Genomic DNA, 57,475 nt, shown 5'->3' with positions numbered 1-57,475 from the left:
CGCTACTGCGAGACGATGCGCACCAACCTCGCGCAACTGCAGAACAATCCGCGAGTACGTGTCGAAGAGAAGGGTGAAAGCCGGCGAATCACCGAAGAGGAACGGCAGGCAAAGATCGCAGAAACACGCGGCAAGATCGCCGAAAACTGCAACTGATTCCGGGTTCCAGGCATTGCGCTAGCGGCGCGCCAAGCCGCTCAGCGCGAAGGCGCCTCGATCAAAGCATCGAAAGCACGCAGCGCCTCGAGCAGACTGAATACCCGCGCCTCCCGATAGACCAGCTCTGCCATCGCACAGATGCCCGACGCCTGCGGCAGAGGATGATCCGCCTCGACAATCGCCTTCATCCGCGGCAGGAATATCCACTGCAGCCATTGCTCGAAGCGCAGCGTATCCACGCAAAACGGCTCGACGCTGGCCAGATCCTCCGGCGCCGGCGGCTCGACGCTCCACATGCCAAGCGTGCGCAGCTCGCGCTCGATCAAAAGCAGCTGCTGCGCGACTGCCGGAAGGCGCGGATCCATCACAGATTGACCTTGGCTCGTTCACGAGCCTGCGCGGCACCGGCACTGTCGCCCCGCCGCTCACGTGCCTGCGCAATCAACTCCCAGAGGCTGGCCTGCAGCGCCGGGCGCCCGCTGGCATAGCTCAATGCGCGGCGCGACAGCTGCTCCGCCTGAGTGGCATCCCCCTGCGCCAATCGGACCTGGGCCAGACGATAAAGGACCTGCGGCTCGCGCGGCGCAATACGCTGCGCACGTTCGAGACTGGAAGCCGCACCATTCAGGTCACCACCGCCCTGCTGCTGTTGAGCCGTAGTCAACAGCGCGAGCACAGGGCCATCCAGCTGCTCGTCGGCGGCCAGGCCGCTGCTGCTGCCGGAGGACGGGATACCGGTGGGCATGCTCGGTTGCTGCTGCGTGCTGGCCGGCGCCGAGATTGACGGTGCCGGCTGCCACGCAGGCTGATCTCCGCCTGTCGTTCCACTCGACCCAGCAAAGGGTGCATCTGGCGCGGCGAACGTCTCAAACGGTGCAGAGCTGCCTTGCGGCACCATCACCACCACCCCAGAATCCTCTTGCTGCTGCCTTGGCGTCGCGACCGCGGCTGGCGCGCGGTATCCCTGGCGAGCCGCCACCTCCTCGGAAACGGGAGCGCCTGAGTCCACCACGGGGATCGAACCACGATCCACTGTCGCGCACCCCTGTACCAGCGCCACCGCTGCAACAACGGCCATCCACTGCTTGTTCACCAATTCAGACCTCTCAACGTAGAACCACGAAGCACGCGACCTCTGCGGCAGTTACTCCAACCAGCCACGCACCCAATCCATGACCGACTCCGCCGGCGCCTGAATGCCGCAGCCAGGTCCGGGGGCCGGTTCGCTGCCGCGAATATAGGGCATCTGCACCGCATCAGGGCAACGCTCATCCGTACCCAAGCCGCTTCGCGCGTCCACCCAGGCATATGTCACGTTGTCCGGCACTGGCATCTGCAGAGGCAGCGGATCGGCCCGCCGCATGAAATCGCTCCACACCTGCAGCGCGCCGGTCGCCCCAGTCAGCGAAGTTTTGCCATTGTCATCACGGCCCAACCAGACCACTGCCAGCAGATCCTGGCTGAAGCCTGCGAACCAGCTGTCACGAGAGTCGTTGGTGGTACCGGTCTTGCCAGCCAGATTCAGAGACTGCGGCAGACGGTTGTAGGCAGAACGACCCGTTCCTTCGCGCATGGCACGCTGCATGGCGTACTGAGTCAGGTAGATGGCACCCGGATCGAAGCGCTGCTGAATCTGGAACGGATACCGCTTGAGTGGCTCACCGTCCGCGGTCAGCACGCTGCGAATGCCACGCAACGGAGTGTTGAAGCCACCGTTGGCCAGGGTCTGATACATATCGGCAACTTCGATCGGCCGCAAACCGCCCGCTCCGAGCAGCATCGACGGATACGCTGGCCACTGTGGCGATGCACCCAGCCGCTCAAGCGTCTTCAGCACATTCGGCACACCCAGGTCGAGCCCGAGCCGCGCCGTGGACAGGTTGTAGGAATTGGCGAGTGCCTGATACAGGTAAACCGTGCCATAAGCCTGACGCCCATAGTTCTGCGGCTTCCAGATCTGCCCGTCGGCGCCCTTGACCGAGAAGGGCTCGTCTTCGAGCAGACTGGTCAGCGTGTACTGGCTGGGCTTTTCCAGCGCAGCCAGGTAAATGGCCGGCTTGATCAGCGAGCCGATCGGCCGTGACGCATCGAGCGCGCGATTGAACCCCGCGAAACCCGGCTGGCGACTACCGAGCAGGGCCTGAATTTCACCGGTCTCAGGATTGGTCACGATCATTGCGCCTTCGACGCCTTCGGTGCTCTTGCCGAGACGCTTGAGGGTTTCGCTCATGGCCTGCTCGGCCTTGAGCTGGATCACCGGATCGAAACTGGTGAAGACACGCAGACCTTCTTCGGTGAGGTCCTCGTCCCGATAGTCCTCACGCAGCTGACGCTTGACCAGGTCGAGGAAGGCCGGATAGGAGCTGTCGGCCATGCTGCCACGCTGGGTCACGCCCAGCGGTGCCTGCTTGGCTTTTGCTATGTCCTCGGCGCTGACCGCCTGCTGCTCGGCGAGCAGGTCGAGAACCAGGTTGCGCCGCTCCAACGCCCGCTCGGGATTGCGTCGAGGGTTGTAGTAGGTAGGCCCTTTCACCATGCCGACCAGCAATGCCACCTGCGGCAACTTCAACTCGGCCAGCGGCTGGCCGAAGAAGTACTGGCTCGCCAGACCGAAGCCGTGAATGGCACGGCGACCGTCCTGACCGAGAAACACTTCGTTCAGGTAGGCTTCGAGAATGTCTTCCTTGTCGTAGTGCAGCTCCAGCAGCACCGCCATCATCGCCTCGGTGGCCTTACGGCTAAGGCTGCGCTCGTTGGTCAGGTAGAAGTTCTTCACCAGCTGCTGGGTCAGCGTACTGCCCCCTTGGCGAACCTGGCCTGCAGTAAGGTTGACCCAGACGGCGCGGGCAATGGACTTGGGCGATACACCGAAGTGATTGAAGAACTCCCGATCCTCCACGGCGACCAGCGTTTCCACCAGATACGGCGGCACCTGATCGAGCTTGATCAGGATGCGATCCTCGTTGTGCGCGGGGTACAGCCCACCGATCAACACCGGCTCCAGCCGCGCCACCGGTAGCGAGCCGCCATTGGCAGCGCTGAGGCCGGCGACGAAATCGCCAGAGAAGCGTACTCGCAGCCGCTGCGACTGTTCGGCACCTTCGTAGAACTGGAAGCCGCGGGTGTGCAGTTCGATGTCATTACCAGCGACCGACGCGCCACCCGGACCGCTGACAGCCTTTTCGCGGCGATAGCCCAACGCATCCAGCTCGGCGAGAAAATCGGTCTTATCGAGCTTCTGCCCGACGAACAACTCCAGCGGTCGTGCATAGACCTTGGCCGGAATCGTCCAGCGTTTGCCGGAGAATTTCTCCTGCACCACGGCATCGAGATAAATGGCGAAACCGGCCAGGATCACCAGGCCGACAATGGACAGTTTGACCGCCCAGCCCAACCAGGGGCGAGCGCCAGCGGAGCGGCGTCTGGAGCGTGTACGGGGGGAGCGAGATTTAGTCATGGCGGCGCATTATACGCACTTTGCAGGCGCGGACCGACGGCCTCTCAGCGGTTTGCAGCGCAACGCACAGCGGCCATAATGCCTGCGACTTTTCGACTGTGTGGACTGCTTCGCAGTGGACTCGCACGCCCCGTTCAAGAACTTCAACAAGGAATGACCGTGAGCCAAGCACTGATCGCCGCCCTGCAGAATCCAGCCCTGTACCCGCATCCCAGCGAGGGCTTTCGGGTAATCGAGACCCACATTTCCTGGGTCATCCTCACCGGCACCTATGCCTACAAGATCAAGAAGCCAGTGGACTTCGGCTTTCTCAACTTCACCGACCTCGCCTCACGCAAGCATTTCTGCGAAGAAGAGCTACGGCTCAACCAGCGCATGGCGCCGGATCTGTATCTCGCAGTCGTTCCCATCAGCGGATCGCCGGATGCACCCGAGATCGATGGTACAGGCGAGCCCTTCGAATATGCGCTGAAGATGCGCGAGTTCCCACAAACCCAGCTACTGGCCGAACTGCAGGCGCGCGGCGAGTTGACGGACGCGCACATTGACGCCCTGGCCGAGCAGATCGCCCGCTTCCACCAGGGCACCCCGCAGGTGCCTGCCGGTCATGCACTGAGCAGTGCCGATGCGATCGTTGCGCCGATGCGGCAGAACTTCGAACAGATTCGCCCGTTGCTCAGCGAAGCCGAGGATCTCCGCCAGCTGGATGCGCTCGAGGAATGGACCGAAACTAGTATCGAGCGCCTGCGTCCGCTGCTCGACCAGCGCTGCCAGGAAGGTTTCGTCCGCGAATGTCACGGCGATCTTCACCTGGGCAATGCCACATTGATCGATGGCAAGGTGGTGCTGTTCGACTGCATCGAGTTCAACGAGCCGTTTCGCCTGATCGATACCGCATCCGACGCAGCCTTCCTGGCGATGGACCTCGAGGATCGTGGCCTGAAGTGCCAGGCGCGCAGGTTCATCAATGGCTGGCTGGAGCACACCGGCGACTACGCCGCGCTGGCGCTGCTGAATCTGTACAAGGCCTATCGCGCACTGGTCCGCGCCAAGGTCAGCCTGTTCCGTCTGTATCAGGAGCAGGACGCGGTGCAACGCAAGGTGATCGTACGGCAGTACCGCAGCTACGCGAATCTGGCCGAAAGCTACAGCGCCATTCCCTCGCGCTTCCTCGCCATCACCCACGGCGTGTCCGCCGTAGGCAAGAGCCATGTTGCGCTACGCCTGGTCGAGGCCCTTGGCGCGATACGCCTGCGCTCGGATATCGAACGCAAGCGCCTGCATGGCGAGCAGCCCGAAGCCCAGCAGGGCCACCTCGATGCCGGTATCTACAGCCAGCAGGCCAGCGATGAGACCTACAAGCGGCTGCACCAGCTGGCAACGACAGCGCTGCAGGCTGGCTTTTCCGTGGTGATCGACGCGGCATACCTGAAGCAGCAGCAGCGCCAGGATGCCTGGCAGGCGGCCGAGACCACTGGCGTGCCCTTCCTGATACTCGATTGCCAGGCGCCCGATGCGGTGATCGCGCAGTGGCTGGCGCAACGCCAGGCCGAGGGGCTTGACCCATCCGACGCGACCATGGAGGTAGTGCATGCCCAGCAGGCCAGCCGCGAGGCGCTGAACGAGAGCGAGCGACTGCATAGCCGTCGGGTCGACACCCAGGACGCCGGCAGCCTCGACGAGCTGGTCGCCAGTATCCGTCAGCACCTGCCCGGCCTCTGACCGCCAGGCACCGCCGCCAGCAGAGTGCGGCGGTGCTTCTATACTCCCGGTATTCCAATCGTGGAACACCGCTATGTCTGCCAGCGAATCACCCGCGCCAAAGCCGGCCAGTGACAGCATCCAGCTGTTCTCCAGCCGCTCCACCGACTACGCACGCTTCCGCCCGACCTACCCCGAGGCGCTGTTCAACTGGCTCGCCAGCCAATGCGCGGCCACCGACACCGCGCTCGACCTTGCGGCCGGCAACGGGCAAGCGAGCATCCCGCTGACACGACACTTCCATCGGGTCCTGGCCTGCGACGCGAGCGCCGAACAGCTCGCGGCTGGCGATACCTGGTTAAACGTGCAGCGTTTCGTCGCCGATGCGGAGCATCTGCCATTGCGCAGCGGACAGCTCGATCTGCTGGTAGTCGCACAAGCCCTGCACTGGTTCGCCACGCCGGCATTCTTCAATCAGACGCAGCGCGCACTGAAGCCGAACGGCCTGTTCTGCGCCTGGTGCTACAGCCTGCTGGAGATATCGGCCGCAGTGGACGCGATCATCCACAGGCTCTACTACGGAACACTCGCCGGTTACTGGCCAGCTGGTCGCAGCAGCGTCGATGCCGGTTACCGCGATATCCGGCTTCCCTTTCCACGTATCGAACCGCCGCCCTTCGCCCTCGAAGCGCACTGGGATCTCCACGAGCTGATGGGCTATCTGCGCACCTGGTCTGCCGTGAAGCAATGGCATCAGCGGCATGGTCGCGACCCCATTACATCAATCGAGCCCCAATTGACGTCTGCATGGGGCCAGACAGGTCAGCGGAGGCTTATCCGCTGGCCGCTACACTTTTTGACAGGCTTCCCCAACCGCTAGCACCGCAAGGACGCCGCCATGCACGACGAACTGCTTTCGCTTCGCAATCTCGGCAAGACCTCGGTGCAATGGCTGCATGCATCGGGAATCCACACCGCTGCGGACCTCCGACGATTGGGCGCGGTGAGCTCCTATCGCGCCGTGAAGGCACGCGGCTTCGGGGCCTCGAAGGTTCTGCTGTATGCCATCGAGGGGGCGTTGAGAGATGTCCCGTGGCAGCAGCTGCCGATCCCGCTGAAGGAAGAGCTGAATCGGAATCTGGGCGCCGATCGCGACAACTAGAGCTAGCTCACAACCTCTGCTCGGCGAGATTTACTCAGGCCCTCGCCCGAGCCTATTGTGCGCCGACGTGACCCTGCCAATCGTCTGCCCGTTCGTTCAAGGATTACCGACATGTATTTACTCGGGGAGCAACCGGCCTACGCCGATCGCCTGATCAACCGCCTGCAAACCATCCCCACCCAATTGCTCGAAGGCTTGCAGCCCTCAGGCCCCAACCTTGAACTCAAGCACACCGACGATCTGTGCGCCGAGCTGCCAGCACAGCAACTTTTCATCATCGAGACCGGGCTACTGCATGCACTGATCGACGGCAAGGCGCTGTTCTATCTGCAGGAGGGTGACCTGGTTGGATTGCGCCAGTCGGGCGACCTGCCAGAGTGCCGCTATTGCAGCGACGAACCCGTCAGCCTGATTCCCTACTCGCGCAACGCGGTGTTCCAGCACATCCACTCCGATGAGCACCGCCAGGAACTGTTCACCCAGTATCTGATTGGTCATACCGCCCTGCTCGGCGACGCCCTTGCGCGCCTGAAGCAACCGGAGATCCGCCCGGCTACCGGCTTCAAGCATTTCGCCGTCGGTGAAGAGCTGATCCGCCAAGGCGACGAGGCAGACAACGTGTTCATCATCATCGAAGGCCACGCCGAGGCCATCGTCGACGGCCAGAAGGTTGGCGACGTACAGAAGGACGAGATCTTCGGCGCCATGGCGGTCTTCACCCGCGAGCGACGCAGCGCAACGGTGGTCGCCAGTGAGGCCTGCACGGTCATGGTCATTCCCAAGGAACAGTTCCTCGGACTGACACAGAGCAACCCCCGTATCGCTCACAGCCTCATTGAAAGCATGGCGCGGCGTATTGACCTGCTGAACAAGGAAGTCACTCATCTGCGGGTAAACGTTGCCGTTTGAGGCAGACCAGCCCAAAGAATATTTTTTACGAAAGCCTGTTGACGCAGAAATGAGAATTGTTATTATTATCGCAACTGATCGCGAGGTCAGCCGATAGCTGAAGGCTCAGGCAGTCGATCCTTCAGGTTATCTCCTCATCAGGCTAATCACGGTTTTGACCCGGCTCTGCCGGGTCTTTTTTTGCCTGTAGAAAATGTCAGCCAGGTTGCTTGCCCGGTCGGCGCAGCTGTTCGCAATGATCCTGCTCCGGTTGCGCCGGGGTGTACCAGACATAGTCGGCCTGCGCAGCGGATACCGTCTCGCCCACTTCAGCAAGCATCAACACCGCGACTGACTTCCCTGACAGATCCTCGATATGCAACGGCACGCCCAGATCTCGACGGACATGGAACGCGCCGGCCAGCAGCATGGCTGGCTCGGCTGCGGCGAGCGTTCGCTCGGCCATGCGTCGATCACGCTGCTGCTGCACCGCCAGCATCGCCGGCAGCTGGGAGGCCGGCAGCATCCCGCAGTGAGAGACCTCGATCTGCGCCAGCAATGCCTCGCTTACCGCCGCGGCCGCAGATTTGCGCCCCTGCAATGACGGTGCGGCACGATAGATCGACATGATTTCGTCGCGCCCGAGATTGGCATGCAGCAATGGGTAAGGCTGCGCGAGCGCATGTGAAACCAGGGCTCCGTACTGAGCCCAATCCCAGCCCCTCTGCCAGCCCAGCGCCTCAGGAAGATCGGCTGGCGCTTGCCCCTCACGCACCTCGCGGCGCACCGCATCGACTAGCGCCTGCTGTTGGGGGTCGAGCATCTCCAGCAACAAGCTGCCCTGCGGACGTTCTTCGGCCAACGCCCGCAGCAACCAGAGCTGCAGCGCATGGTGATCCGGGTTGTCGTGCCGCTCGCCGACCAGTAGCCGATCCTGCGCCTGCAGCTCCGCTACCAGCTGCGCGGGCGTGAGTACCGCGTCACTACGCAGATCGACGATCAGACCGAGCTCCGGATGCTCACGCCCTTCGGGACTTTGCCACTCAGGTAGCGACGGTAGCGAATGGCAGGCCGTCAGCAAACCCAGCACAAGCAACACAAGAATGCGCACGATGAACCTCCTCAACGGGCAATGATCAGCGGGTGACCGAGTTCCGGATGTCGCTGCACCAACACATCCAGACCGAATACCGCTCGCAGCGGCTCGGCTTGCAGCACTTCATCGGGTGGCCCTGCCACGATTGGCCGACCATCCTTTAGCAGCAGTAACCGATCACAATAGCGCGCAGCCAGATTCAGATCGTGCAGGATCACCAGAGCGGCGGCGCCTTGCGCGGCGAAGGCCCTGACCGCCTTTAAAATGCCGTGCTGGTGCGCAGGATCGAGCATCGACGTAGGCTCGTCGAGCATCAGCACCTGCCCTGTCTCGCCCGGCCACAGCTGCGCCAGCACCCGAGCGAGATGCACACGCTGACGCTCACCTCCAGACAGTTCGAGGTAGCTGCGCGTCGCAAGGTGCCGCGCGTCCGCCGCAGCCATCGCTGCTGCAACGAAGGCGGCATCGGCTCCGCGCCCGGTGCGATGAGGCAGGCGCCCCATGGCCACCACATCCGCCACGCGGAAGGCGAAGCTGAGCGTCGAACTCTGCGGCAACACGGCCAGGCAACGCGCGCGTTCCACATCCGCCCAGTCGCCGAGCGGCCGCCCTTGGAGCAAGACCTGCCCCCTGGAAGGCCTGAGCTCGCCGGATAACGTCGCCAGCAGCGTGCTCTTGCCCGCACCGTTCGGGCCGAGCACACCGAAAACCTGCCCTGGGCGCAGCTCGAGGGAAACATCCTGCAGCGCCGTTATCGCGCCACGGCGCACGGTCAGATCGCAGCCCACCAGCATCAGAGGCGCTCCCGCAACAGCAGATAAAGGAAGAAAGGTGCGCCGAGCAACGCAGTGACAATGCCGATCGGCAGCTCCGCCGGCGCTATCACCAGCCGCGCGACGACATCGGCAAGCAGCAGCAAGCTGCCGCCAGCAAGTGCCGAAGCTGGTAGCAGCAAGCGGTGATCGGGGCCGACCAACAGGCGCATCAGGTGCGGAACCACCAATCCGATAAAGCCGATCAGACCGGCAGCAGCCACCGCTGCGCCGACACCCAGCGCCGTGCAGACCACCAGTTCACGCTTGATCCGCTCCACATCGAAACCGAGATGACGCGCTTCCGATTCGCCGAGCAGCAACGCATTCAGGGCTTTCGCCCGCCGCGGCAGCCACAGTGCGACGGCGATGGTGATCAGCAGCAGCGGCCATAGCCGTGCATAACTGGCGCCGTTCAGACTGCCGAGATTCCAGAAGGTCAGCGAGCGCAACGTTCTGTCGTCGGCCAGATAGCTGAACAACCCAACCACTGCACCGGCCAGCGCGGTCAGCGCAATGCCGGCCAGCAGCATCGTGGCGACGTGGGTCTGCCCGTCGCGCCGGCCGAGTCGGTAAACCAGCAAGGTCACGCCCAGCCCGCCGACGAAGGCGAAGACCGACAGCAGGTAGGGCTCCCACCCCGCAGGCAACGCCGGAATGAATGTGCTACCGACTATGGCGATCGCCGCGCCCAACGCAGCACCGCTGGAAACCCCGACCAGCCCTGGGTCGGCCAGCGGGTTGCGGAACAGTCCCTGCATCGCCACCCCGCAAAGCGCCAGTACTGCCCCGGCGGCGCAGCCCAGCAAGGTCCGCGGCAGGCGGATCTGCGCAAGAATCAGCTCGGCCTGCTCGAGCCCGGACGCTTCGATCGGCACGCCTACCAAGCGCAGCGCCGCAGCCAGACTGTCGCCGAGCGCCAGGCTCAGCGGTCCCAGTGCCAGCGACAGCCAGATTGCGACCAGCAACAACAAGCCGAGTACGAAGAACAGAAAGCGCGCAGGAACCGGACTACCCATCGGATTGCTTTGCCAAGCGGTATGTGCGGCGAAGGATAAGAGCCCGCCGCCGCAGCCGCCAGCCCGGCAAAAATTATCCGACTGCACTTCCTCGCCGGCTGCGGGATAATTCCGGCTTATGGCGGAGGACCCGATGATCAGATTGTGCGCGACATCCGAGCTTCTCGAAGGGCAGAGCCGCGGCTTCACGGTCGGGGAGCTGAAAGTGATCGCCGTTCGCCGGGATGGCCGGACATACCTGTACGAGAACCGTTGCCCACACCGCGGCGTTCCGCTGGAGTGGCGTCCCGACCAGTTCCTCGACGACAGTGGCAGCCTGCTGCAATGCGCCACTCACGGCGCGCTGTTTCTCATCGAATCCGGTGAGTGCGTGGCCGGCCCCTGCGCCGGCCAGACGCTGCGCCAGCTGGATGCAGTCGAGGACAAGGACAGCATCTGGTTGCAAACTGATCGGCAGAGCGACAGTTGAGCACGGGCGCCGGGCGTCGGGCTTGGTTATCATGCCGCCACAGCTTTACCGTGAGATCGCCATGCTTCGCCTGCTGAGTCTGCTGCTCCTGCTATTCGTGCTTCCTGCCCACGCCGGCCTGTTCGACAACAAGCCCAGCGCCAGTCTTGGCGGTGCGCTGAACAACAGCAGCGATTTCCTGCCGGTACGCGAAGCCTTTCGACTGAGTCTCGTTGAAGCTACGCCTGAACAGATCACCCTGCGTTTCGTCGCAGCGGAGGGCTACTACCTCTACCGTCATCGTTTCGCCTTCAAGACCGACCAGTCAGGTGTCGTGATCGGTGAGCCGAAGCTGCCCGCCGGCGTGCCCAAGGTCGATGACTATTTCGGTGAGATCGAAGCCTATTACGGCATTGTCGATGTCGAGCTACCGCTGACGAACCCGGACAACCGCCCCTTCGTCCTGCAGGTCTCCTACCAGGGCTGTGCCGATAAAGGCCTGTGCTACCCGCCGGAAACCGAATCGCTCCCCATCGGCGACGTTGCCGGTGCCCCCAGCGGAGCGACCACCGAAGCGTCAGCCAGCCAGCAGGCCAGCGAACGCGACCTCTCCTGGCGCTCCATCGCGCTATTCTTCCTCGCCGGTCTGGGCCTGACCTTCACCCCCTGCGTGCTGCCGATGTTGCCGATTCTCACCGGCGTCGTGCTGCGCGACCAGCCCGGCGGAATGCGCAGCTTCCTGCTGTCGCTCGCCTACGTACTGCCAATGGCTGGCGGCTTCGCCCTGCTCGGCGCGCTAATGGGCGTATTCGGCGCCGAGCTGAATCTGCAGGCGCGCCTGCAATCACCCTGGATTCTTGTACCCTTCGCATTATTCTTCGTCGCCTTCGCCCTGGCCATGTTCGGGCTGTTCGAGCTGCGCCTACCCCAGGCACTCAGCAGTCGACTCGACCGTCTTGCCGGCAACGCACGCGGCGGTTCGTTTACCGGAGCGGCGCTGCTCGGTGCCGTGTCCAGTCTGCTGGTATCGCCTTGTGTTTCCGCTCCGCTGGCCGGCGCACTGCTGTACATCAGTGCCAGCGGCGATGCGCTAGGCGGTGGCCTGAAGCTGTTCGCCCTGGGCCTGGGTATGGGCGCACCGCTGGTGCTGTTCGCCACCGGCGGTGGCGCGCTACTGCCCAAGAGCGGCCCATGGATGATCAGCGTGCGCAACGTATTCGGCGTACTGCTGCTCGCCGTCGCCGTCTGGATGCTCGAGCGCGTACTGCCCGGTCCGCTTGCTCTGGCGGCGTGGGGCCTGCTCGCGGCCGGCAGCGCCGTATTTCTCGGGACCCTGGAATTTACCAGCAAGACACCCAGGCAGAAGCTCGCGCAGCTGATGGGACTGGTATTGCTGGTCTACGCGCTGGCCGCGTGGGTCGGGGCGCTACAGGGCGGCTCCGATCCACTTCGGCCGTTGCCAACCTCCGTGGCCGGATCAGCGCCGGGCAGCATGACCAGTGAAGGCTGGCACACCATTTCCACGCCGGCCGAGCTCGATACCCAACTGGCCGCCGCCCGCGCCGCCGGCCAACCGCTGATGCTCGACTGGTACGCCGACTGGTGCATCAGCTGCAAGGTGATCGAACGCGAGGTGTTCGCCAACCCACAGGTGGCACCGCGGCTGACCGACTATCGTCTGATCCGCTTCGACATCACCGAAAGCAACGCCGCCCAACGCAGCCTGCTGGACCGCTACAAACTGTTCGGCCCCCCGGCCATCCTGTTCTTCGATCGGCGTGGCAATGAAATGGCCGACGTGCGTGTAGTCGGCGAGATAGACGCTCCCGGTTTCAGCGAGCGACTGGATCGCGCGGCACCTCTGCTCTAGCTCACGCACGCATTTTCGCGGCATCGATCCATGACAAGCCGACGATCCTCAGCCCAATGAATCATTGCGGCAATCTTCAGACATAATGCGGGCATTTCCTTCGATCGCGACATGACTGGACAGTCATGCCCTGCTTGGGGCATAGTTTTTCCCTTCTCGCGACCAGCCACCTCGACTGATCAGCGCATACAGAAAAACAAGGAATACCGATGGCCACGTTTCTGGTCCTCCACGGGCCGAATCTGAACATGCTCGGCACCCGCGAGCCGGGCGTCTACGGCGCAGTGACGCTGGCGCAGATCAATCAGGATCTGGAGCAGCGTGCCCGAGATCGCGGACATCATCTGCTGCATCTGCAATCCAACGCCGAGTACGAACTGATCGAGCGCATCCATGCCGCGCGCAGCGAAGGCGTCGATTTCATCCTGATCAATCCCGCGGCATTCACGCATACCAGCGTCGCATTACGTGACGCGTTGCTGGCCGTGAGCATCCCATTCATCGAAGTGCACCTGTCCAACGTGCACAAGCGTGAACCTTTCCGCCATCACTCCTACTTTTCCGATATCGCGATGGGTGTGATCTGCGGCCTTGGCGCCAGCGGCTACCGACTGGCCTTGGAGGCCGCCCTGGAACAACTCGCTGCTTCCTGAGGGGCTCGTGCACATGCCGAGCCTTGAAGAAGCGAGCAGCAATGCCCTTTGAACTTACCTGGGAGTCAATGCTTCATGGATATTCGCAAAGTCAAAAAGCTGATCGAACTGCTGGAAGAGTCCGGTATCGACGAACTGGAGATCCACGAGGGCGAAGAGTCGGTACGCATCAGCCGCCACAGCAAGCAGGTAGCGATGCAGCAGCCGATCTACGCTCAGGCTCCGGCTGCACCGGCTCCTGCTCCGGTAGCTGCGGCCGCCCCGGCTGTCGACGCTGCCCCTGCCGCGCCCAAGCTGAACGGCAATGTGGTCCGCTCGCCGATGGTCGGCACCTTCTACCGTGCGTCCTCGCCGGAATCCAAGGCGTTCGTCGAAGTCGGTCAGAGCGTCAAGAAGGGCGACATCCTCTGCATCGTCGAAGCCATGAAGATGATGAACCACATCGAGGCCGAGATCAGCGGCACCATCGAATCCATCCTGGTGGAGAATGGTCAGCCGGTCGAATACGACCAGCCGCTGTTCACCATCGTTTGAACCGCGGAGAGCCAGCGATGTTGGAAAAAGTACTGATCGCCAACCGCGGCGAGATAGCCCTTCGAGTTCTGCGCGCCTGCAAGGAACTGGGCATCAAGACCGTGGCTGTGCACTCCACTGCCGACCGTGACCTGATGCACGTGTCGCTGGCCGACGAATCCGTCTGCATCGGCCCGGCCGCCTCTGCCAAGTCCTACCTGAGCATCCCGGCACTGATTGCCGCTGCCGAAGTCACCGGCGCCGACGGCATTCATCCAGGCTACGGCTTCCTCGCCGAGAACGCCGACTTCGCCGAACAGGTGGAGAAGTCCGGCTTTACCTTCATCGGCCCGACCGCCGACGTTATCCGCCTGATGGGTGACAAGGTGTCCGCCAAGGACGCGATGAAGCAGGCCGGCGTACCCACCGTTCCGGGTTCTGACGGCCCGCTGCCGGAAGACGAGAAGGAAGCGCTGCAGATCGCCCGCGAGGTAGGCTATCCAGTGATCATCAAGGCCGCCGGTGGCGGTGGTGGTCGCGGCATGCGCGTGGTGCACAAGGAAGAGGACCTGATCGCCTCGGCCAAGCTGACCCGTAACGAAGCAGGCGCAGCCTTCGGCAATCCGATGGTTTACCTCGAGAAGTTCCTGACCAATCCGCGCCACGTGGAAATCCAGGTGCTGGCCGACGGCCAGGGTAACGCGATTCACCTGGGCGACCGCGACTGCTCGCTGCAGCGCCGTCACCAGAAGGTGATAGAGGAAGCCCCAGCCCCGCTGATCGACGAAGAGGCCCGCCGCAAGGTCCAGGCCCGCTGCGTCAAGGCGTGCATCGACATCGGCTACCGCGGCGCAGGCACGTTCGAGTTTCTTTATGAAGACGGCAACTTCTACTTCATCGAGATGAACACGCGCGTTCAGGTCGAGCATCCGGTTACCGAGATGGTCACCGGCATCGACATCGTCAAGGAGATGCTGCTGATCGGTGGCGGCCAGAAGCTGTCGATCAAGCAGGAAGATGTTGTCATCCGCGGCCATGCCGTGGAATGCCGCATCAACGCCGAGGATCCGCGCACCTTCATGCCCAGCCCGGGCAAGGTGAAGCACTTCCACGCGCCAGGCGGCAACGGCGTGCGCGTCGATTCGCACCTCTACGACGGTTACTCGGTTCCGCCGCACTACGACTCGCTGATCGGCAAGCTGATCACCTTCGGCGCAAACCGCGACGAGGCCATGGGCCGCATGCGCAACGCGCTGGACGAGTTGATCGTCGACGGCATCAAGACCAACGCCCCGCTGCACCGCGATCTGGTGCGCGACCCCGGCTTCTGCAAGGGCGGCGTGAACATCCATTACCTGGAGAAGAAACTGGGTATGGACAAGCACTGAGCCCCGCTCGGCGCTGTACTACAGAGGCTGCCTTCGGGCGGCCTCTGTCGTTTCTGCCAGGCGCGAACCAAGCCCATGCTGGCCGCAACACGCCCCCTCCAGTAAGCTTGCCGGCTTTTACCGCGACCCCATTCGAGAGGCTTCCATGTCCTGGCTGCAGATTCGACTCGCCATCACCCCCGATCAGGCCGAAGCGCTGGAAGACCAGCTGCTGGATCTGGGCGCGGTCTCCGTGACCTTCATGGATGCCGAGGATCAGCCGATCTTCGAGCCGGATCTCAACACCACTCCGCTGTGGTCGCACACGCACCTGCTGGCATTGTTCGAAGCCGACACCGACTCGGACTCCCTGCTCGCCCACCTGCAGCTGCTGCGCGGCGGCGAGCTGCCCGAGCACCAGGTCGAAGTGATCGAAGACCAGGACTGGGAACGCAGCTGGATGGACAACTTCCAGCCGATGCGCTTCGGCCGCCGCCTGTGGATCGTCCCCAGCTGGCACGCGGCGCCGGAGCCCGACGCGGTCAACCTGCTGCTGGATCCTGGCCTGGCGTTCGGTACCGGCACCCACCCCACTACCGCACTCTGCCTCGAGTGGCTGGATGCCCAGCCTCTGCAGGGCCAGTCCCTGCTGGATTTCGGCTGCGGCTCGGGCATCCTGGCGATCGCCGGCCTGTTGCTGGGCGCTGAGCATGCCGTCGGCACCGACATCGATACCCAGGCGCTGGACGCTTCACGCGACAACGCCGAGCGCAACGGCATCGCCGCAGAGCGTTTCGCGCTCCACCTGCCTGAACAGCTGCCGGAAAAGGCTGCCGACGTGGTGGTCGCCAACATCCTTGCCGGCCCGCTGGTTTCGCTGGCGCCGCGCATCACCTCACTGGTCAAGCCCGGCGGCCGCCTGGCACTGTCCGGCATCCTCGCCGAACAGGCCGAAGAGGTGCGCGCCGCCTACAGCGACGCATTCGAGCTCGATCCAACCGCCGACAAAGATGGCTGGGTACGCATCAGCGGCGTCCGACGTGCCTGAGCAGCGCCTTGCGACCTCGCCCGCACACTTGCACAACAGGCGCCGCAGCCCCTGCCGCTGCGCGACTGGCATACGCTAGACTAGCCGGCACCTTCGCGCGGAAAGACGCATGACCAGCTTCATCACCCAGTGCCCCAACTGCAGCACCCGCTTTCGCGTCGCCCGCAGCCAGTTGCGCACGGCCCGCGGCGCAGTGCGTTGCGGCGCCTGCATGGAAGTCTTCAACGCCGCCCATCATCTGCTGCGCGACGAGCTGGACCCGACGCAACCACTGACAACTCCCGTCGACAAGTCGATCCAGACGCAGGCTACCGAGCATCCCAGGGCTACCATGCCGGCGCCAACCGCCAAGTCCGATGAAACGCTGTGGATTCACGATGACCTGGACCTGGACAGCCTCGACCTGGACGAAGAGCTGGCCAAACTGGAGCGGCAGGAGCGCGAATTGTCTCGCGACCTACTCAGCCTCGAAGCCAACGGCGACGCGGCAACCAGGCCTCGCGATCCGCTAGCGGAGATATCCTCCACGCAGGACGAAAGCTGGGCCGAGATCCTGCTGAGCGCCGAACAAGGCGTCACGCAGTCGCCGGCGAGCCCGAGCGATGAGGTGGTCAGCTTCACCCCGGTCACCTCGGAGTCTCCGCAACCGCTGAGCCCATTGGCAGCCAGTCCCACGCCGCTCGCGATCGCCGAGGCCCAGCAGGCGCACGACGAAAGGGTCGAACCTGAACTGGCAACACCTTCGGCTACCGAACAGCTCGCCCCTGTCGTCGATCCTGCAGCGCCACGCCGCGAGCCCGACCTGCGCGACGAGCCGCTGTTCGAGCTCGACGATGAGCCACTGCAACTGGACTGGCAGGAAGCGAAGAAACCCTGGGGACGCTGGCTCGGCTGGAGCGTCCTGAACCTGTTGGCACTGCTTGCGCTGGGTGCCCAGTACGTTGCCTACAACTACGACGAGCTGTCGAGGCAGCACCAGTATCGCAGCTGGTTCGAGCGTATCTGCCCGACCGTTGGCTGCGAACTGCCGGCCCTGGTCGACATTGGCCAGATCAAGAGCAGCAACCTGGTCGTGCGCAGCCATCCCGAGTTCACCGGCGCGCTGGTCGTCGACGCGATCCTCTACAACCGCGCGGCCTTTGCACAGCCGTTTCCGCTTTTGGAAATCCGCTTCGCCGACCTCAACGGCAAACTGATCGCCAGCCGCAGTTTCAAGCCCAGCGAATATCTTTCTGGAGAACTGGCAGGACAGGCCCAGATGCCACCGCAGGTTCCCATCCATATCGCCTTGGATATCCTCGACCCAGGCGCAAAGGCGGTTAACTACAGCCTGAGTTTCCATTCGCCCAAATAACGACGAGCTTGCAGTTCAGACTGCCGCCGCCGGCGCTCATCGCGCGGGCGGCGGGCGTGTCCAAACTCCCGGCGATAAGGCGACCACTGTTCAGAATTTGTTCAAAACAGCCTTTAACCCGTCATGCGTAGCGGGTATTATGCCCACCCTTTTTTGCAGTCCCGATCTACCTAACAAGCAGGCCCCAAGCAGGGAATCTTCATGTCAGCGGTACGCATCGGCCCTTACACCTTGACCAATCGATTGATCCTCGCGCCCATGGCCGGCGTGACCGATCAGCCGTTCCGCCAGTTGTGCCGCCGCTTCGGCGCGGCCCTGGTGGTCTCGGAAATGCTCACCAGCGATGTGCGTCTGTGGAACAGTCGCAAATCCCGCCTGCGCATTCCCCATGCGGACGAGCCCGAGCCCCGCTCAGTGCAGATCGCCGGTGGCGACCCGCAGATGCTGGCCGAGGCGGCGCAGCGCAATGTGGAGCTGGGGGCGCAGATCATCGACATCAACATGGGCTGCCCGGCGAAGAAGGTCTGCAATAAGGCCGCCGGCTCGGCGTTGATGCGTGACGAGAAGCTGGTCGCGGATATCCTCGAAGCCGTGGTCGGTGCCGTGACCGTTCCGGTGACGTTGAAGATTCGCACCGGCTGGGATCGGCAGAACAAGAACGGCCTGACCGTCGCGCGTATCGCCGAGCAATCGGGCATCGCAGCACTTGCCGTTCACGGCCGCACCCGCGCCGACCTGTACACCGGCGAAGCCGAGTACGACACCATCGCCGCCATCAAGCACGCGGTGTCGATTCCGGTGTTCGCCAATGGCGATATCGATTCGCCGCACAAGGCGGCCCAGGTACTACAGGCAACCGGAGCGGACGGCCTGTTGATCGGACGTGCGGCGCAGGGTCGCCCGTGGATCTTTCGCGAAGTGGAGCATTATCTGCGCACCGGCGAGCTGCTCGCGGCGCCGACGCTGGACGAAGTTGAGAGCACCCTGTTGGAGCATGTGCAGGCGCTGCATGAATTCTATGGCGAGGTGATGGGAGTACGTATCGCCCGCAAGCACGCGGGTTGGTATCTCGCAACACTGCCGGGCGCGCGGGACTTCCGCGCCCGTTTCAATCATCTGGAAGACAGGGATGCACAGGCCTTCAGCATTCAGCAGTTCTTTGCCGAACAACGCTCAGGGCCTGGCTCGGTGGATGGAACAGAGGTGGCCGCATGACGCTGTTGAATGAAACATTGGTAAGTGGAACAACATCCGTGAGTGACAACGTGAACCTCAAGCAGCACCTGAACACGCCGAGCGAAGCGGGGCAGACGCTGCGAGGCAGCGTCGAGAAAGCGCTGCACAATTATTTCGCCCGCCTCGAAGGTGCAGACGTCACGGACGTTTACAACCTCGTACTCTCCGAAGTGGAAGCGCCGTTGCTGGAAACCGTGATGCACTACGTCAAGGGTAACCAGACCAAGGCTTCCGAGCTGCTGGGCCTGAACCGCGGCACCCTGCGCAAGAAACTCAAACAGTACGACCTGCTCTGACGCGGCAGCTGGCAGGCGCGGCTGTCCGCACCTGCCTGCTTCGCGGACTCAAGCCTGTAGCCTCTAGGAAACGTCAATGACCGACCAAACCACCCGCCTTCCCGTGCGCCGCGCGCTGATCAGCGTGTCCGACAAGACCGGCGTCGTCGAGTTCGCCCGCGACCTCGAAGCCCTCGGCGTCGAGATCCTTTCCACCGGCGGCACCTTCAAGCTGCTGCGTGACAACGGCATTGCTGCTGTCGAAGTGGCCGACTACACCGGCTTCCCGGAGATGATGGACGGTCGGGTGAAAACTCTGCACCCGAAGATTCACGGCGGCATCCTCGGCCGCCGCGACCTGGACGGCGCGGTGATGGCCGAGCACGGCATTGCCCCGATCGATCTGGTGGCGGTCAACCTCTATCCGTTCGCAGCCACGGTGGCCAAGCCCGGATGCACCCTGCCGGACGCCATCGAGAACATCGACATCGGCGGCCCGACCATGGTCCGCAGCGCGGCGAAGAACCACAAGGACGTCGCCATCGTGGTCAATGCCGAGGACTACGCGGCAGTGGTCGACAACTTGAAGAACGGCGGGCTGACCTACGCCCAGCGCTTCGACCTGGCGCTCAAGGCGTTCGAGCACACCGCCGGCTACGACGGCATGATCGCCAACTACCTGGGCGGTATCGACCAGAGCACCGAGCAGCTCAGCACCGAAAATCGCAGCCTGTTCCCGCGCACCTACAACATGCAGTTCATCAAGGCGCAGGACATGCGCTACGGCGAGAACCCGCACCAGCAGGCCGCCTTCTATGTCGAAAAGCCGGACGAAGCTTGCGTCGCCACTGCCAAGCAACTGCAGGGCAAGGAGCTGTCGTTCAACAACGTGGCCGACACCGACGCCGCGCTGGAGTGCGTGAAGAGCTTCACCAAGCCTGCCTGCGTGATCGTCAAGCATGCCAACCCCTGCGGCGTCGCCGTGGTACCGGAAGATGAAGGCGGCATCCGCAAGGCCTACGACCTGGCCTACGCCACCGACAGCGAGTCGGCGTTCGGCGGCATCATCGCCTTCAACCGCGAGCTGGACGGCGAAACCGCCCAGGCCATCGTCGAGCGTCAGTTCGTCGAGGTGATCATCGCACCCAGGGTCTCTCAAGCCGCGCGCGACGTCGTCGCCAGCAAAGCCAACGTGCGCCTGCTCGAGTGCGGCGAATGGCCGGCCGAGCGCAGCCCGGGCTGGGACTACAAACGCGTCAACGGCGGCCTGCTGATCCAGAGCCGCGACATCGGCATGATCACCGAAGCAGACCTGAAGATCGTCACCCAGCGCGCGCCGACCGAGCAGGAAATCCATGACCTGATCTTCGCCTGGAAAGTGGCCAAGTTCGTCAAGTCCAACGCCATCGTCTACGCCAAGAACCGCCAGACCGTCGGCGTTGGTGCCGGCCAGATGAGCCGCGTCAACTCCGCGCGCATCGCCGCGATCAAGGCCGAACACGCCGGCCTGCCGGTTCCTGGCGCGGTGATGGCCTCGGACGCCTTCTTCCCGTTCCGCGACGGCATCGACAACGCGGCCAAGGCCGGCATCACCGCGGTGATCCAGCCGGGTGGCTCGATGCGCGACAACGAAGTGATCGCCGCGGCTGACGAAGCCGGCATTGCCATGGTGTTTACCGGTATGCGCCACTTCCGTCACTAAGGTGGCGTGGCCGCGCTGAAGCGCCCGTCTGCGGCGTTGGCGGCGGACTCGCCGATGCTCATTGCCATCGAGGCAACTGCGCTCGTCGAGCCCCCGCCGCCTTGCATCCAGACGCTTCATCGCGACCCGAAAGATTCGAATACGCCGGGCACAGCCCGACACCAGACTCGTAGGGTGGAAAACCGCGTAGCGTTTTCCACCGATGGGCCGCAAGCCCCTCCCCCAGGAGAGACACATGAATGTACTGATCATCGGCAGCGGCGGCCGCGAGCACGCCCTGGCCTGGAAGGTCGCGCAGGATCCACGCATCGCCAAGGTATTCGTCGCCCCGGGCAACGCCGGCACCGCCACTGAAGCCAAGTGCGAGAACGTCGCCATCGACGTACTGGCCATCGAGCAACTGGCGGATTTCGCCGCCGCCAACGTACAACTGACCATCGTCGGCCCCGAGGCGCCGCTGGTCAAAGGCGTGGTCGATCTGTTCCGCTCGCGCGGCCTGGACATCTTCGGCCCAACCGCTGCGGCCGCGCAGCTGGAAGGCTCCAAGGCGTTCACCAAGGACTTCCTGGCCCGCCACGCGATTCCCACTGCCGACTACCAGAACTTCACCGAAGTCGAGCCGGCATTGGCCTACCTGCGTGAAAAAGGCGCTCCGATCGTCATCAAGGCTGACGGCCTGGCCGCCGGCAAAGGCGTGATCGTCGCCATGACCCTGGCCGAAGCCGAGGAAGCGGTGCGCGACATGCTGTCCGGCAACGCCTTCGGCGACGCCGGCGCGCGCGTAGTCATTGAAGAATTCCTGGATGGCGAAGAGGCCAGCTTCATCGTCATGGTCGACGGCGAGAACGTGCTGCCGATGGCCACCAGCCAGGACCACAAGCGCGTCGGCGACGGCGACAGCGGCCCCAACACCGGCGGCATGGGCGCCTATTCGCCGGCTCCGGTGGTCACCGCCGATGTGCATAAGCGCGTGATGGACGCGGTGATCTACCCGACCGTGCGCGGCATGGCTGCCGAAGGCAATGTCTACACAGGCTTCCTCTACGCCGGCCTGATGATCGACAAGGCTGGCCAGCCGAAGGTCATCGAGTTCAACTGCCGCTTCGGCGACCCGGAAACCCAGCCGATCATGGTGCGCCTCGAATCCTCGCTGGTGCTGCTGGTCGAAGCCGCGCTAGCCAAGGCGCTGGACAAGGTCGAGGCGACCTGGGATCCGCGCCCGACCGTCGGCGTAGTGCTGGCCGCTGGCGGCTACCCGGGCGATTACGCCAAGGGCGATGTGATCGAAGGGCTGGACGATGCCGCTGCGCTGGATGGCAAGGTGTTTCATGCCGGTACCGCGCTGAACGACCAGGGCCAGGTCGTCACCGCCGGTGGCCGCGTGCTTTGCGCAACGGCCATCGGCCGCACCGTCTCCGAGGCGCAGCAGCAGGCATACCGTCTGGCGGAAAAAATCCACTGGAATGGCTGTTTCTATCGCAAAGATATCGGCTATCGCGCCATCTCCCGGGAGCTGGGCGACAGCTGAGCGTAGCCAGGCGCCAGGAATGCGTGCGGCGCCAAGTTTTATCGCTGCCGCACGCATTACAGGCCGACAAAGGCATGGCTATAATCGGCCGTCACACACATGAACGGACTTCTCAAGTGGGTCGGCTCCGGATTGCCATCGCTGTTTTCTTCGGCCTGCTGCTGATCAACCTGATCCCGCTTCCGGCCCTGGCGTCCATTACCCAGTCGCCGCCCTCCCCCGCACTATCCGCTCCACCCAATTCCGTGCCACAGAACTGGCGCATGCTGATCGACCAGTCGGGAGGGCTTACGCTCGATGAGGTGGTTTTCCAGCGCGCACTGTTCCAGCGTCTCGAAAAACTCTCCTACAGCGCTCCGGCCAGCGACCGAGCCGTCTGGCTGCAGGTCAGCCTGCCGTCACTGACACGACCGAAGTGGCTGTGGCTGTTTGCACCACGGGTGCAGTATCTGGACTTCTACCTGTTGCGTGACGGCCAGCTCGAGCAGCATACGGCGACCGGGGAACTACGTCCCTTCAGCGCCCGGCCATTGCCCAACCGGGCGTACCTGTTCAGCCTTCCCAATGACGGGCAGCCGCGCGAGGCTTATATCCGCCTGCAGTCCAGCCATCCAATGATGACCTGGTTCAAGACCATTGATGAAGCCGGCCTGGTCAGCCTGAGCAAGCCTGCCTACCTGTTTGGTGCGCTGTTCGGTGCACTGGCGTTGCTGATGATCTACAACCTGCTGCGCTTTGCCTACACGCTCAGCTACACGCATATCTGGCTGAGCCTGCTGCACGGCGCCCTGCTGGCCTGCGCCATGGCCAATCTCGGAGTGATGGCGGCGTGGCTACCCTGGCTGACCTACAGTCAGCCGCTGATCGCCGATCTGTCGGCGATGGCCGCCAGTGCAGCGCTGCTCGGCTACACGCTGGGCTTCTTCCATCATCGCGGGCGAATCTGGATCACCTGGCTGCTGGGCATCGAACTCAACCTGGTACTGGCGCTGGCAGCCAGCATCCTGCTCGGTCAGTGGCCGTGGTACAGCTGGCTGATCTATTCGCTGGTGCTGGCCGCATCGTGCAGCACTCTCTTCGTCGCGATCTATCACTGGCGCCAGGGCTATCAGCCGGCGCGCCTGGTGGTGGCCGGAACGACCCTGTTCAACGTCGGCATGATCTTCTTCATGCCCATGTTGCTGGGCTTCGACCAGCTCGACCCGGGCTGGCTGACTGGCGGCCTGTTCAGCCTCGCGACCCTCGCAGGGCTACTGCTCAGCTTTGCCCTGCTCGAACGTCAACGGCAGCGCCAGACCGACAGCCGCACCCAATTCACCGCAGCGGCCGTCAGCAGCGCGGAACTCAAGACCAAGGCCGATTTCCTGTCCAAGATCAGCCATGAACTGAGAACGCCAATGAACGGCGTGCTGGGCATGAGCGAGTTGCTGCTGGGCACTTCGCTGTCGGCCAAGCAACGCGATTACGTCCAGACGATTCATAGTTCCGGCAACGAGCTGCTCAATCTGATCAACGAGATTCTCGACATTTCCAAGCTGGAATCCGGCCAGATCGAGCTGGATGACGTGCAGTTCGATTTCAACGCACTGATCGAAGACTGTCTGAGCATCTTCCGCGCCAAGGCCGAAAAGCAGAAGGTCGAGCTGATCAGCTTTATCCAGCCGCAGCTGCCGCAGGTGGTGACCGGCGATCCGACCCGCCTGCGGCAGACCCTGCTCAACCTGCTGGAGAATGCCTTCAAGCAGACCGACGAGGGCGAGGTGCTGCTGATCGCCGCGGTCGACGGACCGCCCGAGAGCCCGCGCCTGCGCATCACCGTGCAGGACAGCGGGCGTCCGCTTGAGGCGTACGAGCGCGACGCACTGCTCAATGCCGCAGTCGACAGTCATGACTTTCTTGCGGCGACACGCCATGGCGGGCGCCTGGGGCTGATCATCGCGCGCCAGCTGGTGCAACTGATGGATGGTGATTTCGGTATCCAGACTGGCACCAGCCAGGGCAACACCTTGTGGATCAGCCTGCCGCTGGCCAGTGAAGGGCTGGCGCAGAGCAATGCCGACCTGGACGGGCCGCTGCAAGGCACTCGGCTGCTGATCGTCGATGACAACGACACCTGCCGCAAGGTATTGGTCCAGCAATGCAGCGGCTGGGGCCTGGAGGTCAGCGCCGTTGCGTCGGGCAAGGAGGCGTTGGCCCTGCTGCGGACCAAGGCGCACCTCAAGGAATACTTCGATGTGGTCCTGCTCGATCAGGACATGCCCGGCATGACCGGCATGCAGCTGGCGAGCAAGATCAAGGAAGATTACAGCCTCAACCATGACGTCCTGCTGATCATGCTCACCGGCATGAGCAGCGCACCGAGCAAGATCATTGCGCGCAATGCGGGCATCAAGCGCATCCTCGCCAAACCGGTCGCCGGTTACACGCTGAAGACCACTTTGGCCGACGAGCTCGCGCAGCGCCAGCCGGGCACCCAGCAGCGCCAGGCAACGGTGCCGCAGAACCTGCCCGCGCTCGAAGTCCCTAGTGACTTCCGCATCCTGGTCGCCGAGGACAACAGTATTTCCACCAAGGTCATCCGCGGCATGTTGAACAAACTCAACCTGCAACCGGACACCGCCTGCAACGGCGAAGAGGCGCTGGAGGCGATCAAGGCGCAGCCGTATGACCTGGTCCTGATGGATTGCGAGATGCCCGTGCTCGACGGCTTTCAGGCCACTCACCAGCTGCGTGAATGGGAAGTCAGGAATGCGCGCCGGCGTACTCCCGTCGTTGCCCTGACTGCGCATATCCTCAGCGAGCACCGCGACCGCGCGCGAGAAGCAGGCATGGACGGTCATATGGCCAAGCCGGTGGAACTCTCGAACCTGCGCGAACTTGTCGACCACTGGGTTCGCGTCAAGCAGGCAGAGAGCGTCGACTGACCGCGCCCTACCGTCCCCGCAGGCTTCCAATCCCTGACAACAGTCGACATCCCAGTTTCCAGGCAAGCACCGCACTGGCACCGCTTCTACATCCCCTGCACCACATGCACAGCATCGCCTCAGGCTACCGATGCCCAGACGAACGCCCAGGCATTGGCGCTCTCCTGCAGGATACCAATCCAAGCGGAACCTCCTCCTGCCGGTCCGAGCGAGAAGACCACTCGGGTGAAAAACTGAACAAAACCGGTCGCCAGCTGCCGATTGTTTGACGATTCGAGAACAGGTGGAGGTTTGGCATGGCGGTCGATCAGGGATGAGTGTGCTTCAGCGCAAGACGTGGCCAATCCTCTTCCCTCAAGGAGCCACGTGATGATGAAGCGGAGCGATGTCGCCTGGACCCTCATCGGAGTCCTGGCCGTGCTGCTGTCCGGCTACCTGCTGTACCACGAAGTGCGCAACATCTCACTCAGCGAGCTTACCGACAGCCTGCAGGCGATCGGCGCGCGGCGTTGGCTGCTGGCCGCGCTGTCGACCCTGGGCGCCTATGTCGCGCTGGCCTGGTACGACCGCATCGCGATGGCTCATCTGGGCAAGAAGATGTCCTGGTGGTTCATCGCACTCTGTTCCTTCACCACCTACGCGCTGGCGCACAACATCGGCGCATCGGTGTTTTCCGGCGCCCTGGTGCGCTATCGCGCCTACCGCAGCCGGGGCCTGACGCCCCAGGAAATCGGCATCCTGATCGTCTTCTGCTCGCTGACCTTCGCGCTGGGCACCCTGCTTGCCGGGGGTGCCGTGCTGATTCTGAAACCGCAGCTTCTTCATCGGGCTGTCGATAGCGACAGCTGGGTATCCATCGCCGTCGGTTCGACCCTGCTCATGCTGGTCGCGCTCTATGCGTTCGGCGCATGGCGTCAGTTGCCACCGTGGCGGCTGGGCAAATGGCACATCGAGTACCCGCGACTGCCGATCGTCGGCCGTCAGCTGCTGGCGGGCCCGCTTGAGCTGTTCTGCGCCGCGGCGATCATCTACTTCGCGCTGCCGCCGGAACACAGCCTGGGCTATCTGACCGTCCTTGGCGTATTCCTCGCCTCCTTCACCCTGGCATTGCTGTCCCACGCACCCGGCGGGCTCGGTGTGCTGGAGCTGACCTTCGTAGCCGCCCTTCCGGAAATTCCCACGGTGGACGTGCTGGCAGCACTCATCGTGTTCCGCGGTTTCTATCTGCTACTGCCCTTCGCTCTGGCCATGATCGTCGTACTGATATTCGAGTACGGCCAATGGCGCGCAAAACGCAGCGCAGAGCCCGAACATTGATGATGGGGAAACGATACCAATCGCCTTCCCGACGAAGATGGTATGGCGAATGACCGCAACACAGGCGATCATGCAGCCCTCTCCAGACCAACCCGATGTCATGACCGATACCGACCAGACCCACGCCGAACACAAACCGCGCCCGCTAATCGACCTGGCCGTCAGCATCCTGATTCCCTCGCTGATCCTGATGAAGCTCAGTGGTGAAGACCACCTCGGCGCAGACGGTGCACTGCTCCTTGCCCTGGCCTTTCCGCTGGGCTGGGGGCTGTGGGAGCTGGCCAAATACCGCAAGTTCAACTGGATAGCCCTGCTCGGCCTGATCAGTGTGCTGCTGACTGGCGGCATCGGGCTGCTTCAGCTCGATACCCAGTGGCTCGCCATCAAGGAAGCAGCGGTTCCCGGCATCATCGGCATCGCCGTGCTGGCCTCGACGCGCACCCGCTACCCGCTGATTCGCACCCTGCTGTACAACCCTAAAGTGCTCAACGTGGACAAGATCCACGAACAGCTCGAGCAAAACGGCCAGGTCGAACACTTCGAAACGCGGCTGCTGCGGGCGACCTACCTGCTCAGCGGCACCTTCTTCTTCTCGTCGTTCATGAATTACGTGCTGGCCAAATGGATCGTCAACAGCCCCGCCGGCAGCGAAGCCTTCAACGCCGAACTGGGCCGCATGACCCTGCTCAGCTACCCGATGATCGCCATTCCCAGCATGTTGATGATGATGGCGATCTTCTTCTACCTCTGGCGCACCATCCACGGGCTGACCGGCCTGCGACTCGAGGACATCATGGCAACCTCGGCGCAGGAACCGCGCAGCTAACAAATAGCCGCGCATGAAAAAAGCCGGCGGGCTTGCGCCGGCCGGCCTGTCGCCCCCGCTCGTCAGAACAGCAGCTTGAATATCCCGATCACCACGATCAGGCCGATGATGAAGATGATGCCTGCGGTCCCGCCGATGAATTTCAACATGCCGTGCTCTCCGGTTTTTTTCAGGTCTGTGATTTTTGTGACAGTCCTGTCCCGGAGCCGTTCGTCAAAACTGCAGCGGAGTCCTAGTCGCTGACCGCTGAGCATTCCACTAGCCAGCCGCAAGCAGCATCCATAGCGGCAGGCTGATGACTGCAGTCACGGTCGAGAGAAACACGGTCGAGCTGACCGCTCGCGTGTCCTCGGAATGCTTGACGAACGCCAGCACGTTAACGCCGCTCGGGCAGGCTGCAAGCAGCACCAGCACGTTGCGTGCATCCTGATTCAGCCCTGGCAGCAACCCGCTCAGCCACCAGACCAGTGCCGGAAACGCCGCCAGTTTGACCAGCGTCAGCAGCAGCGCCGTCCCGTTTGGCCGCAGGCGATAGCGCGACAGGCTGATGCCCAGCACCATCAGCGCACAGGGCAATGCCGCCTGCGCGAGCCATACAGCAACACGCCAGAGCGGCTCGGGCAGCTCGAGCCCGGATAGATTCAACAGGGCACCGAGCACCAGACCGATGATCAGCGGATTCGCCAGATTCCTCAGCAGCGCCGGAGCGCTGACCTTGTCGCCGTCACCCAGCGCCGCGTAGAAGCTCTGCAGCGAGAACAGAACGAGACTGTGAAACACCAGGATGGCGAACACATAGACCAGGCTTTCCGCGCCAAGCAGGGTGGTCACCAGCGGGATGCCGACCAGCACGTTGTTCGAGTAGGCGGCCGTAAGACCAAGCGGAGTGGCGCGCCCGGCACGGCGGTGAGCGACCAGATTGACCAGCAGGAACACCAGCAGCACCGGTACGAAATAGGCCAGCAGCAGCATTGGCGACATGCCATTACTCAGCTCGGCGCGGGCGATCCCGGTAAACAGCACTGCCGGCATGAACAGCTTGAAGGTGACACTGGCCAGCCCGGCCGCTCCTTCGTTGTTGAGCCATTGCCGCCAGCCGAACAGATAGCCGAGCGTGATCAGACCGAAGATCGGCAGGATTGCCAACACCACTACCATGCTGCGCCCCTTCTAGAGCCGAACGTCAGGCCACGCCTTAGCGCGGGGCGCAAGAATACACCGGAGGTCAGGGAAATCGCACGGCGCCGGGTAACTGCCGTGCACTTTCTGTCAGGCGCGGGAGGACCGCTCACGGCTGATCGCCGGGTGCTCCTGCTGGCGCAGGATCGCCAGCACATCGGCCAGGTCTTCCTGCCAGTGACGGGGCGCGAGGCCAAAGGTCGACTCGAAGCGGCTGCAGTCGAGCACCGACCAGGCCGGCCGCCGGGCGGGAGTCGGGTACTGCGCCGTGGCAATCGGCGACACCGTCGGCTGCCGCGAGATCAGCCCGGCGCCTTCGCCCTGACGGAAGATTTCCACGGCGAAGTCATACCACGAACAAGCCGGTACGCCGCTGTAGTGGTACACCCCCCAAGCGAGATCCGCGCCGGCTGCGTAGCGGCGTGCCAGTTCGAGCAACACCGAAGCGATGCTGCCAGCCTGGGTGGGGCAGCCTATCTGGTCGCTCACCACACCAAGCGCATCGCGCTGCCGGGCGAGCCGCAGCATGGTCTTGACGAAGTTGTGCCCGTGCACGCCATACACCCAGCTGGTGCGAAGGATCAGATGCGATTGCAGACGCCCACGGATCGCTTCCTCGCCCGCCAGTTTGCTCGCTCCGTAGACGCCGGTCGGACCGGTTTCGTCGCTCTCGGTATAGGGGCGATCGGCCTCACCGGAGAACACATAGTCGGTGGATATATGGAACAACGGAACGCCAGCGTGCTCGGCCGCCTCGGCGAGGTGGCGCGCGCCGTCGCGGTTCACCGCATAGGCCTGCTCACGATGAGATTCGGCATTGTCCACATGGGTGTAGGCGGCCGCATTGATGATCAGCCCGGGACGTTGACGCATCACTGCCGCAACCTGCTCGGGTTGCGCGATGTCCAACTGGGCCCGTGCAGGCGCCAGCACCTCCAGCCCGAAACTTGCTGCGCGTTCCACCAGTTCTCGACCCACTTGGCCGCCGGCACCGCAAACGAGGATTCGCATTCTTTGTAGCCTCATCGACGACGCCCGCGCCAGGCGCGAGCGTCCGAAATTAGTTTCATCCACGGTGCTACACGCGCATCAGAGATGTCGCGCTGGCGCCGCAGGAGCCATCGAAAACGGGCTGGAACGCGTCGTAACGCCGCGTGGAACAGCGGAGCAGAGCCTTCCCGTATGTGATGGATGTGGTTTCCAGCCTCGTTGAGGCCAGACGAAAGGCGCTTTGTTCCCGAGCCGGGCAGAAAAATTTTCCAACCGTCACGACCGTCCACCCATCAGAGCAATACCGGCAATCGGCCAGCAATACGCAACTCCTCGACGGAAAGATCGACGCCGTAAGCCAGTACTTCCACGCCTGCCGCCTGCGCTTCCCGCAGCGCAGCGGCATAGGCCGGATCGATCTCCTCGGCCGGCCGCACTGCTTCGATGCCGCTCAAATTGACGCAGTACAGCTGCACCGCACGCACACCGGCACGGGCCAGCGTCGCCAGCTCACGTAGGTGCCTGGCGCCGCGTGTCGTTACGGCGTCGGGAAAGGCCGCCACTGGCATTTCGGCAAAGCCGAGGGTGACACTCTTCACCTCGACGTAGGCGGCAGTCCCGGCGTAGTCGAGACGAAAATCCACTCGGCTGTTCTCCACGCCATAAGCCACCTCGCGCTTGAGCGTCGTGAAACCGGCCAATTCGGCGATCTGCCCATTCAGCAGCGCCTCCTCGACCAGCGGATTGGCCCGCGCCGTGTTCACGCATGCCAACCGCCCCTGCGGGGTTTCGACCAGCTCCCAGGTCCCCGGCAATTTGCGCCGTGGATCGCTGCTGCGCTGGAACCACACTCGCGCACCCTCGCCCATGCAATTGAGCATCGAGCCGGTGTTGGGGCAGTGGATGCACAGCGCTTCGCCCTCGTCGGTGATGATATCGGCAAGAAAACGCTTGTAGCGCCTGACCAGTCGCCCCTGCTCCAGCGGTTGCGCAAAACGCATCAGGATTGCCAGCTGCGCAAGCCGCGGGCAATGCGCTCGACAGCCTGTTCCAGGCGCGGCAGGTCCTGGGTGTAGGCGAAACGCACATGATGTCCGGCCTGGAAACGACCGAAATCCAGGCCTGGGGTGATCGCGACGAACTCCGTTTCCAGCATGTGCTGGCAGAACGCATAGGCATCGCCGCCAAAGGCGCTGATGTCGGCGTACAGATAGAACGCGCCCTGCGGCTCGACCGCGATACCGAAGCCAAGCTCCCGCAAGGCTGGCAAGAGGAAATCACGGCGGAGGGCGAACTCGCCGCGGCGTGCCTCAAGAATCTCCAGCGTCGCCGGCTGGAAACACGCCAGGGCCGCGTGCTGAGCCATGCTCGGCGCGCTGATGTAGAGATTCTGCGCGAGCTTTTCCAGCTCCGGAACCGCAGCCGGCGGGGCCACCAGCCAGCCCAGGCGCCAGCCGGTCATGCCGAAATATTTGGAGAAGCTGTTGAGCACGAAGGCGTCGTCGTCGACTTCCAGCACGCTTGCCGCGTCCACGCCATAGGTCAGCCCGTGGTAGATCTCATCGACCACCAAATGGCCGCCACGCGCTTTCAGCGCTGCCGAAAGCCCAGCCAGCTCCTGGCGATCCAGCAGCGTCCCGGTCGGATTGGCCGGCGACGCGACCAGCGCACCGACGCTGTCGCGATCCCAGTAGCGCTCGACCAGTTCCGCAGTCAGCTGATAACGAACCTCCGGGCCGACCGGCACCAGTTGCGCGGCACCTTCGACCAGGCGCAGAAAATGCCGGTTGCAGGGGTAACCCGGATCGGCGAGCAGCCAATGCTTGCCGGGGTCCACCAGCAGGCTGGCAGCCAGCAGCAACGCGCCGGAGCCGCCGGGTGTAATCAGGATGCGTTCGGGGTCAATGGATAATCCGTAGCGCTGCGCATAGAAACCGGCAATGGCTTGACGCAGCTGCGGCAGGCCGCGCGCCGGGGTATAGCGCGTGTGCCCGGCGGCCAGCGCGGCCTGCCCTGCCGCCACGATGGGCGCCGCGGTGGTGAAGTCCGGCTCGCCGATTTCTAAATGAATGACGTCGTGGCCTTGAACTTGCAGCTGGTTGGCCCGCTCCAAAAGCGCCATGACGTGGAAAGGTTCGATTGCGCGGCTGCGCGCACTGTATGACGAGGTCATCTGACCTTCCTGTTGAGAACGAAACGTGAATTCTACCCAAGGTCCCGATACCGCTGCAGTTACTGTTGGATTCGGGAGTAGCGCGCCCCGATCCGATCTGGTAAGTTCGCCCGCTTGCAGCCGCAGGGCCGGCACGGGCCGGCAAGGGACAAATCATCCTGCGCAATGGACATAGCGAGAGGCGTTCATCCATGCCCATTACCAAAGAAACACCGTCGAGCAAGCAACTGATTCGCGCCTTCGAGCCCTATAAGGAAAGCAAGGGCGAGGAATACATGAGCGACAAGATGCGCGCCCATTTCACCGGCATCCTGAACAAGTGGAAACAGGAGCTGATGGAAGAGGTCGATCGCACCGTGCACCACATGCAGGACGAGGCTGCCAACTTCCCTGATCCGGCCGACCGTGCCAGCCAGGAAGAAGAGTTCAGCCTGGAACTGCGCGCCCGCGACCGCGAGCGCAAGCTGATCAAGAAGATCGACGAGACGCTGCAGCTGATCGAAGACAACGAGTACGGCTGGTGCGATTCCTGCGGCGTCGAGATCGGCATCCGCCGACTGGAAGCCCGCCCTACCGCTACGCTCTGCATCGACTGCAAGACGCTGGCGGAGATCAAGGAAAAGCAGATCGGTTCCTGATCCCGAACGGGGCGCTTCGGCGCCCCGCTTCATTTCCAGGCTCTGCAGCGTTTCATCCGCCCCGCCATCCCAGATAGCGCCGGCCCCAACATGCCCTTTCCTGCCCCGTCCCAAGCCCATCGCTACGTCGGCCGTTTTGCCCCGACACCCAGCGGCTATCTGCATTTCGGCTCACTGGTGGCCGCCCTCGCTTCCTATCTTGACGCCCGCGCGGTCGGCGGCCGCTGGCTGCTGCGCATGGAAGACATCGACCCGCCACGGGAGATGCCCGGCGCCCAGCGAGCCATCGTCGAAACGCTGTCGAGCTACGGATTCGAATGGGACGGCGAAATGTTGCGCCAGAGCGAGCGTCAGGTCGCCTACGGCGCCGCCATCGAGCGCCTGCTGGATGCAGGCTTGGCGTATGCCTGCACCTGCTCGCGCAAGCAGCTCGAAGACTATCCGGGCCCCTACCCGGGTTTCTGCCGCAACGCCGGCCACGGTCTCGACGCCGCCGCCATACGCCTGCAGGTGCCTGATCGCGAGTACGGCTTCACCGACCGCGTGCAGGGCGAATTCCGCCAGCATCTGGGTCGCGAGGTCGGCGACTTCGTGATTCGCCGTCGCGACGGCTTGATCGCCTATCAGCTGGCGGTGGTGCTGGATGACGCGTGGCAGGGAGTAACCGACGTCGTACGCGGTGCCGATCTGCTCGACTCCACGCCGCGCCAGCTGTACCTGCAGGAAGTGCTCGGTCTACCCCAGCCGCGCTATCTGCACCTGCCGCTGATCATCCAGCCGGATGGACACAAGCTGGGCAAGAGTTACCGCTCGCCACCCTTGCAGCCTCACGAGGCCAGTTCGCTGCTGCTGCGTGCTTTGCGCGCACTGGGCCAGCAACCGCCCACAGAGCTGAACGACGCACTGCCAGCCGACATCCTCGCCTGGGCGGTGCCGCACTGGGACGCTCAGCGCATCCCTCGCACACGGACACTGGCCGAATCGCAGCTGCGCTAGGCGGATTGCCACGCTGCGCCAGCTTTTGCCTGCCGCAGGTGGCTTGCCGCCCGCCGCTGCTCTACCATCGCCCCACTTCCGACACGAGACCCGGCATGTATATCTACCGACTGGTGCTGCTCCTGGTGGTGGGGATCTATCTGTTCTCCCCCGCCATCATGGACTGGTGGATCGACCCCAACGGGGCCTGGTATCGGCCCTACGTGCTGTGGCTGATCCTCATCGTGGTGACCTTCATCCTCCAGAGCCAGCGTGATGCAGACGAGCTTTAGCCTGAGCCACCTGATCCTGATCAGCGTTGCCTACCTGATCATGCTGTTCGGCGTCGCCTGGGTCAGCGAGCGCGGATTGATTCCTCGCTGGGTAATCCGCCACCCGCTGACCTACACATTGTCGCTGGGCGTCTACGCCAGCGCCTGGGCCTTCTACGGCACGGTAGGTCTGGCCTACCAGTACGGTTACGGCTTTCTCGCTACCTATCTCGGGGTCTGCGGTGCTTTCCTGCTGGCGCCGGTGCTGCTCTATCCGATACTGCGGATCACCCGCACCTACCAACTCTCGTCACTGGCCGATCTGGTCGCCTTCCGCTTTCGCAGCACCTGGAGCGGGGCGCTGACCACGCTGGTCATGCTGATCGGCATGCTGCCGTTGCTCGCCCTGCAGATCCAGGCGGTGGCCGACGCCATCGGCATTCTCACTCTGGAGCCGCTGCAGGAGCGCGTGGCGCTGGGCTATTGCCTGATGATCATGCTGTTCACCATCCTCTTCGGCGCCCGCCACATCGCCACGCGGGAGAAGCACGAAGGCCTGGTGTTTGCCATCGCCTTCGAATCCATCGTCAAGCTGGTGACCTTCGGTGCCATCGGCCTCTACGCCCTGTATGTGGTATTCGGCGGCCCGCATCAGCTGGAGATCTGGCTGCTACAGAACCAGTCGGCGCTGCAGGCATTGCACACGCCCTTGCAGGAAGGGCCCTGGCGCACACTGCTGCTGGTGTTCTTTGCCTCGGCCATCGTGATGCCGCACATGTATCACATGACCTTCACCGAGAACCTTGATCCTCGCGGCCTGGTGAGCGCCAGCTGGGGCCTGCCGCTCTATCTGCTGCTGATGAGCCTGGCCGTGCCGCTGATCCTCTGGGCCGGACTCAAGCTGGGGGTCAGCACCAACCCCGAGTACTTCACCTTGGGCCTGGGCATCGCCGCACAGAGCGAAACCCTGGCGCTGCTGGCCTTCGTCGGCGGTCTCTCGGCATCCAGCGGGCTGATCATCGTCAGCACCCTGGCGCTATCGGGCATGGCGCTCAACCACTTGGTGCTGCCGCTGTATCAGCCATCCAGCGAAGGCAACATCTACCGCTGGCTGAAGTGGACGCGCCGCAGCCTGATCTTCGCCATCATCATGGCCGGTTACGGCTTCTACCTGCTGCTCGGTGCCGAGCAGGACCTGTCCAACCTCGGCATCGTCGCCTTCGTCGCCACCCTGCAGTTCCTGCCGGGCGTGCTGTCCGTGCTCTACTGGCCGACCGCCAATCGCCGCGGCTACATCGCGGGCCTGCTGGCCGGCATCGGCGTCTGGGTAGTGACCATGCTGCTACCGCTGGTGGGCAACCTGGACGGCTTCTACATTCCGCTGTTCAACGTCGTCTATGTACTGGACGACACCAGCTGGCACCTGGCGGCAATCGCGTCACTGGCGGTCAACGTCCTGGCGTTCTCGCTGTTCTCGATCTTCAGTGAAACCAGCCCCGAGGAGCAGAGCGCTGCCGAGGCCTGCGCCGTAGAGAACGTCCGCCGCCCGCAACGGCGCGAACTGATCGCCGCCTCACCACAGGAGTTCGCCACTCAGCTGGCCAAGCCACTGGGCGCCAAGACCGCGCAACGGGAGGTGGAACAGGCCCTGCGCGATCTGCAGCTACCGTTCGACGAGCATCGCCCCTACGCGCTGCGCCGCCTGCGCGATCGTATCGAAGCCAATCTGTCCGGCCTGATGGGCCCCAGCGTAGCCCAGGATATCGTCGAGAATTTCCTGGCCTACAAGAACGGTGCCGATGGCTACATCACCGAGGACATCCACTTCATCGAAAGCCGGCTGGAGGAGTATCACTCGCGCCTGACCGGCCTGGCCGCAGAATTGGACGCCCTGCGCCGCTATCACCGGCAAACACTGCAGGAGCTGCCCATGGGCGTCTGCTCGCTGGCCAAGGATCAGGAAATCCTCATGTGGAACCGTGCGCTCGAGGAACTCACCGAGATCCCCGCGCTGCAAGTCGTCGGCTCGCGCCTGACGACCATCGCCGAACCCTGGCGCAGCCTGCTGAGCGACTTCATCGAGCAGGCCGATGAACACCTGCACAAGCAGCGGCTGGCGCACAACGGCCATCGCCGCTGCCTCAACCTGCACAAGGCAGCCATTGCCGAGCCACTGGCACCGGGCAACAGCGGCCTCGTGCTGCTGGTCGAGGACCTGACCGAAACACAGCAGCTCGAAGACCGCCTGGTTCACTCCGAACGCCTGGCGAGCATTGGCCGCCTGGCCGCCGGCGTGGCGCACGAGATCGGCAACCCGATCACCGGCATCGCCTGCCTGGCGCAGAACCTGCGGGACGAACGCGAAGGCGATGGAGAGATCGTCGAGATCAGCGGCCAGATCATCGAGCAGACCAAACGCGTATCGCGCATCGTGCAATCGCTGATGAGCTTCGCCCACGCCGGCGAGCGTCAGCAGCAGCTGTATCCGGTGAGCCTGGCGCAGGTGACGCAGGACGCCATCGGCCTGCTCTCGCTCAACCGCAACCGCACCGAAGTGCAGTTCATCAACATCTGCGATCCGACGCACTTCGCCGAGGGCGATCCGCAGCGGCTCGCCCAGGTGCTGATCAACCTGCTATCCAACGCCCGCGACGCGTCGCCGCAAGGCGGCTTGATCCGCATCAGCAGCGAAGTTGCCGAACAGACGGTGTACCTGACGGTGGAAGACGAAGGCAGCGGCATTCCGAAGGACATCCAGGACCGGCTGTTCGAGCCATTCTTCACCACCAAGGACCCTGGCGAAGGCACCGGCCTGGGCCTCGCGCTGGTCTATTCGATCATTGAAGAGCATTATGGCCAGATCGATATCGACAGCCCGGCCGACCCGGAAACACAGCGCGGCACACGTTTTCGCATCACCCTGCCGCGGCATGTCGAAGCGTCCCATGCCGTAAGTTGAAGAGGCGACTGCCGTACCGGCCCTTTGCCGGTTATGCCTCCAGACCGTCGAGAGAGTACTGATGTCACACATTCTGATCGTCGAAGACGAAACCATCATCCGCTCCGCCCTGCGACGCCTCCTCGAGCGTAACCAGTACGAGGTCAGCGAAGCCGGCTCGGTGCAGGAAGCACAGGAGCGCTACAGCATCCCGGGTTTCGACCTCATCGTCAGCGACCTGAGACTTCCCGGCGCCCCCGGCACCGAGCTGATCAAGCTCGCCGAAGGTACCCCGGTGCTGATCATGACCAGCTACGCCAGCCTGCGCTCGGCCGTGGACTCGATGAAGATGGGCGCAGTCGACTACATCGCCAAACCGTTCGACCATGACGAGATGCTGCAGACCGTGGCACGCATCCTCACCGACCATCAGCACAACGCAGCGACACAAGCGCAGCCCTCCCGTGGCGCAAGCGCCGCCTCAGCGACAACCGACCGAGAAGACATCGGCATCATCGGCCACTGCGCGCCCATGCAGGACCTGTTCGGCAAGATCCGCAAGGTCGCCCCGACCGACTCCAACGTGCTGATCCAGGGCGAATCGGGCACCGGCAAGGAACTGGTCGCTCGCGCGCTGCATAACCTCTCGCGCCGCGCCAAGGCCCCGATGATTTCCGTCAACTGCGCGGCCATCCCGGAAACGCTGATCGAATCCGAACTGTTCGGACACGAGAAAGGCGCCTTCACCGGCGCCAGCGCTGGCCGCGCTGGGCTGGTCGAAGCCGCTGACGGTGGCACGCTGTTCCTCGACGAGATCGGCGAACTGCCGCTTGAGGCACAGGCACGTCTGCTCCGGGTCCTGCAGGAAGGCGAGATCCGCCGGGTTGGTTCGGTGCAGTCACAAAAGGTCGACGTACGCCTGATCGCTGCCACGCACCGCGACCTGAAAACCCTGGCCAAGACCGGCCAGTTCCGTGAAGACCTCTATTACCGCCTGCACGTCATCGCGCTCAAGCTGCCGCCGCTGCGTGAGCGAGGTGGTGACGTGCTGGAGATCGCCAAAGCCTTCCTGGCACGCCAGGGTGAGCGCATGAGCAGCGACGAGCTGCATTTTTCCCGCGATGCCGAGCAGGCGATCCGTCACTACTCGTGGCCGGGCAACGTTCGCGAGCTGGAAAACGCGATCGAGCGCGCAGCCATTCTCAGCGAAAGCCCGGAGATCGATGCCGAGCTGCTGGGCATCGATATCGAGCTGGACGAACTGGACGACGATTTCGACGAGCCCCTTGGCACCATTCGCGGCATTGCCACGGGCAACGAGCCGACCGAGGATCTGTCGCTGGAGGACTACTTCCAGCACTTCGTGCTCGAGCATCAGGATCACATGACCGAGACCGAGCTGGCTCGCAAGCTGGGCATCAGCCGCAAATGTCTGTGGGAACGCCGCCAGCGCCTGGGCATTCCGCGGCGCAAGTCGAGTAGCGCGGCCGGGTAATCTGTTACCGCCCGCCATGACTCGTAACAAAAACCGGGAGCAACGGTAACGCTGCCCCGGTTTTTTATTGCCCCCCTCAGTCTAGATAATTACCAAGCCGTTGATAAATAAGGATTTTCTAAAGCTGGCACGGCAACTGCTTACGTACAGGCACAACAACAATAACGAGCAGACCCCACAATAAGAACAAGACGTAACGGCTCCAGCAAAATAACGACAAGAAGGCGGAGGCGCAGCTAACTGATTCTTTTGGAGAGGACTTGCCACGGGGTTCGCCCCACGACCAGGCCGAGAACAACAAAAAACTGCATCAGCAGGGCCCGCACTGGTTGGATCGAAGATCAAGGCAAAGTCAGCGACCAAAGAAATCCGTTTGCTATTAGCTCCCAGTGTGGAGTGCTCCTAACGGCTACGGCCCGATGGAACAGGCGAACAACAAAAACAGCAACGCCTGAGCGACTAATAACAATAAAGCACGCAACAGTATTCAAAGGGGAGCTTCGGCTCCCCTTTGTGCTATCCGGGGCTTACCCATTCCCTTCACAGCAGTCTTACTGCTCGACAATCGCGTGGCCTCCGCCCTGCGCCAAGCACTGTCTGCGTGACGCGGCGCACGATGCTTTTTGACACCTCCCTGCGCATCGTTCAACATCCAGCACTCTCGGTGCTAGAATCCGCGCAGGTTTCGCGGCCATTCGCGACACCGGCCCGTCTTCCGCCACACAGTTGCCCCCCATGCTGAAAAAGCTGTTCCAGTCTTTTCGTCTTCCTCTGCGCCGCATCCCGCATCCCCGCCGCACACCTGAAATTCTGTCCAGCCGGCAGCATTCCCTGCATCGCAACGAGATCAGTCGTTACGCGGTGAGCGTGGTCGAACGACTGCAGCAGGCGGGTTACGAGGCATATGTGGTCGGCGGCTGCGTGCGCGACCTGCTGCTGCAGCTGAATCCCAAGGATTACGACGTTGCGACCAGCGCGACCCCCGAACAGGTCCGTGCCGAATTCCGCAACGCCCGCGTGATCGGACGCCGTTTCAAGCTGGTGCATGTGCATTTCGGTCGCGAGATCATCGAGGTCGCCACCTTCCGCGCCAACCATCCGGAAGAGGATGACGACGACGCCAGCCATCTCGCTTCGCGCAACGAGAGCGGCCGCATCCTGCGTGACAACATCTATGGCACCCTCGAAGACGACGCCCAGCGCCGCGACTTCACCATCAATGCGCTGTATTACGATCCGACTACCGAGCGCATCCTCGACCACACCCGTGGCGTACACGACATCCGCAATCGCCTGATCCGTCTGATCGGCGACCCCGAGCAGCGCTACCAGGAAGACCCGGTGCGCATGCTGCGTGCCGTGCGTTTCGCCGCCAAGCTCGACTTCGAGATCGAACGGCACAGCGCCGAACCCATCGTCGACCTCGCCGACCTGCTCGACGGCATTCCCTCGGCACGCCTGTTCGACGAAGTGCTCAAGCTATTCCTCGGCGGCAAGGCCGAGCGCACCTTCGAGCTGCTGCTCGAGTACGATCTCTTCGCCCCGCTGTTCCCGGCGAGCGCCGCAGCACTCGAGCGCAACCCCGAGTATGCCGGAACGCTGATCCGCAACGCCCTGGCCAACACCGACCTGCGCATTCAGCAGGGCAAACCGGTGACGCCGGCATTCCTCTTTGCCGCACTACTCTGGCCCGCCCTGCCCGCCCGCGTACTGGAACTGCAGGACCGTGGCATGCCGCCGATCCCGGCGATGCAGGAAGCGGCGCACGACATTATCTGGGAGCAGTGCCAGCGCACCGCGATTCCGAAACGCTTCACCATCCCCATGCGCGAGATCTGGGACATGCAGGAGCGCCTGCCGCGCCGCCAGGGGCGCCGCGCCGATCAGTTGCTGGAAAATCCGCGCTTCCGCGCTGGCTACGATTTCCTTCTGCTACGCGAAAGCGCCGGAGAGAAAACCAACGGCCTCGGCGACTGGTGGACCGAATATCAGGAAGCCAGCGACAGCGAACGTCGCAACATGATTCGCGGCCTCAGCAACAAGGAAGAAGCCGGCGGAGCGAAGAAGCGTCGTCGCGGGGGGCGCCGCCGCCGTGGTCCGGGCGACAACGCCGCCAACCCGGCCGAGTAAATGGAACGCGTCTACATCGGCCTGGGCAGCAACCTGGCCGATCCGCAAAAGCAACTGCGCGGCGCCCTGCAAGCGCTGGCTGACTTGCCACAGAGCAGTCTCGCAGCAGTATCGTCACTCTATGCAAGCGACCCACTCGGACCAGCCGACCAACCACGTTACGTCAACGCCGTAGCCGCTCTGGACACCAGTCTCGCGCCGCTCGATCTGCTCGACGCCCTGCAACGCATCGAGCAGGCCCAGGGTCGCGAGCGCAAGGCGGAGCGCTGGGGCCCGCGTACGTTGGATCTGGACATCCTGCTGTTCGGCGATCGCCTGATCGCCGAACCCCGTCTGCAGGTTCCGCATTATCACCTGCAAGCCCGCGCATTCGTGCTCTACCCGCTCGCTGAAGTCGCTCCGGCGGAGTTGCTGCTGGCCGATGGTCGCCGACTCGTCGACCTGCTCGCTGCCTGCCCCTTCAGCGGTCTCGAGCGGCTTGGCGATGACGGTGTCACCGCCGCGGTAACGAACGTAACGCGCGGGTAACACTCGCGATTGACTTACTCTGTCGCCGCCGGGACTATAAGCGCCCTCTGCCATCCGCGGCCCCATGCACCCAACCGGTGCGCCGCGCGGCAACCCTGACCTCCGAGGCTCGAAGAGGACGGCATTCATGCCAGACGTAACCCTGACCACGCTGCAAGGGCTCAAGCAGAAGGGCGAAAAGATCGTCATGCTCACCTGCTATGACGCCACCTTCGCCAAGACCGCCTGCGATGCGGGCGTCGAGATGCTTCTGATCGGCGATTCACTCGGCATGGTCCTGCAAGGTCACGACAGCACCCTGCCGGTCACCGTTGCCGACATGGCCTATCACACCGCCAGCGTCAAACGCGGTAATCGTGGCGCGATGATCGTCGCCGACCTGCCGTTCATGGCCAACGCCACCACCGAGCAGACCCTGAACAATTCGGCCGTGCTGATGCAGGCTGGCGCACACATGATCAAGCTGGAGGGCACCGCCTGGCTGGCCGAGTCGATCCGCCTGCTGGCCGAGCGTGGCATTCCAGTCTGCGCACACATGGGCCTGACGCCACAGGCGGTCAACATCTTCGGCGGTTACAAGGTACAAGGCCGCGAGGAAGCCCAGGCACTTCAGATGCTGGAGGACGCCAAGGCGCTGGAAGCCGCCGGTGCAGCCATGCTGCTGCTCGAGTGCGTACCCAGCGAACTGGCTGCGCGCATCACCCGGGCGGTGCAGATTCCGGTGATCGGCATCGGCGCCGGCAGCGACACCGACGGCCAGGTGCTGGTGTTGCACGATATGCTCGGGCTCTCGCTCGGTGGCCGCGTACCGAAGTTCGTCAAGAACTTCATGCGCGAGCACGGTGACATCCCATCCGCCATCGCCGGCTACGTGAAAGCCGTCAAGGCCACCGAATTCCCCGCAGTCGAACACGGTTTCTCCGCATGAACATCGTCAAGACCATCGCCGACCTGCGTGCCGCAGTGTCCCGCGCCCGTGGGGAAGGCAAGCGCATCGGCTTCGTGCCGACCATGGGCAACCTGCACGCCGGCCACATCGCGCTGGTGAAGAAGGCCGGGCAGCGCGCCGACTTCGTGGTCGCCAGCATCTTCGTCAATCCACTGCAGTTCGGCCCCAACGAAGACCTGGACAACTACCCGCGCACCCTCGCTGCGGATCAGGACAAGCTGTTCGAAGCCGGCTGCCACCTGCTCTTTGCGCCGAGCGTCGAAGAGATTTATCCGCACGGCCAGGCCCAGCAGACCATCGTTCGCGTGCCCGGCGTTTCCGAAGGTCTCTGCGGTGGCAGCCGCCCCGGGCATTTCGACGGTGTATCCACCGTGGTCAGCAAGCTGTTCAACATGGTGCTGCCGGACCTCGCCCTATTCGGTCAGAAAGACTTCCAGCAGCTGGCGGTGATCCGCACCATGGTCCGCGATCTGAACATGCCAGTGCAGATCCTCTCCGAGCCGATCGTTCGCGCCGCCGACGGCCTGGCGCTGTCTTCACGCAACGGCTATCTGAGTGCAGACGAGCGCGCCACGGCTCCATCGCTGTACCGCACCCTGAGCCAGCTGGACGTAGCGATCCGGGGCGGTCGCCGCGACTACCCGGCGCTGATCGCCGAAGGCCTGAGCGCTTTGCAGGCTGCCGGCCTGCGTCCGGACTATCTGGAGATTCGCAACGCAATCGACCTGCAACCGGTCAGCGAGCGCTCCACCGAGCTGGTCATCCTCGCCGCCGCCTACCTGGGCAAGACGCGGCTGATCGACAACCTGCTGGTGGACATCCACACATCGGCCTGATCCCAGCCATTTGCCCGCAGCCTTGATCACGTTCGAGGCTTAAGGCACACTCTGCGCCGCTTGCGCACCCGGAGGACCCCGCCATGCACGCCATCATGCTCAAGGCCAAACTGCACCGCGCCCAGGTAACTCACTCGGTGCTCGATTATGAAGGTTCCTGCGCCATCGACGGCGAATGGCTGGACCTGGCCGGCATCCGTGAATACGAACAGATCCAGATCTACAACGTCGACAATGGCGAGCGCTTCACCACGTACGCCATCCGCGGCGAGGAAGGTTCGAAGATCATCTCGGTCAACGGTGCCGCTGCTCACAAGGCCGGTGTCGGTCACCGCCTGATCATCTGCGCCTACGCCCACTACAGCGAGGCCGAGCTGGCCAATTTCAAACCGCATGTGCTTTACATGGGTGCCGACGGCGAGCTGAGCCATACCAGCAACGCAATCCCGGTACAGGTCGCCTGAGCCACCGTTCAGGTGTCGTCGAATAGAAGCCCGAAGTGTTCTGCACTTCGGGCTTCTTCGTTTGAACATGGCTGAATGGTCGATAGGTGCGAGAGTGAAAGCACGGGCTCGAGCAGAATAGAAGGCAATGGCCCGGAACGGAGTGGGGGTTTCCCCTGTCTGAGCTGACTCTGATGGCATAGGATGTGCCTTCACCGGCTCGGTGAAAGCCGGGTTCGGCCAGCATCCGCAGCATTCAGGAGGAGTGCCGGCGCGCCCGCACGGTCATACACATTACTGAATCCCGTCGCGACCAACGCGCGCCTGCGCGTGCAACTGCAGGGGTTCAGCGGCCTGTCAAAGCAAAGGAAGCCGCATCACCATGAGCTACTACCAGCATCCGCTCGATGTCACCGGCCTGCCGTCCTGGAAGGCCCTGGAAGAACACCGCCTGGCCATGCAGAACTTCAGCATGCGCGAAGCATTCAAGGCCGACCCGACGCGCTTCGATGATCTGTCGGTTTCCTGCAGCGGCCTGTTTCTCGACTACTCGAAGAACCTCATCACGCCCGAGACTCGCACCCTGCTGGTGAACCTGGCCCGCGAGGCCGGCGTCGAGCAGGCAGCCCATGCGATGTTCGAAGGCGAGCGCATCAACGCCTCGGAAAACCGTCCAGTGCTGCACACCGCCCTGCGCCGCCCGATGGGCGAATCGGTGATGGTCGACGGCAAGAACATCATGCGTGACGTGCACACCGCGCTGGCGCAGATGACCGACATCGTCACCCGCATCCACAACAACCTGTGGCGCGGCTTCAGCGACAAGACCATCACCGACGTGGTGAACATCGGCATCGGCGGCTCGTTCCTCGGCCCGCAGCTGGTATCCGAGGCGCTGTTGCCGTTCACCCAGCACGGCGTACGCACGCACTACCTGGCGAACATCGACGGCAGCGAATTCCGCGAAGTGACCGCCAAGCTGAATGTCGAAACCACGCTGTTCATCATCTCCAGCAAGACGTTCGGCACCCTCGAGACGCTGAAAAACGCCCAGGCCGCACGCACCTGGTATCTGGGCAAGGGCGGCACCGAAGAGAAGCTCTACCGCCACTTCATCGCCGTCACCAGCAACAAGCAGGCGGCGGTCGAATTCGGTATCCGCGAAAAGAACATCTTTCCGATGTGGGACTGGGTCGGTGGTCGCTATTCACTGTGGTCGGCGATCGGCTTGCCCATCGCCCTGGCGATCGGCATGTCCAACTTCAAGGATCTGCTGTCCGGCGCCTACAGCATGGACCAGCATTTCCTCAGCGAGCCGTTCGAAAGCAACATGCCGGTGCTGCTGGCGATGCTAGGCGTCTGGTACCACAACTTCTGGGGTGCACAGAGCTACGCGTTCCTGCCCTACGACCACTACCTGCGCAACTTCGTCAAACACCTGCAGCAGATGGACATGGAGTCCAACGGCAAGAGCGTGCGCCAGGACGGCACACCGGTGTCCTGCACCACCGGCCCGGTGATCTGGGGCGGTGTCGGCTGTAACGGCCAACACGCCTACCACCAGCTGCTGCACCAGGGCACACCGCTGATCCCGGCCGACTTCATCGTGCCCGTGGTCAGCCACAACCCTGTCGCCGATCACCACGAGTGGCTCTACGCCAACTGCCTGTCGCAGAGCCAGGCCTTGATGCGCGGCAAGACGCGCGAAGAAGCCGAGGCCGAACTGCGCGCCAAGGGCCTCAGCGAGGCCGAGGTGCAGCGTCTCGCCCCGCACAAGGTGATCCCCGGCAACCGCCCGAGCAACACCGTGGTGATGGAAACCATCAGCCCCGGCCGCCTCGGCGCACTGATCGCGCTGTACGAGCACAAGGTCTTCGTCCAAGGCGTGATCTGGGGGATCAACTCCTTCGACCAGTGGGGCGTGGAGCTCGGCAAGGATCTGGGCAAGGCCGTCTACAACCAGATGACCCGCTTCGATGCTGCGCCCGCAGAGGATGCCTCCACCCAGGGCCTGATCGACTTCTTCCGCGGCCGCCACCGCGGCTGATATCGCCCCTCGACCGGACAACAGTGCGGCGCTGCTGTCCGGTCTCTCCTCCTTCCCCCGTTACCACCGCCAATTGGCGAGCCCTCTGCGTCTGTTCAGGTAACATCGCCGCTTGCCAAGCCAACAGCGCTGTCGCCATGGAATTCATTCGCCGTCATATCGAAACCCGCGTGCTCAGCCTTACCGGGCTGGCGATCGGCGGTGTCGATTACGAAAATCCTCCGGGCGATCCCGGCCTGTTCGGGCCTGAGTCCGTGTGCTGGCGCGTGCATGGCGACTTCACCTCGATGATGGTTGGCGGAATCTCCGCACTTCTATTGCAGGCGCTGCACCCGTTGGCGCTGTCCGGTGTGTGGGATCACTCTAATTTTCGCGAGGACCTGCTCGGCCGCCTGCGGCGCACCGGGCAGTTCATCTCTGCCACTACCTTCGGTAGCCACGCCGATGCCGACCGACTGATCGAGCGGGTCAAGCGGATTCATGCAGGCGTATCCGGTACGGCGCCGGATGGTCGTCCCTACGCCGCGTCGGATCCCGACCTGCTGACCTGGGTGCACGTCGCCGAGGTCAGCAGCTTTCTCAAGTCACACTTGCGCTACCTCAATCCGGATCTACCCCCTGCCGAGCAGGATCGCTATTACGCCGAAGTGGCGCTGATCGCCGAGCGCCTCGGCGCCGGTGACGTGCCGCGTTCGCGCGCGCAGATCGAGGCTTATCTCGAGCGCACCAGCCCCCAACTCCGGAGCGACGAGCGTGCGCTGGAAATCCTGCAGATACTGCGTACCGCCCCGGCGCCCAGCCCCCTGCTCAGGCCCTTCGGAACGCTGATGCTGCACGCTGGTGTCGAGCTCTTACCCGAATGGGCTCAGGAAATGCTTGGCCTGACACTGAGCGAAAGCCGACGCCAGCTGATCCGCACCGGGGTTCGCAGCACCGCGCCGGTAGTGCGCTGGGCCGTACGCAGCGGCTCCGTACACCGCGCGCGTCGACGCATGGGCCTGCCGCCACGCTAGCGCCAGGCAACCAGCGCAGCGATTCTTGATAGACTGCGCGCCCTTCTATTTCGAGTCGCCGCGCATGTCATCCCTCGTCCAGGCGCTGCGCGCCGCCTTCGATAGCCGCCGCCCACTGCTCGACGAATTGCAGCAGCAAGGCACCGATTGCTACCGGCTGTTCCATGGCAGCCAGGAAGGCGCGGCCGGCTTGACGGTCGATCGCTACGGCCCGCAGCTGATGGTGCAAAGCTTCCATCAAGCGCTCGACGCGCAAGCGCTGCAGAGCATCCATGACGAATCCACCGACTTTCTCGGGCAACCGCTCCAGCTCATCTACAACGATCGCTCGCAGAGCAACTCACGGATCGACCGCAGCAACCAGGCGCATCAACCTGAGGACGTGGCGCTGGAAGATCAGGTCGCCCATGAGTGGGGCCTGCGCTATCGCGTGCGAGGCCGCCACAGCGGGCAGGACCCACTGCTGTTCCTCGACCTGCGCAACGCCCGCGGCTGGGTCAAGCAACACAGCGCCGGCAAGTCGGTGCTCAATCTGTTTTCCTACACCTGCGGCGTCGGCCTGTGCGCCGCCGCAGGCGGAGCGGCGGAAGTCTGGAATGTCGATTTCGCCGAGCGCAACCTGGCAGTGGGCCGGGAAAACGGCGAGCTGAACCCTTCCCTGCCGCCAATGCAGTTCGTACATTCCGACTACTTCCCGGCGATCCGCCAACTGGCCGGTCTGCCGGTCAGCGCCCGTCGCGGACGAGCCTTGCCGGACTACCCGCGCCTGGTACAACGTCAGTTCGATCTGGTACTGCTCGATCCGCCCGCCTGGGCACGCAGCGCCTTCGGCACGGTGGACCTGCTGCGCGACTATCAGAGCCTGCTCAAACCGGCGTTACTGGCAACCGCTGAAGATGGGGTGCTGATCTGCTGCAACAACCTGGCGAAGGTATCGATGGATGAGTGGCGGCCCCTGGTGCTGCGCTGCGCCGAGAAGGCCGGCAGGCCGGTACGCGAATGGCAGGCGCTGGCACCGGCTGCCGACTTCCCCTCGCGCGATGGGTTGCCCCCACTGAAGACCCTGATTCTGCGGCTTTGAGCGCATTGCCCGTATCGCTCGATTCGGGGAACCGTGTACGCGTGCCATATTCCAAGGCAACCATTCGCCAGGAATACTTCCGGTCATGCCCAATGGAATGAAGCGTGCGTTCACCGGGGTGGCGCTCGTGCTGATCTGCTACAGCCTGCTTGGCTTTCTGATCCTGCCGGGTATCGCCCAGCGCATCGCCAATCAGCAGCTTGCGGCCTACGCAACCGTGCCGGCCAGCCTGCAACGTATCGAATTCAACCCGTTCAGCCTCGAGCTCTCGCTGTTCGGCCTGCGCATCGGCGAGCAGGACGATCGTCAGCTGGCCTTCGAGCGGCTCTTTCTCGACCTGCAGTGGGACAGCCTCTGGCAACGCACGCTGCACCTGGCCAATGTCGAGCTGATCGAGCCGGACGTCGAGGTGCGCTTCGCCGAAGATGGCACGCTCAATCTCAGCCAGCTGTTCGAGGTGCCTGAATCAGAGCCGACGACCAGCGAGGGCGGTGACATCTTCCCGCTGCGCATGGATCGTCTGCAACTGGCAGGCGGCCGCCTCGCCTTCCTGGACCAGCGCCCGAGCGAGCCGATTGCCCTGGTCTACGATTCACTGGATTTCGAACTGCACGACCTCGCCACCCGCAGCGACGGCAGCGCCGATGCCCGTCTAACCGCCAGCGGGCCGAGCGGTGGGCGCATCGACTGGCAGGGCGATATCGGCCTGCAACCACTGACATCCAGCGGTCAGTTGCAGATCAGCGATCTCCAGCTCAAGGACCTGTGGCCCTATGTACGCGATGCCGTGCCGCTGACACTCAAGGATGGCAGTCTCGAGTTCAGCACGAACTATCGCCTGGACCTCAGCGATAACCTCGCGCTGCGACTGGAGAATGCCAAGGCCGCACTCGGCCCACTGGCCCTCGACAGCACCGATGGGCACAAGTTGATCCGCATGGAGCGACTCGAGCTGAGCGAAACGTCGCTGGACCTGGCCAGGCAGCAGATCAGCATTGGCAAACTGCGCAGCCGCAATCTGGAAACCTGGGCGGCCCGGGAAGCGGACGGAGAACTCGACTGGCAGAAACTGTTCGCCTCGACCAGCGACAAGACAGATGCCGACGCGCCGACCACGGACGACACAGCAAAGGGAGCCAACGCACCCTGGCAGGTGTTGTTACGCGACGCTCAGTTGCGCGACTACCGGGTCCATCTCGTCGATCGCGTCCCGGACGATGAAGTCGCGCTGGAGCTGGGCCCGCTAGATCTGAACATCCGCGAGTTCGACAGCCTCGGCACCAGCCCCTTCTCCCTGGAACTGGAAACCGGAGTCGGTAAGCAAGGCGCCATCCAGGCCAACGGGCAACTTCAGATGAGCCCCGTGAGCGGCAAGCTGGCGGTGACGACGCGAGATATCGACCTGCGCATCGCTCAGGCCTATCTCAGCCCACTGGTCCATCTGGAAGTGCGCAGCGGCCTGCTGGCCAGCGAACTCGAGGTCGAGCTGAAGTCCACCGAGCCGCTCGCCTTCAGCGTTCGGGGCAGCGTAGACGCCACTCAGCTGCATACGCTGGACACGATCAACAATCGCGATTTCGTCAAATGGCAGCGCCTGCAACTCAGCGGCCTCGACTACCAGCACCCGAGCAGCCTGGCAATCGAGCGCGTCGACCTCAGCCAGCCTTATGCGCGCTTCATCATCAACCCGGACCTGAGCACCAACATCAACGACCTGCTGGTCGAGCGCAGTGAGGCTGGGGATGACAACGCACAGGCACAAGACTCCTCCGAGCCGCTGGCTATCCATATCGGCGGCATTGCCATTGCCGACGGCTCGGCGAACTTTGCCGACTTCAGCCTGCGACCGCCCTTCGTCACCGCCATCCAGTCGCTCAACGGAGATATCGGCACCCTGGACAACCGCGAGCAGAAAGCCGCCTCGGTAAATGTCGCCGGCAAGGTGGATCAGTATGCGCCGGTCAGCATCAAGGGCAGCCTGACGCCTTTCGATCCACTGCAGAGCCTCGACATCGCCACGAGCTTCCGCCAGGTCGAGTTGACCACGCTGACGCCCTACTCCGGCAAATTCGCCGGCTACCGGATTCGCAAGGGCCGCCTCAATCTGGATCTGCATTACCGGATTGAGCAGGGTCGTCTTAACGCAGAAAACAAGGTCGTTCTGGAGCAGCTGCAACTTGGCGAGAAGGTCGACAGTCCTGATGCCGTGGATCTGCCTGTTCGGCTGGCGGTCGCCCTGCTCAAGGACAGCAAGGGCACCATCTCCATCGAATTGCCGGTGCAGGGCAACCTGAACGACCCGCAGTTCAGCGTCATGCCGATCGTCTGGCAGACGCTGCGCAATCTGGTGGTTCGCGCAGCCCAGGCGCCGTTCAAGTTCATAGCCGGACTGGCCGGCGGAAGCGACGCCGACCTCAGCCATGTCGGCTTCGAACCGGCCAGCAGCGAGCTGGATAGCGAAGCGCGCAAACGTCTGGGCACGCTGGCCTCGGCCCTGAAGCAACGTCCGGCTCTACGCCTGGAGGTGGAAGGCATGAGCGCCGCTGCCGTCGATGGCGCGCTGCTGGCCGAGCAACGCCTACAGCAGGAGTTCCGCGAAACCCAGTATCGAATCCTGCAGCGTCGTGGCGACAAGGTGCCCGCGGACGCCAGTCAGATCCAGGTCGAAGCGGAAGACGAGGCCGCGTTGCTGGAAGGCATCTACCGCAGTCGCCTCAAGCAGCAGCCGCCAGCCGAGTGGCGCGAACTCGACGACGAAGAGCGCGCCGCACAGATGCGCAAGGCCGTGCTCGATTCCTGGAGGGACAGTGCAGCGTTGCTGCGCCGCCTCAGCCGCGAACGTGCGGCCGCGATAAAGGGCTATCTGGTAGACGTGGGCCTGGACTCGGAGCGGGTGTACCTGCTGGACACTGGCACAACCGAACAGGGAAGCGACGGTAAGGTCGCGACGGCGATGCACCTGGGGAGTGAATGATGATCTCGCGTAAATACGTTGTTGCTTGTGTACTGCTGGCCGCGTTTTCCGGGGCTCACGCCGATACCCTGCGTTGCGGGAGCCAGCTCGTCACCACGGGTAACCGCGCCTTCGAAGTGGAAAGCAAGTGCGGCGTGCCGCAGCACCGTGATCTTGTCGGCTACACGCTCAGCCGTAACGACCGCCAGGAGTTCGCGCTGGAGGAATGGGTTTACGGTCCGCGTAATGGCATGCTCAGCATCCTGACCTTCGAAGGCAACCGCCTGGTTCGCATCGAAACCCGCAGAGCTAACTGATCCCCTGGAGCCATACCGATGGACCGTCGCGTTCCCGCAACACTTCTGCTTTGCCTGTTGCTTGTCACCCTGCAAGCGCAGGCCTCTTCTACCTATCGCTGCAACAGCCGCCTGGTGAGCCTGGAAGCCAGCACGGCCGAGGTTCGCAGCAAATGCGGCGAGCCATCCAGCGCCGCCTTGGTAGGTTACAAGGAGATCGTTGATGATCATGGCTACCAACAGGAGGTGCCTGTCGAGGAATGGGTCTATGGGCCGAACAACGGCATGCTCCATTTCCTGCGATTCGAAGGCAATCGTCTCCGGCAGATCACCAGTGAGCGAGGAAACTAGGACACAAAAAACCCCACTATAGAGTGGGGTTTTCTGATCTGCGCCCCGCCAGCGACTGGCGAGGAGAGCTCTGTTATTCGGCGGTTTTCAGGCCGTCGGCAGAGACTTCACGAACGCCTTTGATGCCCTTGGCCTTGACCACGGCAGCTTCTTTCTCGGCTTCGGTAGCTACGGTCCCGGACAGCGAGACGACGCCATCCTTGGTTTCCACTTCGATGTCCATGCCGGGAGTCGCGTCTTCGGCCAGCAGGGTGGATTTCACCTTGGTGGTGATCCAGGTATCGGAAGCAGCATCACCGGCATCGTCCATAGTGTTGGCGGCCAGCATGACGGTATCGGTCTTGTCGATGGCAGGCGTGGTATCGGCCAGAGCGGCGCCGGCGAACGGCAGGCTAAGAGCAGCGGCGATGGCAGCGGCAGTAAGTGTCTGAGTAGTCTTCATAGATGTCACTCCTGTTCTCGTGGTTTCTGGGGCATGACTCCGGCCTCAGATGCACGAATAACAGCGCAAGCGTTGTGCCAACTTGAATTTATTTTTTTATCCTTAATAATCAATAAGTTATGCATGGCAGCAATTTACGGTTTACTTGCACATTGCAAGTTTCCCCCGGCTTCTGCGTGCATCTTGCAATCTCGCATAGGCATTGAATAAATATCACGACCAAACAAAAAGGGCCCGAAGGCCCTTCTGTTCAACTGCCAGCTGTCAGACGCCAGAGGCTTCAGCGGCGGCAACGTCCTTGATGGAGAGCTTGATACGGCCGCGGTTGTCCACGTCCAGCACCAGCACCTTCACTTCCTGACCTTCTTTCAGCACATCGGTGACTTTCTCGATACGCTGATCGCTGATCTGCGAGATGTGCACCAGGCCATCCTTGCCCGGGAGGATGTTGACGAACGCGCCGAAGTCGACGATGCGCTCGATCTTGCCGACGTAGATCTTGCCGATTTCGGCTTCAGCGGTGATGCCCAGTACGCGCTGCTTGGCCGCCTCTGCCGCTTCCTTGGTTTCGCCGAAGATCTTGATCGAGCCATCGTCTTCGATGTCGATCGAGGCCTTGGTCTCCTCGCAGATAGCGCGAATGGTGGCGCCACCCTTGCCGATCACGTCACGGATCTTGTCCTGGTCGATCTTCATCGCCAGCATGGTCGGGGCATTGGCCGACAGCTCGCTGCGTGACTGGGCGATGACCTGGTTCATCTGGCCGAGAATGTTCAGGCGCGCTTCCAGGGCCTGGCCCAGAGCGATTTCCATGATCTCTTCGGTGATGCCCTGGATCTTGATGTCCATCTGCAGCGCGGTTACGCCTTTGGCGGTACCAGCAACCTTGAAGTCCATGTCGCCCAGGTGGTCCTCGTCACCGAGGATGTCGGTCAGAACGGCAAACTTCTCTCCTTCCTTGACCAGGCCCATGGCGATACCGGCTACCGGCGCCTTCATCGGCACGCCCGCATCCATCAGTGCCAGCGAGGCACCACAGACCGATGCCATGGAGCTGGAACCGTTAGACTCGGTGATCTCGGAAACCACACGGATGGTGTACGGGAATTCATCGGCGCTCGGCAGCATGGCGGCAACGCCACGACGGGCCAGGCGACCGTGGCCGATTTCGCGGCGACCGGTAGCGCCCATGCGACCACACTCACCGACCGAGTACGGCGGGAAGTTGTAGTGCAGCATGAAGGGGTCTTTCTTCTCGCCTTCCAGGGTGTCGAGCAGCTGCGCGTCACGGGCAGTGCCGAGGGTCGCAACGACCAGGGCCTGGGTCTCGCCACGGGTGAACAGTGCCGAACCGTGGGTCTTGTCGAGCACGCCGACTTCGATGTTCAGCCCGCGAACGGTACGGGTGTCGCGACCGTCGATGCGCGGCTTGCCATTGACGATGTTCTCGCGAACGGTGCGATATTCGATCTCACCGAAGGCATCCTTCACTTCGCCGGCAGACGGCTGGCCTTCTTCACCGGAGAACTTGGCAACGACCTGGTCCTTCAGCTCACCCAGGCGCGCGTAGCGGTCCTGCTTGATGGTGATGGTGTAGGCCTGGGAGATGGCTTCGCCGAACTCGGCACGGATGGCATCCAGCAACGCGGTGTTGGCCTGCGGAGCAGCCCAGTCCCAACGCGGCTTGCCGGCTTCGGCGGCGAGCTCTTCGACAGCCTTGATCACGGCCTGGAACTCGTCATGGGCGAACAGCACGGCGCCCAGCATCTGGTCTTCGGTCAGCTCTTTGGCTTCCGACTCGACCATCAGTACGGCGTCCTTGGTGCCGGCCACGACCATGTCCAGGCTGGAGGCCTTGAGCTGATCGTAGTTCGGGTTCAGCAGGTAGCCGGTTTCCGGATGGAAGGCCACGCGTGCCGCGCCGATCGGGCCGTCGAACGGAATACCGGAAACAGCCAGGGCGGCCGAAGTACCGATCATCGCGGCGATGTCCGGATCAGTCTTCTTGCTGGTGGAAACGACAGTACAAATGACCTGCACTTCGTTCTGGAAACCTTCCGGAAACAGCGGACGGATCGGACGATCGATCAGGCGAGAGGTCAGGGTTTCCTTCTCGGAAGGACGCGCCTCCCGCTTGAAGAAGCCGCCAGGGATCTTGCCGGCTGCGTAGGTCTTCTCCTGGTAATGCACGGAGAGCGGGAAGAACCCCTTGCTCGGATCGGCGGTCTTGGCACCGACCACGGTTACCAGCACGGTGACGTCGTCATCGACGGTGACCAGCACTGCGCCGGAGGCCTGGCGAGCGATACGACCCGTTTCCAGGGTTACGGTCGACTGACCGAATTGAAACTTCTTGATTACCGGATTCACGGTTTTTCCTTCTCTTTGTTGCCTTGGGGAAATTGGCAGAACGCCCGGGAGTCGGCCCGGAACGACCTGCAAGAAAGCCAAAAGCTGGAAGACCGAAGCTGATCGAGGGGATATCCCACTTTCAACTTCAGGCTTCCAGCTTCCGGCTTCCAGCGCGGGCGCGTCTTAGCGACGCAGACCCAGACGACCAATCAGGGTGCTGTAACGAGTGGTGTCCTTACCCTTCAGGTAATCCAGCAGCTTGCGGCGCTGGTTAACCATGCGGATCAGACCACGACGCGAGTGGTGGTCTTTGCCGTTGGCCTTGAAGTGGTCCTGCAGCTTGTTGATGTTGGCGGTCAGCAGGGCTACCTGCACTTCCGGAGAACCGGTATCGCCTTCAGCTTGCTTGTACTCGTTAACGATCTGGGCTTTTTCTTCAACGCTCAGTGCCATGATAGGGCTCCTTGAGTGAACAGGCCGGGAATCATCCCGTGTTTAATAAAGAGAAATGACCGTGCCTGCTGACAGCCACCCTCTGACGCAACGCGCGAACGCGGTGCGTAACGGTCATTCCGACCGAATCAATCGACGTGGCGCGATGCGCCCGTCTTCGCTCACTTCACCGATACCGATGAAGCGACCATTGTTATCCTGTACGCGAACCATGCCGTACTTGGGAGCTTCTGGCGCCCGCACCGGTTGTCCATGCAGCCAGTAGTAGGCACTGTGCTCGGACAACTGCAACAACGGCCAATGCTCAAGCCCGCTGTCCACCGGCTGCAAGAGACTATCCAGCGCCTCGGCACCACCCTCACCATGCAACTGCTCAAGCGTTTCGAGCGTTACCGTCTGCGGCAGGTCGAACGGCCCGGCCTGGGTTCGCCGCAGCTCGGCAACGTGCGCACCACAGCCGAGCAACTGGCCGATGTCTTCGACCAAGGTGCGGATATAGGTGCCTTTGCTACATGCAACGGCAAGTCGCGCCTTGTCGCCGTCAAGCGAGAGCAACTCCAAGCGCGCAATATTAACAGAACGCGGCTCGCGCTCCACCACCTCTCCGGCGCGCGCCAGTTTGTACAGCGGCTGGCCATCGCGCTTGAGCGCCGAATACATCGGCGGCACCTGCAGGATGTCGCCACGAAACTGCGGCAGCAGCGCCTCCAGCTGTTCGACGGTGACCGCGACCGGCTTGCGCTCCAGGACCTCGCCTTCGGCATCGGCGGTGGTCGTGGTGACCCCCAGCTGCATGACCGTTTCGTAAGCCTTGTCCGCGTCCAACAGGTACTGCGAGAACTTGGTCGCCTCTCCAAAACACAGCGGCAACACACCTGTGGCGAGCGGATCGAGACTCCCGGTATGTCCAGCCTTCTCAGCATTCAGCAGCCAGCGAACCTTCTGCAAGGCCGCATTGGAGGTGAACCCACGCGGCTTGTCGAGCAGGATGATGCCGTTGACGTTGCGCCGTACACGCTTGACCTGTGCCACGCTTATTCTCCGCGCTCGTCGCTGTGCTTGCGATCTTCCGCCACCGCACGCTCGATCAGCGAGCTCAGCTCGACACCCCGACGAATGCTCGCGTCGTAGTTGAAGTGCAGCTGCGGAACAGTGCGCAGCTTCATGCTCTTGCCCAGCTGCATGCGCAGGAATCCGGCAGCATCGTTGAGGATGCGCAGGTTGCCCTTGACCGCCTCCTGGTCGTCATCTTGCCCCATGATGGTGATGAAGATCTTCGCGTGGGACAGATCGCGACTGACGTCGACCGCAGTGATGGTAATCAGGCCCAGACGCGGATCCTTGATCTCACGCTGAATAAGCAACGCCAACTCGCGCTGCATCTGATCGCCGATACGCTGGGTACGACTGAATTCTTTGGCCATAAATTTCTACCCGATTAAAAGCCGAAAGCTGGAAGCTCGAAGCGGTAACCGCACCCAGGCGATCACCGACTCCTTGCTCCCAGCTTTCAGATTGACGCTTGCTTACAGCGAACGCGCCACTTCGACCTTCTCGAACACTTCGATCTTGTCGCCGACCTTGACGTCGTTGTAGCTCTTCACACCGATACCGCATTCCATGCCGGCGCGGACTTCCGCGACGTCATCTTTGAAGCGGCGCAGCGATTCCAGTTCGCCTTCGAAGATGACGACGTCGTCGCGCAGGACGCGGATCGGGCGATTGCGATGCACCAAGCCCTCGGTGACCATGCAACCGGCGATGGCGCCGAACTTCGGCGAACGGAACACGTCACGCACTTCGGCGATGCCAAGAATGTTCTCGCGAACGTCGCTGCCGAGCATACCGGTGAGCGCCTTCTTGACGTCCTCAATGATGTCGTAGATGACGTTGTAGTAGCGCATGTCCAGGCCTTCGGCCTCGACGATCTTGCGCGCGCCGGCATCGGCACGGACGTTGAAGCCGAACAGCACGGCGTTGGAGGCCAGTGCGAGGTTGGCATCGGATTCGGTGATACCACCGACACCGCCGCCGACCACGCGAACCTGCACTTCGTCGTTGCCCAGGCCGTTGAGAGAGCCCTGCAGCGCTTCGAGCGAGCCGCGCACGTCTGCCTTGAGCACGATGTTGAGCGTCTTCTTCTCGTCCTGACCCATGGTCTCGAAGATGTTCTCCAGCTTGCCCGCATGGGCACGAGCCAGTTTCACTTCGCGGAACTTGCCCTGGCGGAACAACGCAACCTCACGGGCCTTCTTCTCGTCGGCCACAACGGTCAGGTCGTCACCGGCTTCCGGCGTACCATCCAGGCCGAGGATCTCGACCGGAATCGACGGGCCTGCTTCCTTAACAGGCTTGCCGTTCTCGTCGAGCATCGCACGAACGCGACCGAAGTTGACGCCACACAGGACCATGTCACCCTGACGCAGGGTACCGTCCTGAACCAGCACGGTGGCTACCGGACCGCGACCCTTGTCAAGGCGCGACTCGACCACCACACCGCGACCAGGCGCAGACGGCGTTGCCTTGAGCTCGAGGAGCTCGGCCTGCAGCAGAACGGCTTCGAGCAGTTCGTCGACGCCGGTACCCATCTTCGCGGAGACCGGAATGAACGGAGTGTCGCCGCCCCACTCTTCCGGAATCACGTCGAGCGCGCCCAGGCCGTTCTTGATGTTGTCCGGATTCGCATCCGGCTTGTCGATCTTGTTCACCGCGACCACGATCGGTACGCCGGCAGCCTTGGCGTGCTGGACGGCTTCCTGCGTCTGAGGCATCACGCCGTCATCCGCCGCGACCACCAGGATCACGATATCGGTGGCCTTGGCACCACGAGCACGCATGGCGGTAAACGCCGCGTGACCAGGGGTGTCGAGGAAGGTGACCATGCCACGCTCGGTTTCGACGTGATAGGCACCGATATGCTGGGTGATACCACCAGCCTCGCCGACAGCCACCTTGGCGCGACGAATGTAGTCGAGCAGTGAGGTCTTGCCATGGTCAACGTGACCCATCACGGTCACGACCGGCGCACGCGAGACCGACTCACCTTCGAACTTCAGCAGCTCGGCCAACTGCTCTTCCAGAGCGTTGTCGCTGACCAGCTTGACCTTGTGGCCCAGCTCTTCGGCAACCAGCTGAGCAGTTTCCTGATCCAGCACCTGGTTGATGGTGACGGGCGAGCCCATCTTGAACATGAACTTGATGACTTCGGCCGCTTTCACCGACATCTGCTGGGCCAGTTCGGCCACAGTGATGGTTTCGCCGATCGACACTTCGCGCACTACAGGTCCTGTTGGGCTCTGGAACCCATGCTGATTACGCTTCTTGAGCTTGGACTTGCCGCGACCGCCGCGACGGAAACCATCGGCCTCGTCTTCACCGGTACGTACGGTACGCGCCAGCGGAGCCTTGGTCTTGAGCGAAGGACGATGCTGCGCATGCTTGCGATCACGACGCTCGTCGTCATCACTGCGTGGCTTCTCGACACGACGAGGCTCTTCCTTCTTACGCTCAGGCGCAGGAGCTACAGGCTCGACCGCAACCGGTGCAGGTTCGGCGCTCACCGCCGGCTCAACAGCTGCTGGCGTAG

52 protein-coding genes (2 of these 52 only partly in view) are annotated in these 57,475 nt (G+C 63.1%); 35 read left to right on the top strand and 17 right to left on the bottom strand.

Annotation, left to right across the window (positions count from 1 at the left end; all coding sequences use genetic code 11):
- On the top strand, window positions 1-156 hold the 3' portion of the coding sequence (locus BM275_RS19970) for a DUF4124 domain-containing protein (RefSeq protein ID WP_090523163.1). 276 nt of this gene lie to the left of the window's left edge; the window shows 156 of its 432 coding nt (coding positions 277-432); its start codon lies beyond the left edge, outside the window; its stop codon occupies window positions 154-156.
- A gap of 41 nt (window positions 157-197) precedes the next feature.
- Here the strand turns inward: BM275_RS19970 and BM275_RS19965 are convergent, their stop codons facing one another.
- From BM275_RS19965 to mrcB, 3 genes are all read right to left on the bottom strand, one after another.
- The gene (locus BM275_RS19965; protein ID WP_090523162.1) at window positions 198-524 is read right to left on the bottom strand and encodes a YqcC family protein; all 327 of its coding nucleotides are present in this window, start codon (window positions 522-524) and stop codon (window positions 198-200) included.
- Window positions 524-1,237 carry a tetratricopeptide repeat protein gene (locus BM275_RS19960; protein WP_090523167.1) on the bottom strand — a complete coding sequence of 238 codons (714 nt, stop codon included), beginning with the start codon at window positions 1,235-1,237 and terminating at the stop codon, window positions 524-526. The genes BM275_RS19965 and BM275_RS19960 overlap by 1 nt, the downstream gene beginning before the upstream one ends.
- Window positions 1,238-1,303: 66 nt before the next feature.
- On the bottom strand, window positions 1,304-3,616 hold the full coding sequence (gene mrcB / locus BM275_RS19955; protein ID WP_041016157.1) for a penicillin-binding protein 1B: 2,313 nt from the start codon (window positions 3,614-3,616) through the stop codon (window positions 1,304-1,306).
- Between the two features lie 159 nt (window positions 3,617-3,775).
- Between mrcB and BM275_RS19950 the strand changes: the two genes are divergently transcribed.
- From BM275_RS19950 to BM275_RS19935, 4 genes are all read left to right on the top strand, one after another.
- Window positions 3,776-5,338, top strand: a complete 1,563-nt coding sequence (locus BM275_RS19950; RefSeq protein WP_090523166.1) for a bifunctional aminoglycoside phosphotransferase/ATP-binding protein — start codon at window positions 3,776-3,778, stop codon at window positions 5,336-5,338.
- A 73-nt stretch (window positions 5,339-5,411) separates the two neighbouring features.
- Window positions 5,412-6,197, top strand: a complete 786-nt coding sequence (locus BM275_RS19945) for a class I SAM-dependent methyltransferase (RefSeq protein ID WP_090523160.1) — start codon at window positions 5,412-5,414, stop codon at window positions 6,195-6,197.
- Between the two features lie 18 nt (window positions 6,198-6,215).
- Entirely contained in the window at window positions 6,216-6,479 is a 264-nt protein-coding gene (locus BM275_RS19940) for a TfoX/Sxy family protein (RefSeq protein ID WP_014819277.1), read from the top strand.
- Between the two features lie 111 nt (window positions 6,480-6,590).
- On the top strand, window positions 6,591-7,388 hold the full coding sequence (locus tag BM275_RS19935; protein ID WP_090523158.1) for a Crp/Fnr family transcriptional regulator: 798 nt from the start codon (window positions 6,591-6,593) through the stop codon (window positions 7,386-7,388).
- 196 nt (window positions 7,389-7,584) lie between these two features.
- Here the strand turns inward: BM275_RS19935 and BM275_RS19930 are convergent, their stop codons facing one another.
- Genes BM275_RS19930 through BM275_RS19920 form a run of 3 tightly spaced genes read right to left on the bottom strand, consistent with a single transcriptional unit; the run spans window position 7,585 to window position 10,294 of the window.
- The gene (locus BM275_RS19930) at window positions 7,585-8,478 is read right to left on the bottom strand and encodes a ChaN family lipoprotein (RefSeq protein ID WP_090523157.1); all 894 of its coding nucleotides are present in this window, start codon (window positions 8,476-8,478) and stop codon (window positions 7,585-7,587) included.
- An 11-nt stretch (window positions 8,479-8,489) separates the two neighbouring features.
- A complete protein-coding gene (locus BM275_RS19925) occupies window positions 8,490-9,251 on the bottom strand; it encodes a heme ABC transporter ATP-binding protein (RefSeq protein WP_420884494.1) in 762 nt (253 codons plus the stop codon).
- A gap of 5 nt (window positions 9,252-9,256) precedes the next feature.
- On the bottom strand, window positions 9,257-10,294 hold the full coding sequence (locus tag BM275_RS19920; RefSeq protein ID WP_090523155.1) for a FecCD family ABC transporter permease: 1,038 nt from the start codon (window positions 10,292-10,294) through the stop codon (window positions 9,257-9,259).
- A 133-nt stretch (window positions 10,295-10,427) separates the two neighbouring features.
- Between BM275_RS19920 and BM275_RS19915 the strand changes: the two genes are divergently transcribed.
- From BM275_RS19915 to BM275_RS19850, 14 genes are all read left to right on the top strand, one after another.
- Window positions 10,428-10,763 (top strand): Rieske (2Fe-2S) protein, encoded by a 336-nt coding sequence (locus BM275_RS19915; protein ID WP_042924282.1) that lies wholly within the window; start codon window positions 10,428-10,430, stop codon window positions 10,761-10,763.
- Window positions 10,764-10,794: 31 nt separating this feature from the next.
- Entirely contained in the window at window positions 10,795-12,612 is a 1,818-nt protein-coding gene (locus BM275_RS19910) for a protein-disulfide reductase DsbD (protein ID WP_090523154.1), read from the top strand.
- A 209-nt stretch (window positions 12,613-12,821) separates the two neighbouring features.
- Window positions 12,822-13,265, top strand: a complete 444-nt coding sequence (aroQ, locus tag BM275_RS19905; RefSeq protein ID WP_090523152.1) for a type II 3-dehydroquinate dehydratase — start codon at window positions 12,822-12,824, stop codon at window positions 13,263-13,265.
- Window positions 13,266-13,340: 75 nt separating this feature from the next.
- Window positions 13,341-13,799 carry an acetyl-CoA carboxylase biotin carboxyl carrier protein gene (accB, locus tag BM275_RS19900; RefSeq protein ID WP_042924288.1) on the top strand — a complete coding sequence of 153 codons (459 nt, stop codon included), beginning with the start codon at window positions 13,341-13,343 and terminating at the stop codon, window positions 13,797-13,799.
- Window positions 13,800-13,816: 17 nt separating this feature from the next.
- A complete protein-coding gene (gene accC, locus BM275_RS19895) occupies window positions 13,817-15,166 on the top strand; it encodes an acetyl-CoA carboxylase biotin carboxylase subunit (RefSeq protein ID WP_090523150.1) in 1,350 nt (449 codons plus the stop codon).
- A 145-nt stretch (window positions 15,167-15,311) separates the two neighbouring features.
- A complete protein-coding gene (gene prmA, locus BM275_RS19890) occupies window positions 15,312-16,193 on the top strand; it encodes a 50S ribosomal protein L11 methyltransferase (protein WP_090523148.1) in 882 nt (293 codons plus the stop codon).
- 109 nt (window positions 16,194-16,302) lie between these two features.
- The gene (locus BM275_RS19885; RefSeq protein WP_090523146.1) at window positions 16,303-17,547 is read left to right on the top strand and encodes a DUF3426 domain-containing protein; all 1,245 of its coding nucleotides are present in this window, start codon (window positions 16,303-16,305) and stop codon (window positions 17,545-17,547) included.
- A gap of 201 nt (window positions 17,548-17,748) precedes the next feature.
- The gene (dusB, locus tag BM275_RS19880; protein ID WP_090523144.1) at window positions 17,749-18,762 is read left to right on the top strand and encodes a tRNA dihydrouridine synthase DusB; all 1,014 of its coding nucleotides are present in this window, start codon (window positions 17,749-17,751) and stop codon (window positions 18,760-18,762) included.
- Entirely contained in the window at window positions 18,759-19,079 is a 321-nt protein-coding gene (gene fis / locus BM275_RS19875; protein WP_003279911.1) for a DNA-binding transcriptional regulator Fis, read from the top strand. The genes dusB and fis overlap by 4 nt, the downstream gene beginning before the upstream one ends.
- Window positions 19,080-19,155: 76 nt before the next feature.
- Window positions 19,156-20,760, top strand: coding sequence for a bifunctional phosphoribosylaminoimidazolecarboxamide formyltransferase/IMP cyclohydrolase (gene purH / locus BM275_RS19870; RefSeq protein WP_090523143.1), 1,605 nt, complete (start codon window positions 19,156-19,158; stop codon window positions 20,758-20,760).
- 235 nt (window positions 20,761-20,995) lie between these two features.
- A complete protein-coding gene (gene purD / locus BM275_RS19865; protein ID WP_090523142.1) occupies window positions 20,996-22,288 on the top strand; it encodes a phosphoribosylamine--glycine ligase in 1,293 nt (430 codons plus the stop codon).
- 116 nt (window positions 22,289-22,404) lie between these two features.
- Window positions 22,405-25,212: a hybrid sensor histidine kinase/response regulator gene (locus tag BM275_RS19860; protein WP_090523140.1), complete on the top strand. Its 2,808-nt coding sequence runs from the start codon at window positions 22,405-22,407 to the stop codon at window positions 25,210-25,212.
- A 369-nt stretch (window positions 25,213-25,581) separates the two neighbouring features.
- Window positions 25,582-26,529, top strand: coding sequence for a lysylphosphatidylglycerol synthase transmembrane domain-containing protein (locus tag BM275_RS19855; protein WP_090523138.1), 948 nt, complete (start codon window positions 25,582-25,584; stop codon window positions 26,527-26,529).
- 100 nt (window positions 26,530-26,629) lie between these two features.
- A complete protein-coding gene (locus BM275_RS19850; RefSeq protein ID WP_279626150.1) occupies window positions 26,630-27,355 on the top strand; it encodes a VC0807 family protein in 726 nt (241 codons plus the stop codon).
- A gap of 62 nt (window positions 27,356-27,417) precedes the next feature.
- Here the strand turns inward: BM275_RS19850 and BM275_RS22160 are convergent, their stop codons facing one another.
- From BM275_RS22160 to BM275_RS19830, 5 genes are all read right to left on the bottom strand, one after another.
- Window positions 27,418-27,609 carry a small membrane protein YohP gene (locus BM275_RS22160; RefSeq protein ID WP_139229592.1) on the bottom strand — a complete coding sequence of 64 codons (192 nt, stop codon included), beginning with the start codon at window positions 27,607-27,609 and terminating at the stop codon, window positions 27,418-27,420.
- A 4-nt stretch (window positions 27,610-27,613) separates the two neighbouring features.
- On the bottom strand, window positions 27,614-28,513 hold the full coding sequence (locus BM275_RS19845) for an AEC family transporter (RefSeq protein ID WP_090523134.1): 900 nt from the start codon (window positions 28,511-28,513) through the stop codon (window positions 27,614-27,616).
- 111 nt (window positions 28,514-28,624) lie between these two features.
- Entirely contained in the window at window positions 28,625-29,545 is a 921-nt protein-coding gene (rfbD, locus tag BM275_RS19840) for a dTDP-4-dehydrorhamnose reductase (RefSeq protein WP_090523131.1), read from the bottom strand.
- Between the two features lie 272 nt (window positions 29,546-29,817).
- Window positions 29,818-30,525, bottom strand: a complete 708-nt coding sequence (gene sfsA / locus BM275_RS19835; protein ID WP_090523129.1) for a DNA/RNA nuclease SfsA — start codon at window positions 30,523-30,525, stop codon at window positions 29,818-29,820.
- Window positions 30,525-31,697 carry a pyridoxal phosphate-dependent aminotransferase gene (locus tag BM275_RS19830; protein ID WP_090523127.1) on the bottom strand — a complete coding sequence of 391 codons (1,173 nt, stop codon included), beginning with the start codon at window positions 31,695-31,697 and terminating at the stop codon, window positions 30,525-30,527. Before BM275_RS19830 ends, sfsA begins: the two co-directional genes overlap by 1 nt.
- 191 nt (window positions 31,698-31,888) lie before the next feature.
- Here BM275_RS19830 and dksA point away from each other — a divergent pair, with 191 nt between their 5' ends.
- The 16 genes from dksA (at window position 31,889) to BM275_RS19750 (ending at window position 50,642) form a co-directional block, all read left to right on the top strand.
- Window positions 31,889-32,335 carry an RNA polymerase-binding protein DksA gene (gene dksA, locus BM275_RS19825; protein WP_003284903.1) on the top strand — a complete coding sequence of 149 codons (447 nt, stop codon included), beginning with the start codon at window positions 31,889-31,891 and terminating at the stop codon, window positions 32,333-32,335.
- Window positions 32,336-32,425: 90 nt separating this feature from the next.
- Window positions 32,426-33,331 (top strand): tRNA glutamyl-Q(34) synthetase GluQRS, encoded by a 906-nt coding sequence (gene gluQRS, locus BM275_RS19820; protein WP_090523125.1) that lies wholly within the window; start codon window positions 32,426-32,428, stop codon window positions 33,329-33,331.
- Window positions 33,332-33,426: 95 nt separating this feature from the next.
- Window positions 33,427-33,603 (top strand): hypothetical protein, encoded by a 177-nt coding sequence (locus BM275_RS19815; RefSeq protein WP_003284901.1) that lies wholly within the window; start codon window positions 33,427-33,429, stop codon window positions 33,601-33,603.
- Entirely contained in the window at window positions 33,587-36,541 is a 2,955-nt protein-coding gene (locus tag BM275_RS19810) for a sensor histidine kinase (protein ID WP_090523123.1), read from the top strand. Before BM275_RS19815 ends, BM275_RS19810 begins: the two co-directional genes overlap by 17 nt.
- 61 nt (window positions 36,542-36,602) lie before the next feature.
- The gene (locus BM275_RS19805; RefSeq protein WP_014819253.1) at window positions 36,603-38,015 is read left to right on the top strand and encodes a sigma-54-dependent transcriptional regulator; all 1,413 of its coding nucleotides are present in this window, start codon (window positions 36,603-36,605) and stop codon (window positions 38,013-38,015) included.
- A 735-nt stretch (window positions 38,016-38,750) separates the two neighbouring features.
- A complete protein-coding gene (locus BM275_RS19800; RefSeq protein ID WP_014819252.1) occupies window positions 38,751-40,145 on the top strand; it encodes a polynucleotide adenylyltransferase PcnB in 1,395 nt (464 codons plus the stop codon).
- Window positions 40,146-40,673 carry a 2-amino-4-hydroxy-6-hydroxymethyldihydropteridine diphosphokinase gene (gene folK / locus BM275_RS19795; RefSeq protein ID WP_046620306.1) on the top strand — a complete coding sequence of 176 codons (528 nt, stop codon included), beginning with the start codon at window positions 40,146-40,148 and terminating at the stop codon, window positions 40,671-40,673.
- 127 nt (window positions 40,674-40,800) lie between these two features.
- On the top strand, window positions 40,801-41,601 hold the full coding sequence (gene panB / locus BM275_RS19790; RefSeq protein WP_014819250.1) for a 3-methyl-2-oxobutanoate hydroxymethyltransferase: 801 nt from the start codon (window positions 40,801-40,803) through the stop codon (window positions 41,599-41,601).
- Window positions 41,598-42,458 carry a pantoate--beta-alanine ligase gene (gene panC, locus BM275_RS19785; RefSeq protein ID WP_090523121.1) on the top strand — a complete coding sequence of 287 codons (861 nt, stop codon included), beginning with the start codon at window positions 41,598-41,600 and terminating at the stop codon, window positions 42,456-42,458. Before panB ends, panC begins: the two co-directional genes overlap by 4 nt.
- A gap of 83 nt (window positions 42,459-42,541) precedes the next feature.
- Window positions 42,542-42,922, top strand: a complete 381-nt coding sequence (panD, locus tag BM275_RS19780; protein WP_014597581.1) for an aspartate 1-decarboxylase — start codon at window positions 42,542-42,544, stop codon at window positions 42,920-42,922.
- 361 nt (window positions 42,923-43,283) lie between these two features.
- Window positions 43,284-44,948 (top strand): glucose-6-phosphate isomerase, encoded by a 1,665-nt coding sequence (gene pgi / locus BM275_RS19775; protein WP_014819248.1) that lies wholly within the window; start codon window positions 43,284-43,286, stop codon window positions 44,946-44,948.
- A 137-nt stretch (window positions 44,949-45,085) separates the two neighbouring features.
- Entirely contained in the window at window positions 45,086-45,961 is an 876-nt protein-coding gene (locus BM275_RS19770) for an oxygenase MpaB family protein (protein ID WP_044315666.1), read from the top strand.
- A 64-nt stretch (window positions 45,962-46,025) separates the two neighbouring features.
- Window positions 46,026-47,042, top strand: coding sequence for a class I SAM-dependent rRNA methyltransferase (locus tag BM275_RS19765; RefSeq protein WP_090523118.1), 1,017 nt, complete (start codon window positions 46,026-46,028; stop codon window positions 47,040-47,042).
- A gap of 85 nt (window positions 47,043-47,127) precedes the next feature.
- Window positions 47,128-50,016 (top strand): DUF748 domain-containing protein, encoded by a 2,889-nt coding sequence (locus BM275_RS19760; RefSeq protein ID WP_031298079.1) that lies wholly within the window; start codon window positions 47,128-47,130, stop codon window positions 50,014-50,016.
- The gene (locus BM275_RS19755; protein WP_023446155.1) at window positions 50,016-50,312 is read left to right on the top strand and encodes a DUF2845 domain-containing protein; all 297 of its coding nucleotides are present in this window, start codon (window positions 50,016-50,018) and stop codon (window positions 50,310-50,312) included. The genes BM275_RS19760 and BM275_RS19755 overlap by 1 nt, the downstream gene beginning before the upstream one ends.
- 18 nt (window positions 50,313-50,330) lie before the next feature.
- Window positions 50,331-50,642 (top strand): DUF2845 domain-containing protein, encoded by a 312-nt coding sequence (locus BM275_RS19750; RefSeq protein WP_090523116.1) that lies wholly within the window; start codon window positions 50,331-50,333, stop codon window positions 50,640-50,642.
- Window positions 50,643-50,715: 73 nt separating this feature from the next.
- Here BM275_RS19750 and BM275_RS19745 read toward each other — a convergent pair whose 3' ends face one another.
- The 6 genes from BM275_RS19745 to infB all read right to left on the bottom strand — a co-directional run.
- A complete protein-coding gene (locus BM275_RS19745; RefSeq protein WP_090523114.1) occupies window positions 50,716-51,084 on the bottom strand; it encodes a BON domain-containing protein in 369 nt (122 codons plus the stop codon).
- 264 nt (window positions 51,085-51,348) lie between these two features.
- Entirely contained in the window at window positions 51,349-53,454 is a 2,106-nt protein-coding gene (pnp, locus tag BM275_RS19740; RefSeq protein ID WP_090523112.1) for a polyribonucleotide nucleotidyltransferase, read from the bottom strand.
- A gap of 165 nt (window positions 53,455-53,619) precedes the next feature.
- Window positions 53,620-53,889: a 30S ribosomal protein S15 gene (gene rpsO, locus BM275_RS19735; protein WP_003293213.1), complete on the bottom strand. Its 270-nt coding sequence runs from the start codon at window positions 53,887-53,889 to the stop codon at window positions 53,620-53,622.
- A 114-nt stretch (window positions 53,890-54,003) separates the two neighbouring features.
- Window positions 54,004-54,921 carry a tRNA pseudouridine(55) synthase TruB gene (gene truB / locus BM275_RS19730; protein ID WP_090523110.1) on the bottom strand — a complete coding sequence of 306 codons (918 nt, stop codon included), beginning with the start codon at window positions 54,919-54,921 and terminating at the stop codon, window positions 54,004-54,006.
- Between the two features lie 2 nt (window positions 54,922-54,923).
- Entirely contained in the window at window positions 54,924-55,313 is a 390-nt protein-coding gene (gene rbfA / locus BM275_RS19725; protein WP_090523108.1) for a 30S ribosome-binding factor RbfA, read from the bottom strand.
- Between the two features lie 102 nt (window positions 55,314-55,415).
- Window positions 55,416-57,475: the 3' portion of a translation initiation factor IF-2 gene (infB, locus tag BM275_RS19720; RefSeq protein ID WP_044315672.1), read on the bottom strand. 442 nt of this gene lie beyond the right edge of the window; the window shows 2,060 of its 2,502 coding nt (coding positions 443-2,502); its start codon lies off the right edge, out of view — the gene reads right to left on this strand; the stop codon is at window positions 55,416-55,418.

The sequence above is a fragment of the Stutzerimonas kunmingensis genome (assembly GCF_900114065.1).
GTDB classification, from domain to species: domain Bacteria; phylum Pseudomonadota; class Gammaproteobacteria; order Pseudomonadales; family Pseudomonadaceae; genus Stutzerimonas; species Stutzerimonas kunmingensis.
This window is presented reverse-complemented; position numbering and strand designations above follow the sequence as displayed.

Bases quoted from the DNA above. Each gene is read 5' to 3' on its own strand.
- BM275_RS19910 (WP_090523154.1), top strand. From the start codon at position 10,795: ATGCCGCCACAGCTTTACCGTGAGATCGCCATGCTTCGCCTGCTGAGT.
- BM275_RS19935 (WP_090523158.1), top strand. From the start codon at position 6,591: ATGTATTTACTCGGGGAGCAACCGGCCTACGCCGATCGCCTGATCAAC.
- BM275_RS19830 (WP_090523127.1), bottom strand. From the start codon at position 31,697: ATGACCTCGTCATACAGTGCGCGCAGCCGCGCAATCGAACCTTTCCAC.
- BM275_RS19800 (WP_014819252.1), top strand. From the start codon at position 38,751: ATGCTGAAAAAGCTGTTCCAGTCTTTTCGTCTTCCTCTGCGCCGCATC.
- dusB (WP_090523144.1), top strand. From the start codon at position 17,749: ATGTCAGCGGTACGCATCGGCCCTTACACCTTGACCAATCGATTGATC.
- BM275_RS19965 (WP_090523162.1), bottom strand. From the start codon at position 524: ATGGATCCGCGCCTTCCGGCAGTCGCGCAGCAGCTGCTTTTGATCGAG.
- folK (WP_046620306.1), top strand. From the start codon at position 40,146: ATGGAACGCGTCTACATCGGCCTGGGCAGCAACCTGGCCGATCCGCAA.
- BM275_RS19810 (WP_090523123.1), top strand. From the start codon at position 33,587: ATGCAGACGAGCTTTAGCCTGAGCCACCTGATCCTGATCAGCGTTGCC.
- gluQRS (WP_090523125.1), top strand. From the start codon at position 32,426: ATGCCCTTTCCTGCCCCGTCCCAAGCCCATCGCTACGTCGGCCGTTTT.
- BM275_RS19915 (WP_042924282.1), top strand. From the start codon at position 10,428: ATGATCAGATTGTGCGCGACATCCGAGCTTCTCGAAGGGCAGAGCCGC.
- accC (WP_090523150.1), top strand. From the start codon at position 13,817: ATGTTGGAAAAAGTACTGATCGCCAACCGCGGCGAGATAGCCCTTCGA.
- BM275_RS19755 (WP_023446155.1), top strand. From the start codon at position 50,016: ATGATCTCGCGTAAATACGTTGTTGCTTGTGTACTGCTGGCCGCGTTT.
- BM275_RS19940 (WP_014819277.1), top strand. From the start codon at position 6,216: ATGCACGACGAACTGCTTTCGCTTCGCAATCTCGGCAAGACCTCGGTG.
- aroQ (WP_090523152.1), top strand. From the start codon at position 12,822: ATGGCCACGTTTCTGGTCCTCCACGGGCCGAATCTGAACATGCTCGGC.
- purD (WP_090523142.1), top strand. From the start codon at position 20,996: ATGAATGTACTGATCATCGGCAGCGGCGGCCGCGAGCACGCCCTGGCC.
- purH (WP_090523143.1), top strand. From the start codon at position 19,156: ATGACCGACCAAACCACCCGCCTTCCCGTGCGCCGCGCGCTGATCAGC.
- BM275_RS19920 (WP_090523155.1), bottom strand. From the start codon at position 10,294: ATGGGTAGTCCGGTTCCTGCGCGCTTTCTGTTCTTCGTACTCGGCTTG.
- accB (WP_042924288.1), top strand. From the start codon at position 13,341: ATGGATATTCGCAAAGTCAAAAAGCTGATCGAACTGCTGGAAGAGTCC.
- panC (WP_090523121.1), top strand. From the start codon at position 41,598: ATGAACATCGTCAAGACCATCGCCGACCTGCGTGCCGCAGTGTCCCGC.
- BM275_RS19845 (WP_090523134.1), bottom strand. From the start codon at position 28,513: ATGGTAGTGGTGTTGGCAATCCTGCCGATCTTCGGTCTGATCACGCTC.
- BM275_RS19770 (WP_044315666.1), top strand. From the start codon at position 45,086: ATGGAATTCATTCGCCGTCATATCGAAACCCGCGTGCTCAGCCTTACC.
- mrcB (WP_041016157.1), bottom strand. From the start codon at position 3,616: ATGACTAAATCTCGCTCCCCCCGTACACGCTCCAGACGCCGCTCCGCT.
- BM275_RS19945 (WP_090523160.1), top strand. From the start codon at position 5,412: ATGTCTGCCAGCGAATCACCCGCGCCAAAGCCGGCCAGTGACAGCATC.
- BM275_RS22160 (WP_139229592.1), bottom strand. From the start codon at position 27,609: ATGCTCAGCGGTCAGCGACTAGGACTCCGCTGCAGTTTTGACGAACGG.
- BM275_RS19885 (WP_090523146.1), top strand. From the start codon at position 16,303: ATGACCAGCTTCATCACCCAGTGCCCCAACTGCAGCACCCGCTTTCGC.
- BM275_RS19855 (WP_090523138.1), top strand. From the start codon at position 25,582: ATGATGAAGCGGAGCGATGTCGCCTGGACCCTCATCGGAGTCCTGGCC.
- BM275_RS19960 (WP_090523167.1), bottom strand. From the start codon at position 1,237: ATGGCCGTTGTTGCAGCGGTGGCGCTGGTACAGGGGTGCGCGACAGTG.
- dksA (WP_003284903.1), top strand. From the start codon at position 31,889: ATGCCCATTACCAAAGAAACACCGTCGAGCAAGCAACTGATTCGCGCC.
- panD (WP_014597581.1), top strand. From the start codon at position 42,542: ATGCACGCCATCATGCTCAAGGCCAAACTGCACCGCGCCCAGGTAACT.
- BM275_RS19750 (WP_090523116.1), top strand. From the start codon at position 50,331: ATGGACCGTCGCGTTCCCGCAACACTTCTGCTTTGCCTGTTGCTTGTC.
- BM275_RS19850 (WP_279626150.1), top strand. From the start codon at position 26,630: ATGACCGATACCGACCAGACCCACGCCGAACACAAACCGCGCCCGCTA.
- BM275_RS19805 (WP_014819253.1), top strand. From the start codon at position 36,603: ATGTCACACATTCTGATCGTCGAAGACGAAACCATCATCCGCTCCGCC.
- rbfA (WP_090523108.1), bottom strand. From the start codon at position 55,313: ATGGCCAAAGAATTCAGTCGTACCCAGCGTATCGGCGATCAGATGCAG.
- fis (WP_003279911.1), top strand. From the start codon at position 18,759: ATGACGCTGTTGAATGAAACATTGGTAAGTGGAACAACATCCGTGAGT.
- panB (WP_014819250.1), top strand. From the start codon at position 40,801: ATGCCAGACGTAACCCTGACCACGCTGCAAGGGCTCAAGCAGAAGGGC.
- rpsO (WP_003293213.1), bottom strand. From the start codon at position 53,889: ATGGCACTGAGCGTTGAAGAAAAAGCCCAGATCGTTAACGAGTACAAG.
- BM275_RS19815 (WP_003284901.1), top strand. From the start codon at position 33,427: ATGTATATCTACCGACTGGTGCTGCTCCTGGTGGTGGGGATCTATCTG.
- sfsA (WP_090523129.1), bottom strand. From the start codon at position 30,525: ATGCGTTTTGCGCAACCGCTGGAGCAGGGGCGACTGGTCAGGCGCTAC.
- prmA (WP_090523148.1), top strand. From the start codon at position 15,312: ATGTCCTGGCTGCAGATTCGACTCGCCATCACCCCCGATCAGGCCGAA.
- pgi (WP_014819248.1), top strand. From the start codon at position 43,284: ATGAGCTACTACCAGCATCCGCTCGATGTCACCGGCCTGCCGTCCTGG.
- rfbD (WP_090523131.1), bottom strand. From the start codon at position 29,545: ATGCGAATCCTCGTTTGCGGTGCCGGCGGCCAAGTGGGTCGAGAACTG.
- BM275_RS19765 (WP_090523118.1), top strand. From the start codon at position 46,026: ATGTCATCCCTCGTCCAGGCGCTGCGCGCCGCCTTCGATAGCCGCCGC.
- BM275_RS19745 (WP_090523114.1), bottom strand. From the start codon at position 51,084: ATGAAGACTACTCAGACACTTACTGCCGCTGCCATCGCCGCTGCTCTT.
- BM275_RS19760 (WP_031298079.1), top strand. From the start codon at position 47,128: ATGCCCAATGGAATGAAGCGTGCGTTCACCGGGGTGGCGCTCGTGCTG.